Genomic DNA, 44091 nt, shown 5'->3' on the forward strand with positions numbered 1-44091 from the left:
ATGGACAAGATATTATCGAAGATTTAGGGATGTGGAATATTGCAACGGCATTTATAAAATTGTTAGAAATACTATTTAAAAAACAATCTAAAAATTTAAATTTTTTGATTGAAAATATAGTTTTAAAAAAATTGACATTAGAGAGTAAAATTAGAGATAGTTTATTTATTCCAGCATCCAAGAGCGGGTTGGTTTTAGTAAATAAATATCTGGGAAAAGAGGCCATAAGTTCAACATTTGGTGAGGACAATAGAAAGTCAGAGCCATTACCAAAACCAATAGTGGAGTTTATAACTTCACTACCTGCATTTTCAGATAATTATAGTGAAAAAGTAAATGAGAAATATATTGATATTGTGGAATTTCTTCAAAATAATATTCTAAATGGAAAACTAACTTATGATAAAACTTTAAACAACATATCTTACCAACCAAATAATAAAAATATGTCCTTACCACTGCAATATTCATCATCACTGGTTGTTGAAAGTTCCCCATTGATATTATACTTGGCATATTCAAATTATATTGATGAAGGCACCCTTTTAATCGTTGAAGAGCCAGAGGCACATTTGCATCCCGATGCACAAAGGATTTTTGCACGGGCAATAACTAAATTAATCAACAAAGGCATTTATGTTTTGTTAATAACACACAGTCCATATATCCTACAACAAATAAATAATAATATGAAATTACATTATTTGGAAAAAACAGATAAAGAAAAGTTAAATGCATTTTTAAATAGACATGATTATAAAGAAGATGAAATATTAAGTCCTGAAAAAGTTGCACCATATTTATTTGTAGATAAAGGAGATGGTGCTATAATAAAAGAATTGGAAATTATAGATGATGAGGGAATTTCTTATGAAGCATTTTATCATACATTGCTTGATTTACACAATGAAACAGAAGAGTTAAGAGATTTAATTGAGGGGGATGATGGAAACTTTGAAGAATGAAATAGAGAAAATATTTAAAAAGGATTTAATATATAAACCAGAAAGAGTAGATAGCGAAGTAAAGGATAACTACACAATTGTTAAAGTTAAAGAAAATGACCCTAAGGCAGATTTTAAAGAATTAAAAATTAAATTTTCAAGAGAAATTAGAATTTTACCTATTATAATTGATAAAGACAAATACCACAATGTTTTTAATATTAAAGGGAATAAAAAATGCGAATGTGCAATTTTAGTAAAGGAAAATGATAACTATTATTTAACTCTTGTAGAAATGAAATCTACACTTAGAAATCTTAGAGTAAGTAATCTTAAAAAAATTAAAGAAAAATTTAAATGTTCTCTTTATGTATCGTTGATTATCTTAAAACTTTTTGATATAAATCCAAAAAAATTTTATGGTTTAATCCCACATCCTAAAAAAGAAACAATATCTCCAACAACCTTTGATATTGCAAATAAACATGACAGTGACGAAAGAGAATTTTTAAAAGAATGGCAAAGTTCAAAATTAGAATTTGAATGGGTATATGGTAACAAAATAACACTACATAAAAAAGAATTTAATAACGACTTTATAACTTGGAATGAAATAAACATATAATGGAAATGTGAAACAATGAAAATCCTAATTGATAATAAAGGAAAGGAAAGAGCAAAACACATCATGCATGAAAAACATGATTAAACGTGAGAAAATGGATGTTTATGAGGTTTTATTTGAAAAATGCCTGGAATATGAAGTTTTATTGAATGAAAAGAAAATTCCACTTTGGAAATTAAAAAAGGAAGATCTTGACAATGTTGATTTTGATTTGCCCTGGGAACATATACAGGATTTGGCTATTTACCTATACGAATTGAAAAGAGAACAGCAAAAGTCTAAGGAACTTTTAAAGTGCGATATTGATGAAATACTGGTGGGGATGGCTTTTTTGAAGTCTAAAAAATCAGGTTCTTTGATAAGTGATGAACTAACTGGAATAAAAACCTGTTTAAATTATTTAAGTGAGCTCATAACTGCAAGGATAAACTGTATAGCGAGATACCATTACTTAATGAAGAATCCTGGCAACAGAAATATTTTTGATGACGTTATTCTGAAATTTCCACAAAAAAAGGATGTAAAGGTTAAAAATACTGAAGATTTGGAGAAAATAGTATTTAAACTTAAAAATCTTGATTTTAACTATGATTAATAATATGTCATTATTTCCTTGTAGTTTCGCTACAGTGGATGGAGCTCGCCCTATTTCATCCGGTGATTGAATGAAAACCTAGGGTTTTCATAGCTCACCTTCGCTTCTCGACGAAACCTTCGGTTTCGTGAGTCTCGACAAAAACCAAAGGGTTTTTGTGAGTCAACAAATTTCTTTGAAATTTGTCTCTACAGTAAATCCTTCGGATTTACTTCGACACTCAGGTGATTGAACAAAAATCATTTGTGATTTTTGTAGCTCACCTCATTTCATTCGGTGATTGGACAAATCCCTACGGAATTTGTAGCTCACCTCATTTCATTCGGTGATATCATGGATTTTGATGAAGAAGTTTTTCTAAATCTCTATGAAGATAAATTAAAACAGTACATTAAGGAGTATCTTTCTTCAAACACCATTAAAAACAATATATTCGAATTTGATGTGGAATGTTTTTTAAATAGATTTCCTGAAGCCTGTGAATTAAACGATCTGATAATTGAAAATCCAAAAAATGTTGAAGAATCCATATTTTACATTTTAAAGGAAGTTTATTTGGAACTATTTGGTGATGACGATAGAACAAAAAGGGAGTTGGAAAAAGTACAGATAGCCTTTAAAAATCCACTTGGCTGTGAAAAGAAAATTGAAGATATTAACTCATCAGATATTAATAGGCTTACCAAGTTTGAAGGAACCATAATAAAAGCTGCAAAAGTATGTGCTTTGTTAAAAAAAGCCTGTTTTGTATGTAGAAATTGTGGTGAAATAAGGTATAAAACAATTCATAACTATTTTGAAGATCCAAGGATGTTCTGCAAAAATGAAAACTGTAAAAGTGAGATGAGCCTTGATTTGGACAATTCATCATACATAAACATTCAAGAGCTGGAAATTCAACAACCAATAGATCTAATGAAGAACCCTGATGATCCCCCTAGAAGTATAAGGGTTTTTCTTGAAAACTCGGAAGGAATATACTCGGGAAGGGTTGATGTTGTAGGAACTGTAATGAAAAAACGTACCAAGCCAAATATGCCTGTTTTTGAGATATATGTGAAGAGTAACTACATAAAACTAAGTGAAAGTTTCCAGAAGATAGAGGTTAGGGACATAATAAACAGACCTGATTTAATCGATACCCTAAATGAGCTCGGTAAAAAAAAGAACATAGTTGATATTCTTTCTCAATATCTAATACCTCAAATTAAAGGTTATGATTTGGTTAAAAGGGCAATATTTTTACAGCAGATAAAGGGATGTACTAAATTCCTCCCTGATGGAACCCAGCTTAGAAAAGATAGCCATATACTTTTGATTACAGATCCAGGAATTGGGAAATCTACAATGCTTAGGAGGATAACAAGATTATTCCCACAAAACGCCTACGCATCTGTAACCACTGCAACTGGTGGGGGTTTAACTGCAAACGTTGTTAGGGAAAGTACTGAGATAGGAGATGGCTGGGTTGTTAAGCCAGGTGTTTTTGTTAGGGCCAATGAGGGAACTGCCTGTATTGATGAATTAACCGTGGACAAAAACGTTATGAAATATATTTTAGAAGCTATGGAAAGCCAGACGATTCACGTGAATAAAGGAGGTATAAATGTAAAATTACCTGCAAAATGTGCGGTGCTTGCAGCTTGTAACCCTAAACGTGGAAGGTTTGATTTAAACATGGGTGTAGTTGAACAGATAGGCATCCCTTCACCGCTTTTGAGTAGATTCGATTTGATATTCCCATTGAAAGACATGCCAAATAGAAAAAGGGATGAGGAAATCGCAGAACATATTTTAAACACCCACATTGAAACAGCAGTTAAAGACTATAAGATAATGGGAGCTATCGATATTGATGGTATTACTGTTGATGAGAACCTTATAAAGAACTATATAATTTATGCTCGAACCTGTGCTTATTTCGAAGAAAATCATAATTTATTTACTGGTACAGAAGTGGATGAAACCAAGCTGAAAAATCCTTATTTAACAGATAAGGCCAAGAAGATAATAAAGGACTACTACATAAATATGAGGAAGTTAGGGGAGGGAAACAATCCAATTCCAGTAACTGCAAGACAGTTAGAAGCTGCCATAAGACTTTCAGAAATGCATGCAAAAGCGAGACTTGCAAAGAAAGTGGAGGAGAAGGATGCCAAAGCGGCATTAAATATTATAGAAGAATGTTTAAAGGAAATTGCATACGACCCAGAAACAGGAAAGTTCGATATAGACAAAGGAATGGGGCAAATGCCAAAATCAAAAGTAGATAAAATGGATAAAATCCTGGACATAATACGTGAGCTCTCTGCTTTAAGTGATAACAAACTGGCTCATGAAGATGACATAATAGAAAAGGCGTCTGAATACAACATATCTGAAAAAGATGTTGAAGATATTCTTGGAAAATTAAAGAGGAATGCTGAAATATTTTCCCCAAAATATGGATACTACAGGGTTTCATAGTGGCGAAGCTAACAGAATACGACTATATATTATTTAATCTTAGAAATTTTAGGAGTTGGTAGTATGGAAATTATATCAAAAATAAACGAAGAATTCGATAAACTAATTGCACAAAAAGAAAGCAACATAATCACTATGTTGGAAGATTTAGAAGATGAATTTGAAAAAAAGTATGGGGATATGAGTTCACAGACTTCTGAACAAATGGAGGAAATACAGGATTTAGAGGATGCACTATGGGATTTTACTGATGAAGTATTTGCACTGGTAAAACATGGAAATGTTCCATCTGAAGCATTTGAAGAATTAAAAGAGATATTCAATGAGTACGTGGCAAAGGCGTTTACCGAAGAAATATTCAATGCAGAAGGTCTAACCTTCGAATTGAGAGCGTTTGCTAAAAAATACGGAAAATATAAACCAACAGGATTAGCACTTGAAAAAGAGATAAAGGATGTAAAATTTTAAGTGATACATTCAAATAGAATCATTTACCAATTCAGTTAAGTCCACCAACACTGATAATTTATTTTTTGCCTCTAAAAATGATGTTTCATTCAGTAAATCAAGTATTTGACTGGTGTAACAGTATGTTCCGCCATTTTCTAAAATTTTTCTAGTTACAAGTAAATTTGACGCATCAAATGGTGTAACGAGCATAAATGGAATTTCATCCTGTCCGATGTATTCTTTTAAAAGTTCCCTTTTGTGAGGTATTTTATCTCGAAGGTCACGTACTCTTTCCTTTGAGATACATGTTTCTATAAAACCAATATCTCCTTTTTCATTTGCTATAATTATATCGTATTCTGCCAAACATATCATATCCTTCCAAATAACAAAATCTCCTGTGGGGTTATAATGTAATCCATTCTCAGGTCTGTCTGTTTTATCCCATGTAAAGAGCATATCGCGCCCTTTTCTGGCAACTTTCAAACCATTAGTTTTTTTAGCAATATTGACAATAGCTTCGTATATTATATATTCGTACCAACGCCCTTTTGTATGTAATAACCAAGGTTCGTCTCGAATATGATTGGCTGAATTGGTTAGTATATCTTTTGAAAACTTAAAAGATTCTAATTCTCCTTTAAGAATGTTCATTATATTCATAGAAACACTTTTTGAAAAATTTAAAAAATAAAATAGTAGTTCTTTTTTAAAATAATATATTATGATTACATAAGCAAGTTGATTCCTTCCATTAAAGCTTCAACAGATGCTATTATTATGTCCCCATGTGCTTTTTTAACTTCCACAGTTTCACTACCTCTTCTTAAGTTGACGGTAACTTCGATTAAGGCATCTGTACCTCCACTAATGGCTTTAACGTTGTAATCTTCAAGTTCTATATCTGCTACGCCACTTAAAGCTTTTCTAACTGCATTAATTGCAGCATCAACTGGTCCAACACCATAGGAAGATTCTAAAATACCTTCTTTTTTACATTCATCTGCAAACTTCAATTTAATTGATGCCAGTGGCGTTACCTTGTTTCCAGATATTACTGTAAGTTCATCCAACAATACTTTTTTCTCTATTTCTACGCCTATTACTTCGTTTATGATGGTTTTTAAGTCCACATCTGAGATGTATTTACCCAAGTCCCCAAAGTTCTTAATTCTCTCATAAACTTCCTCAAACTGTTCATCAGTTAATTCAATGTTCATCAACTCAAGTTTGTATTTTAATGCAGCTTTTCCACTGTGTTTTCCAAGTATAATTCTTCTTTTATTACCTACGAGCTCAGGTGGTATAGGTTCGTAGGTCTGAGTATTTTTAATAAGTCCATCTACGTGAATTCCTGCCTCATGGGCAAATGCATTGTCTCCAACTATTGCCTTATTTTGAGGCACTGGGAGGTTCATATATTTGGATACCATTCTTGAAGTTTTGTACAGCTTTTCGGTTTTTACATTTGTTTTGATGTTGTAAAGTGTATGAAGTGCCATTACAACTTCTTCTAAAGATGCATTTCCGGCCCTTTCTCCAGTTCCATTCATGGCTACGTGGCACTGTTCTGCACCGCCCCTAACTGCTGAAACTGTGTTTGCAGTGGCCATTCCAAAGTCATTGTGACAGTGGACAGATATTGGAATATCTATGTTTTCCTTAAGTGTTTTAAATAACTCCATGGATTTTTCTGGTGTTAAGATACCGACGGTATCGCATACACATGCACGATCGGCTTTTAATTCGCTTCCTTTTTTAAAGAGCTCAATTAAAAAATCTAAATCACTTCTTGTAGCATCTTCAGCAGAGAGCTCTACAATTAGACCATGATCTTTTGCATATTCAATTGCTTTCAATGCGGCATTTAGTGTTTCTTCAGGAGTTTTCCTTAATTTATATTTCATATGGATATCTGAGGTAGGGACTACTAAATGAATACTATCCACATCACACTCTAATGCAGAATCTATATCAACTGTTAAAGCCCTTACAAAGGAGCATATTTCTGCATTTAAATTCTGCTGAGTTATTAACTTTATTGCTTCCCTTTCTCCTTTTGATGTTATGGCACTTCCTGCTTCTATAACATCCACTCCCAATTCATCTAGTTTTATGGCTAGCTCTAACTTCTGACTTGGAGTTAAAGACACCCCTGGAGTTTGTTCTCCGTCTCTCAATGTAGTATCAAATATTCTCACCATAAAAATCACTTCAACAGATTATATTATTGATGACCAATTTTTGTTTTTTATAAATCATACACATATAAATTTATTAATTCATTATTTTTTGATGAGTAATATAATACTATTTACTCGTATATATTCATCGCATATGCTAAACTAATAATTTAAGTATAATTATTTAATAATTAAATTAAATAACAATAAATGTTAAAACATATTTTTATATACTGATTTGTAAATGAATATAATCATAAACTTTTTATATTTATGTGATTAACTTTAATAGAATTTAAATGTTTCATGGAACTAGAATATAGTTCATCCTACCTTATAGTCGTTTGATGAAATCGAAATACTGCATAACTGTCAACGGCATGTCTATTCTATAATAATTATTGCAAACCATATAATGGTTAATATCAATAAAATTTTAAAATCGTAATACAACATTATTGTTGGAATTTACGGATGAACTATAATTTGCCAGATAACATTTATAAAATGTGTTATTTAAAAGGTGGTGTTGTTTGGTTACAGTAATGAAATTCGGTGGAACCTCTGTAGGAAGTGGAGAAAGAATAAAAAATGTTGCCAAAATTGTTGTTGATAAATCAAAAGAAGATGATGTGGTAGTTGTAACCTCTGCAATGACTCAAGTTACCAACTCACTTGTTGGCATATCAAAACAGGCTTTAGATGTAAGGGACATTGCCAAAATAAATAATTTCATATCAGATTTGAAAGAAAAACACGAAATAGCAATAAATGAAGCAATAGACGATGAAGGAATAAGAGAAGAAGTATGTAATGTAATAACAAGCTCATTAAACGAACTTGAAAAGGTCTTGATCGGTGTGGCATACCTTGGGGAGCTCACACCAAAATCAAAGGATTACATACTTTCATTTGGTGAAAGATTGTCTGCCCCTATTCTAAGTGGGGCAATTAGGTCTTTGGGAAAGAAATCCCTGTTTTTAACCGGTGGTGAAGCAGGTATAATTACAGATGATAACTTTGGATGTGCAAGACCTTTAAAATTAGAAGTTAAAGAAAAAATAAACCCGCTCTTAAAAGAAGGCTATATTCCAGTTGTAACTGGATTTATAGGCGGAACAAAAGATGGAAGTATAACCACATTTGGTAGAGGAGGTAGTGATTACTCTGCCGCATTAGTTGGTTCTGGATTGGATGCCGATATGGTAGAAATATGGACCGATGTTAGTGGTATCTTAACTGCAGACCCAAGAATGGTTCAAAATGCCAGAAGAGTTCCAAAAATGTCCTATGTTGAAGCTATGGAGCTCGCATACTTTGGTGCAAAGGTACTTCATCCAAGGACAATTGAGCCAGTAATGGTGAAAAACATTCCATTGAAGATTAAAAACACATTTAAACCTGAAGATGAAGGTACATTGATAACAAACGACCAGGAATTAAGTAACCAGATCATAAAGGCAATAACTACAATAAAAGATGTTGCTTTGATTAACATTTGCGGTGCTGGAATGGTTGGAGTAAGTGGCACTGCAGCAAGAATATTTAGTGCACTTGGAAGAGCTCAGGCAAATGTTATTCTTATAACTCAAGGTTCGTCTGAAACAAACATTTCAATCGTAGTTCATGACAGTGAGTCTGAAGTTGAAAAATGCGTTAAAGAGCTTGAAAAAGAGTTTAGCACCCGCCATCTTATAAAAGAGATATCTGTTGACAATGACGTATGTGTGGTTTCAGTTGTAGGGGCAGGTATGAGAGGTTCCAAAGGCATTGCAGGTAGGCTGTTTAGTGCAGTAGCTGAAAGCGGTGCAAATATAAAAATGATAGCTCAAGGTTCATCTGAAGTAAATATATCATTCGTAATTGGAGAAAAAGAGCTCGAACCTTGTTTAAAAACACTGCATAAAATATTCATTGAAGATGCTGAAAATTAATTAAATTAACAAAATAATTTATTTTCTATTTTTCATCTGTTTTAATAAAATAAAAAAATAAAATAGTTATATTAAATTTAGAGTATGGAATTAATCTTTAGTTATTAATTCTTCAGGAACAAGTTCTTCTTTTATTCCTTTTCTACCCTTTGGATGGCTTCTTTCTTTATCTTCTTCTATTTGTTTTTCTACAGATATTAGAGCATCTTTCAATGCTTCTATGAAATCCCATCTTTGTTTTTCAACTACGAGCTGTAGGTCTTCTCCTTCTGAGATTATTCTTTTTGTTGAAGATAGTTTTGGTCTTCCTTCCCCTACATATAACTTTCTTGGTGTTTTTACATATACTTTAATTGTATAGTATGGAACTCCACCTTTGTCATGTTCCTTTTTCATGACAATTTTAATCCAGTGTAGTCTTTTTGAGTAGGTCACTATCTTTTTAACTTCTGTTGCTATGATTCTTTCTGCCAATTCTTTTAGTTCAACATCAAATTCACCTTGGAGCTCTACTTCAATAGTTGATACTTCTTTTAACTCTTTGATGTATTTCATTATGTCCAATCTTGTTACTATGCCCCTCAAAGTATCTTTTTTAACTATTGGAACTCCCCTAATATCGTGTTTTTCCATTAATTCTGCAACATCTGCAATTGAAGCACTTATGTCTGCAGTTATTAATGGAGAATTCATTATAGTTGATACTGGTTGTGCCATTCGCGGCACTTTTTCCCCTGCAAATTCGCCAACGGTCATTTTTCTTTTAGGCTTAAAGACTTTTCCAATTATATCATCTTCAGTTACAATACCAACAGGTTTTCCATCTTCATCGAGTACTACAAGCCTTCCAATGTTATACTTTTTCATTAAACTTCTCGCTTTACCTATGCTTTCATCTTTATCTATTGTTATGGGGCTTCTTGTCATTATCTTACTAACTTTTACGTCTTTTAGTAACTCTGAAGTTGCTGCTCTTTTCATTATGTCGTAGTCAGTTACTATCCCTACCAAATTTCCTTCTTCATCCACAATTGGTGCAGCTCTTTGCCCACTGTCTATCATCTGACATACGGCCTCCATTGTGGGAACGTCTTGTTTTATACAGTGGGGTTTGAACATTAACTCTGCAACTTTTTCGTTTAATGAAGTTGCAAGTAGAAGATCGTGTATTGTTACTAAATATATTTCCTTATTTTCGTCTACGATCACCAAATTGTGGAATTTGTTACTTTCCATTACCCCTATAGCTTTGGATATTGGAGTCTCAGGAGTTATTGTAACTACTTCCTTTGTTGCTATGTCTATTACTGGTTCTTTCAACATCTTTCTCCCCCTAACTGTTATACAATATATACTCTGTGATTACTATTTTATATTATTTCCGATATGATTCCTTAATTGGGACTAGGGGGTAAAAACAAAATAGAAAATAGAAAGAAAAAAATTAAAAATTAAATTGACAAAACATCTAGTATGATTTATTCAAAATAGAAAAAAAGAAATAGAAAATAACATTAAAATAATTAACTACATATTGCAACTTTGTTTTATTTGTAGTTCAGCATTCCTTTAAACATTCTTAAGCCATCATCAGATCCAAGTTCTTTTTCACTGGCCCTTTCTGGATGGGGCATTAATAAAACACAGTTGCCTTTTTCATTGCAAACCCCAGCTATGTTGTCTACTGAACCATTTGGGTTGCTGTCTTCTGTGATTTCTCCATTTTCATCACAGTATTTAAATACAATCATGTTATTTTTGTACATTGTTTGTAGTGTGTCTTCGTCTGTGTAAAATCTACCTTCAGCATGGGCAATAGGTATTTTTAATACTTCTCCTTTTTCATAGTATTTTGTAAAAGGAGTTTTGTTGTTTTCTACCCTTATATACACCCATTTACATATAAACTTTGAATTTAAATTGTTTGTTAAAGTACCGTAAGAGAATCCTGCTTCTAAACCAATCTGAGCTCCGTTACAGATTCCTAAAACTGGTTTCCCTTCATCAACCATCTTTTTTAATCCCATTATTACTGGAGTTTTTGAGCTAATAGCACCAGCTCTTAGGTAATCACCGTAAGAGAATCCGCCGGGAATCACTGCACCATCAAATCCATCTAAATCGGTTTCAGTAAACCATACTAATTCTGGTTTTCCACCCGCCAATTCAACTGCATGACACACGTCTTTATCACAGTTGGTACCAAGAAACTTTGTAATTGCAACCTTCATGACTACACCTTCATGTAGAGAATTTAAACTCTTTTTAGTTCAGATGCCAATACCTTTAAGAATTCTTTTGTTAGTATATGTACTTTTTCAGTTCTATCAGCAAGTTCAACGATTTTCACTCTTAGTCTTTCTTCATCACATCGTTCAATGTCTCTTGCCTTAATGGTCTTTCTCTTATCATTTCTAGCATTTTCTTCAGCTAATTTTGTTGTGGTTACGATTATCTCCTGTAAAATCCCTACCAACATTTCTACAGATTCAGCTGAAATGTTCATATCTGTGTTTTCTTTCATTAATCTTTTAACAGTTCCTTTTGGTATCATTATATGCCTCCATTAAAGTCTTCAAATACATATGTATTATAGTTATTTAAATCTTTTTTAAGTCTTAAGAAAACTAAGTATAGTTGGTGTGCAATTTTAATTAAGCATATTACATACATCTAAAATTAAAAAACTATCAAATATTGTTTAATTTAAACAAATAAAAACATTAGAATAAATTTTATTTATTATTTTATATTTATGTAATGCACATCACCTAAACTAAAATTAAATTTTGGTATTACATGTTCCCGAGTGGGACGATATTATTTTCTTCAAACTCTATAAACTCTTCCCAGTGTTTTTTACACTCACAGTTTATATTTAGTATTTCAAGATTTTGTGTAAGTGTGAATTCAGTTAACGCATCCTTTATTTTATAATTGCATTTACAATCAAGAGTGTTGTGAGCTCCTCTTTTTGTTGGAATTCCTGATGTATCACACATTATAAGTTTATCAGGATTTTGGCCTTTAACTTCTTTTAAGATTTCCAAAATACTCCATAAGAAGGGTGGTCTGTACTGATCCTTTTTCCACAGTGTTTCTACCAAAGTTCCTTTGTGGATGGTTGATGGACAGTAGGATATTCTACTACATCCTAACTCAATACATTGGTTTGCAGAGTTTATAGAATCGATTATTGCCTCTTTTTCAGTTATGAAAGGCGGTTTTATTAAAAGATAGGCTTTAATTCCAACGCTGTACTTTTTTGCAGTTTCTATTGCTTTAACTATTTCTTCTCTTGAAACTCCTTTATGGATTGATACATTTCTTATTTTTTCGTTTAGCGATTCTATACCTACTCCGATTTCAACGTTACAGCTGAGATACTTCCTAATTGTTTCTAAATTTTCATCGGTTATATACTCGGGCCTAGATTCCATGGCAACTTCTTTTACACCGAGCTCGCCAATTTTTTTAAGTATATATTCCCTAGCTTCCTTTGGAACTTCAAAGTCATCTAAGAAACTACCTGAAGTGAATAATTTAACTGAAAACCCTTCTGGATTTTTATCTATCTGTTCTTTGAATTTGCCCAATGCACTGTTAAATTGATTTATTAAATTCTCAACACTGATTTCTATCGGGGAGCTGTCCATTAAATAACTACACATTGTACAGCCCCCACTTTCATAAGCCCATCTGCATCCGACAGTTCTTAAAATTATTGTTAAGCTCTTTCCGAGTGTTTTATCCAAAAATATATCATCCTGAACCCATGTGGCTATTGGTCTGTCTGGATTCGGTTTTTTTCTTCTTTTTAAATGTCTTTCTCGCATACTCTTTAAAAATACTTTCATTTTTTTCTCCTCAGGTAAATTTAGTGGATAACTCCGTCAAATAAAAACCATCATACATAATACACAATAAATATTTAAAAAAATAAATAAATTAACCTTCGAGCAGAGCTACGAAGATTTGTAGTTTTGGTAAAACAAGAATCTTAAAACTAAGGTTTTAAATCCTGCCTATTTCATTCACTACGAACTAAATATTATCTAACTTCCATTTCATTTAGTGAATAAACACCTAATTCTCCGGTTTTAATGGATTCCATAGCTTTAATTGCTGCATTAGCACCTTGTAATGTGGTTATGTATGGTATATTAAGTTCAACTGCAGCTCTTCTTATGTAGTATCCATCTGATTTTGCCCTATCTCCTGAAGATGTATTTATTATTAAATTTATTTCTCCCTTCTGCATCAATTCTAAAATGCTATCCTTCATACCTTCAGATATTTTTTTAACAACCTTTGCATCTATACCATTATTTCTTATGATTTCTGCAGTACCTTTCGTAGCAACAATTTCAAATCCTAACTCAGAGAATTTTTTAGCTATCTTAGGTATGTGCTTTTTATCCCTATCTCTTACACTTATAAATACTGTGCCAGATGATGGGAGCTCCATGTTTGCAGATAACTGGGCTTTGTAGTATGCCTTACCAAAATCTACATCTATACCTATGGCTTCACCTGTTGACTTCATTTCAGGGCTTAATACTGGATCTACACCAGTTAATTTCTGGAATGGGAATACTGCTTCTTTAACACTCACATATTTTGGCTTTGCTAAACCTACATAGCCTAATTCTTTGAGCTTGTGCCCCATTATAACCTTTGTAGCAATTTTCGCAAGTGGTATTCCTATAGACTTACTTACATACGGAACAGTTCTTGAAGCTCTTGGGTTTGCCTCGATAATGTAAACTTTTCCATCTTTTATGGCGTACTGTATGTTTATTAAACCAACTACTTTAATTTCTTTAGCTAATTTTGTTGTATATTCTACGATTTTATCTATTATCTCCTTAGATAGGGTCTGAGATGGAATAACACAGGCACTGTCTCCACTGTGAACTCCTGCTTCTTCTATGTGTTCCATAATGGCTCCGATGAATACATCTTCACCATCGCATACTGCATCAACATCCACTTCAATTGCATCTTCAAGGAACTTGTCAATTAAAATCGGATGTTCGGAAGATACCCTTACCGCTTCCCTCATATAGTCTTTTAATTCATCGAGGTTGTAGACAATTTCCATGGCCCTTCCACCGAGAACATAGGAAGGTCTAACTAAAACAGGATAGCCTATTTTTTCTACGATTTTTATGGCTTCTTCTTCGCTAAATGCTGTAGCTCCTTCAGCCTGTGGAATATCGAGTTTTTTCAATACTCTTGAGAACTGCTCCCTATTTTCTGCTAAATCGATTGAATGTGGTGAGGTTCCAAGTATATTTACCCCTGCATTGTGTAACTTCATAGCAAGGTTTATTGAAGTTTGACCACCGAATTGAACAATTACACCAAGTAAATCCCCGTTTTTAGATTCGATATCTATTATGTTCATAATTTCTTCAAATACCAGCGGTTCAAAGTATAATTTATCGGATGTATCGTAGTCAGTACTTACAGTTTCAGGGTTGTTGTTTACAATAATCGCTTCAATACCCATTTCCTTTAGGGCAAAAATTGCATGAACTGTTGAATAGTCAAATTCTACTCCCTGTCCAATTCTTATAGGTCCAGAACCGATTATTATAACTTTTTTTCTGTCTGAAGGTACACTTTCATTCTGTTCATCGTAAAATAGTCTTTCATAACAGGAATAGTAATAAGGAGTCTTAGCTTCAAATTCTGCTGCACAAGTATCTACTATCTTATAAACTGGTACGATGTTAAGTTTTTTTCTGAGCTCCCTAATTTCATCTTCAGTTTTTCCCAGCAAATTGGCTAATTGAACATCTGAAAATCCAAGCATTTTGGCCTTCAAAATTACTTCCTTTAATTTTTCATTGGCTATCATAATTTCCCTCAAATATTGTATTTAACTCAGATAATAGGAGATTAAAATATTATTTTAAATTAGTCTGATAGTATAGTCGTTCTGCAATTAAACAAATTCCTTCGGAATTTGTAGCTCTTCGCTTCGCTCCGATTAAGTGATTGTTATATTGAATAGAGACTTTGCATCCCCAAATATGTCTCTTCACTTCGTGAAGAGGCATCTGGTTTGGGGATTACCGAACGAAGTGAGGTAAGCTACAAAAATCACGAAGTGATTTTTGTTCAATCCAACACCTTTTATAAAGGGGTTGGAAATAAAGGGTTTGGAATTAGATCAATCTAGAAAGTACTTCAAGCTCTTTTTTGGTATCAACAATGTTCTTTATCTTTTTAATAAAGAACTCATCTATTTTAGTGTATTGACAAATTTCCTCAACTGGCCATCCTTTATCAAGTGCATCCGCTATAACAAAGAGTCTTTCATCAGTAGGGTTATTTAATATATCCATTATTTCTTCGTTGGTGTAGTCTTTGTCCTTTCCATCTCCAATCAATCCAAATTTACCTACGTCTAAACTTCTAACTGCTTTTTGGAGAGCTTCTTCCAACGTTCTACCAATTGCCATAACTTCTCCAGTGGATTTCATTGAAGTTCCAAGATGTTTGTCCACTGTTTTAAACTTGTCAAATGGCCATCTTGGTATCTTAACTACAACGTAGTCCAGTGTAGGTTCAAAGCTTGCAGGAGTTTCTTTTGTAACATCGTTTCTAATTTCGTCAAGGGTCATACCAATGGCAATCTTAGCTGCAATCTTAGCAATTGGATATCCTGTGGCTTTACTTGCAAGTGCAGAGCTCCTTGAAACCCTTGGGTTTACTTCAATAACTCTGTATTCGGTCATTTCCTTGTTTACTGCAAATTGAACGTTACAGCCACCTTCTATCTTTAAATGTCTTATAATTTTCAAGGCCGCATTCCTTAACTTTTGGTGGAATTCATCACTTAGTGTTTGGGATGGGGCAACGACAATACTCTCCCCTGTGTGTACTCCCATAGGGTCTATGTTTTCCATATTACATACAACTATACAGTTGTCCTTTGAATCCCTCATAATTTCGTATTCAAACTCTTTCCATCCTAATACGCTTTCATCAATTAATACCTGATTAATAATCGAATATTTAAGACCTTTTTCTGTTATATCAATTAGTTCTTCTTCATTATGTGCTACTCCACCACCTGTTCCACCAAGTGTGAATGCAGGTCTTACTATAACTGGATATCCTAGTTCTTCCACAGCTTTAAGAGCTTCTTCAATTGAATTAACAGCATAAGATTTTGTTACTGGCTGGTCTATCTCTTCCATAGCTTTGTTGAATAATTCCCTATCTTCACATGTTTCAATTACGTCTTCCTTTGATCCCAATAATTCAATACCATACTTTTCCAAAGTTCCTCTTCTATAGAGCTCCATTGCAAGGTTTAAACCTGTCTGACCTCCCATTGTAGGTAGTATTGCATCAGGTCTTTCCTTTTCAATTATCTTTTCCACTATCTTTGGATGGAGTGGCTCGAGATATACCTTATCTGCAATGTTTGTATCTGTTTGAATAGTTGCAGGGTTTGAGTTAACTAAAATAGTGTATATTCCTTCTTCTTTTAATGATTTACAAGCCTGAGATCCTGAAAAATCAAATTCTGCAGCCTGGCCAATTACAATTGGACCAGAACCCAAAATCATGACTTTTTTAATATCTTCTCTTTTCAAAATTCCACCTATGTCCATACTTTTATCTTAGTGTTGTAATTCTTAAAAGTATATAAAATTGAAATAATCATGAGTAAAAAGTAGATTGAAGTTGAGTGTTACGTTTGATATAGTGATATACTGTTATACTTTATATTAATTCCTTTATCCCAACATGAGTATAACAGAGGTTATTTTTAAATGTGTGCCTTGCATGTATATGTCCCTACAATATACATGTAGGGAAATTAAAAACGAGGTTATAACTACCATTCTATTGTATTGACATATATTTATACATCACCCATATATGAATTAAACTGATAGTTGACGATAATAATCATGGAGCTCTGAATAACATATCAATAAAAAATACCAATAATACATTATAAAAATTAAAAATAAAAGGGTAAAAATGTGATGGTCAAAATCCAAGAGCCAATATAAACTCACTTTCAAAATTATCGTGACTACTTAATTCGATATATTTCGTATTTTTTACCAATTCATTAGCTTCATTTCTAATTTTTTTAGATAATAGGGCCATTATAGTCCCCCTTCCAGCAGCATTATCAATATGTATTATATTATCCAAATCCGGTAAAAGACCTATGGTTTTTGCATTTTCAACATCGATATGGCATCCAAATGCTCCAGTAACATATACTTTAGAGATATCTTCTATATCAATCCCATATTCATAACAGAGAATTTTTATTCCTGCATATATTGCTCCTTTTGCAAGTTGTACTTCCCTAATATCTCCCTGTGTGAAGTAAATAGGATCTTCAATGATAAATTTATTTTCCTTTAAGTTTTCATGTTCTCCAGTAAATCTACCGGTTTTATCAATTAATCCAGATTTTAAAAATTCAGCTACAATATCTATTATTCCAGACCCGCATATTCCAATTGGAGGCGTTTTATTTCCTATGGTTTCATAGTATACGTTATTTTCATCTATTTTTACTTTACATACGGCCCCTTCTCTCGCATTTGTTCCATACTCTATGCTAACTCCCTCAAATGCAGGACCTGCTGCACATGAACAGGTTAATAACTTTTCTTTATTCCCTAAAACAATTTCCCCATTTGTGCCGATATCTATAAGGAGACTTATATCATCTTTTTTATGCATTTCAGATGATAAAATCGCTCCAACCGTGTCTGCCCCAACATAACCTCCTATTATCGGAAGTGTGTAAATGTATGCGTTTCTTAAGTTTAGCCCCAACTCTTTTGCAGGAAGATATAGTGAGTTTTTAAATGTTGGAACATAAGGATAAGTTGCGAGATTTTTTGGAACTATCCTGTAAAAAAAGTGTATCATGGCGGTATTTCCTACAACACTAACTTCATAGATGTTATCCATTTTTATATTATTTTTTGAGCATAATTTTGATATGGAGTTGTTTAATTCAGTTATAAGTGTTTTTTGTAGTAGAGCTCCGTCGTTGTATGCTATTCTTGAAACAACATCTGCCCCAAATTGTCTCTGGGGGTTTAAAAAAGAGATGGTATCTAAAACAATGCCTCCACACATATCAACAAGATATACAACAACAGATGTTGTCCCAATATCAATTGAAAGTCCGTAAATTCCAGAAAAATCTTTTTCTACATTAACGACCTTATCATCCTTTAATACTAACGTTACTTCATCAGATAAATCCATGGAATTAAGCTTATTTATCGCATCCAATGTTAAGTTATAGGTAGATGATTCTAATACTGTTGTAGTAATTTTATTTATGTCAATATCCGGGTTTATTGAAGACCTCGAATGAAATCCATTAGTATTTTGGAGCTCATCTTCACTTCGTTCGGTGATTGAACAAACTCTTCGAGTTTGTAGCTCATCTTCACTTCGTTCGATGATATCCTTACAAACTACACCTTGGAAATTTGGAACTTTAATTGATACATCCCCATAAACTTTTGCCACACATGCCAGTGCATATCTATCTTCCACAATACTATCCTTATCGATATTTTCTAAACCTTTCTCCACTAAAACTTTACATTTGCTACATTTCCCAGTCCCACATGGGGCATCAATATACACTCCAGCTTTTATTGCCCCTTCGAGTATTGTGGTTCCTTCTTTAACTTTAATTGATTTTTCAGTTCCATCCTCTTTTACGTAAGTAATGTTATACATCATAACACCTTCCATAATGCACTAACGCCTCTAAGTTTTCCTTTGGAGCTCCCACAGGTAAGCTACATCCTGTGGATAATATGAAATCCCCACTCTTAGCTTCCATGCATTTCTTTACTTCCTCTTTTACTTTATCTACTTTTGAATAATACATCATTGAAGGATCAATATTTCCAAAAACAATTAAGTCGTTAAATACCTCAAAGGCTTTTGAAATGTCTAAATTATCATCAAAGCTTATGATTTTTGTATCTGTTTTCTTAACATCCTCTAATATTGGGTTAATGTCCCCACACATGTGTAAGATGGGAAAATCACATGCCTTCATTACTTTTTTTATCGGTTTAAAAGCAAATTTTCCATAAAATTCTGGACTAATAAGGGATGAAGATGCCACAGCATCAACAACAAAAGGGTATGCAATCTCATTTATGTCCTCTATAACAATTTTAGATATCTCAGTAGTTTTTTTAATCAAATCCTTAGCAAATTTTTCATTTTTTATTAAGTCTATCATAAATCTGTCAATGCCTCTCAAAATTGCTGCAAGAGTAAATGGGGCACTTACGCTTACAAATACGGTATTATTTTTTGAGTTGCAGTATTCAATTGCCTTTCTGTATTCAGGAATTCTTCCGCCACCTAAATCAATCGTTAAACTATCCACATCAAAATCTTCATTTACTTTCCCATACCTCTCAGATATACAGCTCCAATTGTACAACCCCATGGCTTCCACTTCAACATATATATCTGAGGAAAGATGAATAATATCATAGCCAAAATGTTCCTTTGCCTTACAAAGTGCTTTGCCAAAAATTTCCCCATTTCTACAAAAATAGTGCTTCTTACCGCATCCATAAAGTTTTGCAATATAACACCCACCCATTGGTGCTATCAAAGTTCCCTTTTTAACTTCCTCTTCAATATCAATCATAATCCACCCTCGAGTTAATCAATTTTATAATGTTTTTTTCGGGAGTATTGGGAAGCAACTCACAGCCTGTCGCTATTATGTGTTGTTTTCCCTTATCTTTTATGATATAATTTATTTGGGAGTCTATGCAGTCATTCAACATATCCTTAGGTTTTATATTCCCCATCAACACACAATCAAGAGCTCCTACAACATCCAAACTATCCTCAAAACTCAAAACATCTATATCCAATTTTTTCAACTGGTCAATAATTGGGGTTAATTCGCCACATATATGTAAAAATACCGGAGCCCCATAAGATTTTATAAATTTGAATATTCTTTTTAGATAGGGTATCCCAAATTCTTCATACATCTTTGGTCCAATGAATGGGGCAGTAGGGTCCCCTAAAAATGGAATTCCTTCATTTTCTATAATTATTCCAATATTTTCTTTGAGATTTTCCATATAATTGTCCATTTTTGAATGAATTTCTTCTTTTTTTAAATAAAGATTTATCATGAAGTTATCATCAATTGCAGATAGGTATGATATTGGACAGTCCAAAGCAACAGTTATATAGGTATCTTTTATTTTCCTCCCCAGTATCTTTAAAGTTTCAATTTCTAAACTTACATTTTCATGTATTAACGTGATTAAATCTGGTTTATATTTCTCATATAAATTTAAATGAAAATTAGACAGTTCTTTGTCTTTGTTCAATGAAAGATTTAAAAAATATGGGCTTATTATGGGGACGGAGGGAATATTGGCCCCTCCATCAAGAACACTATCAATTCTTTCTTTTGGCGTCATAAAAACACCCAATCCATCTTAAAAAAATATGGTTAATATATTGGTGTTGTTAAATAATGTCTTTATTCATCGGATTTTTACTGGATTTTTCCATAAGCTTCTGATGCTTCAACTATTGCTTTTACGTTTTCTTTCTTAGATTCTAATGGTATTTCACAACCTGATGCAAGAATAAACCCTTTTGGATTATCTGATGCGTATTCTATTGCCTTTTTACATTCATTAACAACATCTTCTTTACTTCCAAGGTATATGGTGCTTCCAGGATCTATATTTCCAATTATGCCTACTTTTTTACCTACTTTCTCTTTCATTTCTTTTAAATTGACGTTGGCATCAACACTTAAAAAATCCGCCCCGGTTTCAGCCATAAGCTCATGTATTGGGTTTGAGTCCCCACAAATATGCAATACTGCAGGTAATCCACGTTTGTGTATTTCATCTACAATCTCTTTGCATGGATTTAATGCAAACTCCTCATAAAATTTCGGGCTTATTAATGAACCAGATGCTATTGGATCACAAATTAAAGGTATCGCTCCCCTATCCATGCATGCATTTATAAATAATTTTGAGGTTTCTGTTGCCAGTTTTATTTCCTCTTTAACAACATCTGGATTCATTACCAAATCCATCATCATACTTTCTGCTCCGTGAACATTTCCCGTTATTGTAAATGGTCCTGGGACACACATTCCAATAAATACTTCATTTCCAATTTTTTCCACAAGATGCTCAATACATTTTAAAAATTCAGGCATTCTTCCGTCTTTTTCAGGATCTGGAATGGATATTTCATCAGGGGATATATGTTTTTTGACTACAGGGACATCGTCATCAAAAAACTCCAATTCACACCCCATAGCCTCAGCTTCTATACTCAAATCCGTTAATATTGTTACCAAATCTGGTTTAATCATATTGTATGTATATTCTATGGATTTAGCCAATTTAGTTCCATCTCTTGCAATTTCACTTACTGTATGTCCTGCCATTCTTCCAGCAAAGTTTCCAATAAGTGGGACTGCAGGTACTCTATCAATACCACTTCCAGTAATCGCCCCTAAAAGTCTTTCTTTTGGAGTCATTTTTTCACCTATTATTGTTCATTATTTCGTTTTTTATAGAGCTCTTTGGCAACTTTTAACGCTTCGTTAGCGTTTTCAGTATATGCATCTGCACCTATTTCTTTTGCAAAAGCAGAAGATACCGGACCTCCACCTATCATTACTATAAATTTATCCCTAGCACCTTTTTCTTCCAGAATATCAATAACTTTCTTCATATTGTACATCGTGGTTGTCATCATTGTGGACATCATGATTATATCTGCGTTATTTTCTATGGCATAATCTACGAATTTTTCACACGGTACATTTCTACCCAAATCATGAACTTCAAAACCCCCCGCTTCTGTCATCATTGCCACAATATTCTTTCCTATTTCATGAATATCTCCTTGAATTACCCCTATTACAATCTTAGCAGGAATATTGTCTTCATCTACTTTTACATGTGGTTTCAAGACATCTAGGGCTTTATTCATGGCATTTGAGGCCATTAATACCTCTGGAACGAAGTACTCTTTTTTTTCATATTTATCCCCCACCAACTTCATACCTTCACACAATCCATCCATTATAGCCACCTGTGCAGGAATTTCGGCTTTTAATGCATCATTTGCGGCATTTAAGGCCCCATTTTCATCTAAATTTACAACAGATTCTGCAAGTTTATTTAAAATTTCGGTACTCATCCTACCACCATATTAGATTTTTTAATGAGATGTATAGTTATGTTTTTGGTTATTTGTAATTTTATTTTTTAAATAATTTTCTTTTTATGTATTCTAATAAAAATATATGGATTAGAAAATCTAATATCAAAATATGGTAACTCATATTGCAGAATAAATCTATTGTAATCAACATATTCTGTGAAAATAGACAATACCTATTTCAATAAAAACTATGAAATAGGTGATAAATATAAACAAGAATAAACTTTTTGTCTAATTACGATAATCTCCAAAATGTAAAAGTGGAGTGTGTAAAAACGCATTTACATGATAGTGGTATTTTATCATCAAGTTACATAGGGTGAAACATTGAGAGACGTAGTTATGAAATATCTTCTTCAAAATTCAGTGAAGTATAATGGAAAACCAAATCCTAAAGCAGTTGTTGGAAAAATACTTGCTGAAAATCCAGATTATAGAAAAAATGCAAAAGAATTATTTAAACTAGCTGGGGAAATAGCCAAGGAAGTGGAAAGTATCCCATTAGACCAGCAAATTAAAAAATTAGAAGAAATCGCTCCAGAACTACTACATGAAGAAAAGACCGAAAGAAAAAAGAGGGAACTTGAATTGAAAAACGTTAAAGGTAAAGTTGTAATGAGGTTTGCTCCAAATCCTTCTGGACCTTTGCATTTAGGGCATGCAAGAGCTGCGGTATTAAACGATTATTTCTCAAAAAAATACGATGGAAAATTAGTTCTAAGGCTCGAAGATACGGACCCAAAAAGAGTACTTCCAGAAGCCTATGACATGATAAAAGAAGATTTAGAATGGCTTGGAGTTAAAATAGATGAAGTTGTTGTTCAATCTGAAAGAATGGAAATTTACTATGAATATGGTAGGAAGTTAATTGAAATGGGACATGCTTATGTTTGTGAGTGTGATCCTGAGGAATTTAGAGAATTGAGAAGTAAGGGAATAGCATGCAACTGTAGAGATAGGGCGGTGGAAGAAAATTTAGAGCTCTGGGAAAAAATGTTAAATAGAGAACTTGAAAATGTTGCAGTTAGGTTAAAAACTGACATACAGCACAAAAACCCGTCTATAAGGGATTTCCCAATATTTAGAATTGAAAGAACGCCACATCCAAAAACTGGGGACAAATACTGTGTTTATCCATTAATGAACCTATCTGTATCTGTAGATGATCATTTACTTGGAATGACTCATGTTTTAAGGGGAAAAGATCACATAGTAAATACAGAAAAGCAGAAGTACATTTTTGATTACTTTGGATGGGAAATGCCCGAATATATCCACTACGGTATTTTAAAGATTGAAGGGCCGGTTTTAAGCACTTCAAAAATGCATGCAGGTATTGAAGAAGGAACCTATAAAGGATGGGATGATCCAAGATTAGGAACTCTAAGGGCCTTAAAGAGAAGGGGAATAAAATCAGAAGCAATATATAAACTAATGACCGAAATAGGAATAAAACAGGCAGATGTTAGATTCTCATGGGAAAATCTCTATGCGGCAAATAAGGATATAATAGATAAAGATACAAGGAGATTCTTCTTTGTCTGGAATCCAAAAAAGGTTATTATAGAAGGTGCTGAAAAAACTGTTTTAAATTTAAGAATGCATCCAGATAGATCAGAGTTTGGAGAAAGGGAGTTAATATTTGACGGAAATATTTATGTCTCAGATGATTTGGAGCTCGGAAAAATGTATAGATTGATGGAATTGTTTAATATCGTTGTTGAAAAGATAGAGGACAATACAATTTATGCAAAATACCACAGCGATGATTTTAAAATTGCAAGACAGAACAAGGCAAAAATCATCCACTGGATTCCTGTAAAAGATGCAGTAAACGTTAAAGTCATAGATACAGATGCAAATGAGCACGTTGGATTTGCAGAAAAGGACTTTAAAGTGGTAGATGTTGACGATATTGTCCAATTTGAAAGATTTGGATTTGTAAGAGTGGATGAAAAGAAAGGCGATGAAGTAGTTTGCTACTTTGCCCATAAGTAAAGTTATATTAAAAACAATATGTGTCAATAACTTTTTCTTTTTTAATTTTGTTTAACTAAATAAAATAAATAGAATATATATTATTTTAAAATTATTTTTATTAACTCATTTTGGTGAAAACTTATAAATAAAGATTTTTATGTATTTTCTATAACCGATAAAGAAAGGGCGTGGAAAAATGCTTCTAAAAAACTGTAATATAATAAAAAATGGCAATACAATCGAAGCAGATATTTTAATTGAAGATGGGATTATTAAGAAAATCGGAAAAAATATTGATTATGATGATGAAAAAATCGACTTAAAAAACAAAATAGTTATCGGAGGGGTTATCGATCCCCATGTTCATTTTAGATATGGGCAGGATGAGAAGGAAGACTTCATTTCAGGAAGTGAGGCTGCAATAAACGGAGGAGTTCCTTTTGTTATCGACATGCCAAATAACAATCCTCCAATAACCACAAAGGAAACATTTTATAAAAAATACAACGAAGGGAAGGAAAAGAGCAAAATAAATATCGAATTTAACTATGGGGTAACTGAAAGTAACTATTTGGAAACCATAAAAGAGGCAAAATCCTATAAAATTTTCATGGTTAAATCTGTTGGGGATCTGTTTATAAACGATTATAATAAACTAAAAGACATTTTGAACCAGAATAAAACGTTTACAATTCATGCAGAGCATAGGGACGTAATAAACGAAAATTCAAAAAAATACGAGTTAAATAGCTGGATCAATCACTGTAAAATAAGGGATAAAAGAAGTGAAGTTGAGGCAGTAAAAGAGGTTTTAAAGAATTTGGAAGTAATTGATAAGTTAAACGATAAAAAGCCACATATTCATTTTTGTCACATATCCACAAAAGAGGGACTAAATTTGATCACTGAAGCAAGAAATAGATTTAAGAATGTTAAAATCACGGTTGAAGCCACACCGCACCATATATATTTAAATATAGATAGGGCCGAAGAGCTAAAAGGAATGGGAAAATTCAATCCGCCATTAAGGACAAAGGAAGATAATAAAGCCCTAATATCTGGAATAGTTAATAAAAACGTTGATATCATAGCAACAGACCATGCTCCACATACTTATGAAGAAAAAAACAGGGAAGAAGTAAAAAACTGCCCATCTGGAATTCCAGGAATTGAAACCCTTGTTCCTTTAACATTAAATTTGGTAAATAAGGGATTAATATCGATTTTTGATGCTGCGGAGGTTTTATCAGAAAATCCTGCAAAAATTTTTAATATCGACAATGAAATTAGGGAAGGAAACTATGCAAATTTAACAGTTATTGATTTGAAAAAAGAAATGACTATAAAAGGGGAAGATTTCAAATCAAAGGCAAAATTCACACCATTTGAAAACTGGAAAGTTAAAGGAGCTCCGGTTTGTACTGTGGTTAATGGTGTTGTTTATAAGGGATATGAATAATTTGAATGATATACTATTATATACAATGACTTCAATGGGGCTATGGTACTAAATATGATAGGAGGTACCATGAATTGGGCGGATTTGACCATCGAACTATTCCAAATAGGTATTCTAAGCATTGTGTACTTGGTTATGGCGTATGTTCTTTTTAAAAGAGGATTGAGTCTAAAGGGTGAAGGACTCTTCGAGAATTCTATATATAGGATAACATATGGGTCCATAGCAGGGATTATATTAGGCACTGCACTGGCAGTTTGGGATATAACTAGGCTTTTATTTACAAATGAAGTGCCGGTATATCTTGCATTAGGTGTTATGTTAGGTTATACGCTCAGTACCGTGGAAAAAATCGCTGGTCCGACCGCAAGAAGTGCCCTAATTGTCACTACGATTGTAGCTGTCATTGTAATATCACTAATAATTGACTTGGTATTGGGTATGTTCCGTCATTATCATGAACTAAATTTGAACCTTTTCTTAGGGGCATTTATAGGAGTTATTGTAATGTGGATTACAATGTGGATTACTGAAATAAAGCTGGATAATATCATAGTATCAAAGGCAGATGCCAAATATAAAAAAGGTAGGTGTTTGGTAAACTCCGGATATAATGACAATAAAGGAATGGAGTATCTAAATCAGGCATTATATTTGTTAGATGCATATGATGATAATTCTTATATCAATGAAAGATTGGCGAATAATATAAAACTAACACTAGGCAGATTAAAATCAAATAAAATTAATTGTTGAAAAATGGAAGGTTAAGGAGCTCCGTTATACGTAGTTAATGATGTGATTTACGAAACTTCTTTAAAATAGCACATATATTTTCTAATTTTTATAAGGAAAATATGTTGTTGAATATAATCGTTCTGCAATTATATAATATTTAAAAAATTTAAATTTAAATAAAACCGAAGGTTTTGCAGCTCTCCGCTTCGCTCCGATTAAATTAATTACATTGTTAACAAATTCTAAATCTAGATTAAGGTATAATTTATAACATCTCATCGCAGAACGACATATATGGGATGGAGAAAAAATTTAAATAATGGAATAGGGATAAAAAATAAAAGAACAATATTGATGAAAATTTAATAAAAATAAATATATTGGTAGAAAAAATGGAAAACGAACAAAAAGTCATAGATGCTATGAGAAAAGCAGGAAAACCTGTTAGACCAGGGGATGTTGCAAAAGAGACAGGTTTAGAAAGTAAAGAAGTATCAAAAATTATTAAAAAATTGAAAGAAGAAGGGAAAGTAATATCACCTAAAAGATGTTATTATTCACTATCGGAGTGAGCGAAGCGAACGAAGAGCAACGAAATGCGAAGCATTTCGTCTAATCGGAGTGAGCGAAGCGAACGAAGAGCAACGAAATGCGAAGCATTTCGTCTAATCGGAGTGAGCGAAGCGAACGTTATAAAAACCTAACGGTTTTTAAAACCCTTAACGGGAAGAGCTATGAAAATCCGAAGGATTTTCATTCAATCAGAGCTCACGAAGTGATTTTATCCAATATGAGAATAAGTGGGAAAATGAATACAAATAAAAATGTTTATAAAATAATTCGAAAGAATCATGCTTTTTTATATGCTCCCATCCTAAAGTGGGGATGGTGTTTTTAATTAATTAGTGGTAAATGTATATTTAGTAGTAAAATATGTTTTATACCTGATATACTATCTATAATCAATATTTATCCACTCACTAATTTAAATTTAATAATTTATATAATTAAATATACTTTATATGGTGATATTATGCATTCTATGGCGAAATCAATAATAAACACAAAAAATAATTACAGAAATCCAATAATAGCAGAAATAAAGGTCCATTCTCCAAAATATGGTGACATGCTTAAAGGAAGGGATGAAATAGATATTCTTAGAATATACGAAAATGCAGGAGCTGCGGGAATATCCTACATCACCGATAAAAAATACTTTAACGGAAACTTTGAAATGTTCAAAAAAATATGTGCATCAACTGAGCTCCCTGTTTTAAGAAAAGATTTTATAACCACAAAGGATGAAATTGAAAGAACTGCAGAAGCTGAGGGCGGCGCCATATTAATAATAGCAAGACTTTTAAAGGACGAAACAGCTGAATTTGTTGATTACGCCTTAGAACATGGATTAGATACGTTAGTTGAAGTTCATAATAAGGAAGAAATCGATATAGCAAAGGAAACAAATACAACAATGATGGGAGTGAATAACAGGGATATAACCAAACTGGAACTTGACGATGGAACCGTATCACTTACAGAACAGTTGTCCGATTTAATTCCAAAGGATGTTATTTTTGTCAGTGAAAGTGGTATTGCATCTATAAATGATCTAAAAATAGCTTTAAAATATGCAGACGCAGCTCTTATTGGAACAAGTTTTATGAAAGCCGACAACATGGAGGAATTTGTTAAAAGTTTCGTGGAGGCTAAATTATGCTAAGTAAAATCGTCGATAGAAATGATTTAACTTTTGAAGAGGCTTATGACTTATTTAATCAATTGTTAAATGAAAGCGAGGTTAGGATAGGGGCATACCTTGCGGCACTTCAAACTAAAGGATTTACATCTGAGGAAATTGCTGGTTTTGCAAAAGCCATGAGGGACAATGCCATTAAGGTAAATTTAGGTAGTGGTGTAGCCGATACATGTGGAACAGGTGGGGATAAATCTTCGACCATAAATGTTAGTACTGCGGTGTCAATCGTATTATCTTGCTTCACAAAAGTTGCAAAACATGGAAACGTGTCAATTACTTCTAAAAGTGGTTCTGCAAATGTTCTGGAAGCATTGGGTATTAAAATTGATTCCACACCTGAGGAAGCTAAACAAATGATCGACAAAACAAACTTCGTATTCCTATTTGCTCCAAAGTACCATCCTGCACTAAAAAAGATAATGCCTGTAAGAAAGGAGCTCGGTATAAAAACAATATTCAATATACTTGGACCCCTTGCCAATCCTGCAAGCCCTGATTATCAAATTGTAGGTGTTAATTCTTTGGATTTAGTTGAAAAAGTTGCAGAATCGCTAAAATTACTCGGAGTTAAAAAGGCCCTTGTGGTTTATGGAAACGGCCTTGATGAATTAAATCCAAACGATTACTCAACAGTATGTGAAGTTGTAGGAAATAAACCATTAAACACCTATAAAATATCTCCAGAGGATTTTGGAATAGAAAGATCAAAACCAATACCATGCGGAAGTCCAGAAGAGAGTGCAAAGAGAATAATTGATGTGTTTTCAGGAAAAATTAACGAAGATAGGAATTTTATAGTATTAAATGCTTCTGCAGCACTCTATGCATCAGAAATAGCATCAGATTATTCAGAAGCCGTTGAAATGGTAAAGAATGCTATTGACGATGGAACAGTATTAAATAAGCTTGCAGAGATTCAAAATTACAAATGAACAAAAGATAATGGGATAATATGAAATTATTTAGGCAAAAATTTGACTATATTGATCCGTTGAAACTGTACAACGTTTTAAGAGAAGAAGGGGAATATCCGTTTATTTTAGAGTCAAGGGATAAACATCCTTCAAAGGCGAGATATACCTACATATCTTCAAATCCGGAATTTGTCGTAAATGTAAAAAATAATACAAAAATAGACAATACCACAGTTTCAAAGGAAAAAAATCCATTTAAGGCCTTAAAGTACATTTTTGAATCAGAGATAAAAGGGGATGAAAATAATAAAACTAAAACTAATGAAATAACCAATATTGAAGTAAATGAAAGATTTACCGGCGGTTTCTTAGGATACTTCTCCTACGATACAATACACAACTATATCGGCGGAGATATTGAAGAACCTTCTGTATTTGGATACTACGACCATGTTTACGTTTACGACCATATTTTAAACAGGTACTACTACCTGACACTTAACAACTCTAAGGAAGAAATGAATAACGCTGAAAAGATTGTTGAAAAGGCAAAAAAATCAAATATAATGGATGAAAAAGGCGGAACAGAAATTGTTGGATGCGATGCAGGTAGAGAAGATTTTATGAAAATGGTAGAAAAAACCAAGGATTATATCTACGCAGGGGATGCATTTCAGGTAGTTATATCAAGGGAATATCAGTTAAAAAGTGATTATTCAGCATTTAAGATATATAGAAACCTTAGGGAACTTAATCCAAGTCCATACATGTTTTTACTGGAATTTGAAAAGGATGTAGTAGGAGCTTCTCCTGAAACTATGGCTTCTGTTGAAGACAATATCCTTAAAATAAATCCAATTGCAGGAACCACAACTGTTGGGAAAACGGAAGAAGAAAATAGAGAACTTGCGGAAAAACTTCTAAACGATGAAAAAGAAAGAGCAGAACATATGATGCTCGTTGATTTGGCGAGAAATGATGTTAGAAAGGTGTCTAGATCAGGAACCGTTGAACTTAAAAGATTCTTTGAAGTTGTGAGATACAGTCATGTTCAGCACATAGAAAGCGAAGTTATAGGGGAACTAAAGGACAATGCCACAATGTTTGATGCGATAGAAGCTTCATTCCCAGCCGGGACTTTAACAGGAGCTCCGAAATATAGGGCCATGGAGATAATAGATGAACTGGAAAAATCACGAAGAAAAATCTATGGCGGAGCTGTGGGATACTTTTCACTTAGCAATCATGCAGATACTGCAATAGCCATAAGAATGACAGAAATAGGCAAAGATAGAGTTTGCAGGGTAAGGGCAGGAGCAGGAATAGTGGCCGATTCAGTCCCAGAGAATGAATATATTGAAACAGAAAGAAAAATGGCGGCTGTGATGCGTGCATTAGAGGTGGAACATGATATTGATAAGTAAATTGGTGAGACGATGATTTTAATAATAGATAATAAGGATTCGTTTGTATGGAATTTGGCAGAATATGCATCCATTTATGATAAAATAAAGGTTGTTCCAAACACCATAACCCTTGAAGAGGTAAAAAAAATAAATCCTGATGGGATAATAATTTCACCAGGTCCTGGTTCTCCAGATAATAAAAGGGATGTTGAAAACTGCCCTGAAATTATAATGAACATGGACGTTCCAATATTGGGCGTTTGTTTAGGTCATCAAATAATAGCTCACATATTTGGGGGAAAAGTCGATAGAATACCACCAGTTCATGGTAAATCAAGTTTAATCAAACATGACGGAAAAACCATATTTAAGGATATTAAAAACCCATTGGAAGTTGGAAGATACCATTCTCTTGCAGTCCTTGAAGTTCCAGAGGATTTTGAAGTTTCTGCCGTAACAATCGATACAGATAAAGAAGTTGTCATGGGAATAAGGCATAAAAAAAGACCTATTGAAGGGGTTCAGTTCCATCCCGAAAGTGTATTGACTGAATGGGAAAATAAAGAGGGTTTAAAGATTATTAAAAATTTTATAGATGGGGCATTGGATTACAAATAATAAATTGGTGGTATTTTGGATATACTTACAATATTTCTTATTGGTTCATTGGGAATGGCAGTAATTGTTATTATTATGTTACATAAATACTATTCATCAAAGATGATTAAAACATTGGATGAATGGAAAAAAACAGAATTAAAAGAGTATGAGAATCAAATATATAAAAATATAAAATTAGAATATAAGGCAGAATATGAAGAAAAATTTAGAAAATTAGAAGAAAAATATCAAGAAAAAATTGAAGAATGGAAACAGAAGGAACTAATTGATATTCAATCCCAAATAAAGACAAGTGTAGAGAACGAGTATAAAGCAAAGTATGAGTCAATGACTAAGGAAAATCTTGAAAAACTACATAAAGAATATGAAAATAAGTTCAACGAATGGAAGCAAGGGGAACTGACGGAAATCCAGAAACAAATCCGAACAAGTGTTGAAAATGAATATATGGCAAAGTATGAATCCCTAATGAAAGAAAATATCGAGGAGTTACATAAAGAATATGAAGACAAATTCAATAATTGGAAGCAGAAAGAACTAATTGAGATTCAATCTCAAATAAAAACTAGTGTAGAAAATGAATACAAAGCAAAATATGAGGAAATGTTAAAAAATAATCTTGAAAAACTCCACAAAGAATATGAAGACAAGTTTAATGAATGGAAACAAAAAGAATTAACTGAGCTCCAAACACAGATTAATACGAGTGTAGCGAATGAGTATAAAGCAAAGTATGAATCGATGTTAAAAGAGAACCTTGAAAAAACACACAATGAATACGAAGCTAAGTTTAATGAATGAAAACAAAAAGAATTACAAGAATTAAAGGAAAATATCTATGAAAATATAAAAAAGGAATATGAAACAAAGTTTGAGGAATGGAAAAGAAAAACAGAAATGTGTATAAGAACTGATGCTATACAAAGGTCATCTACAACAATCCTTGGAAAAGTTGGAGAACAATTAGCTCCTTTGTTACTATTTGAAAACCATAACATAAATCTAAAAGATTTAAGATTTTTAGGCTCTCCAATAGATTTCATTGCATTTAAAGGATTGGAAGAAGAAAAACCTGAGGAAGTCGTATTTATCGAGGTAAAAAGTGGAAATTCTGCTAATTTGACGAAACGAGAAAGAATGGTTAAAAAATTGATAGAAAATAAAAAAGTGTCTTGGATGACATTCCATACAAAAACAGAACTTAATAATTTATCCAAAAATACAGTATAGTGAGATTATGTTTATTAAAATATGTGGTATTAAATCACATGATGAACTAAAAATAGTTGAAAAATATGCAGATGCCACAGGGGTAATTGTGGAATCTGAATCTAAAAGAACTATAGACCTTGATAAGGCTAAAGAGTTGATAGAAACGTCTAAAATCCCTGTATTTACAGTTTCCACATTAAGCGATTTTGAAGGCTGGGCAAATGTGATAAAAGAAACTGGGACAAAATATATTCAAATTCACTCAAACATGAAACCTACCGATGTTGAAAGAATAAAAGACGAATACGATGTTTTTATAATGAAGGCATTTAAAGTACCTAAGATGAGCTCAGCTCCTGAAAAAGATGCTGAAGATTTGATAAATGAAATAGAAGAATACAACGATATCGTTGATAGAGTTTTACTTGATACAGGTAAAGGTTGCGGTATCACACACGACCATAGAATAAGTAAAATGGTTTGTGAAAAGTTTAATGTGGTACTGGCAGGCGGTTTAAATCCTGAAAATGTGATGGAAATCACAGAATACGTTCAACCATTTGGTGTCGATGTATCAAGTGGTGTTGAAAAAGATAATAAAAAAGATGAAGATTTAATAAAATCATTTGTTAAAAATTTAAACATCAATAAAATATAAAATATTATTTTGGTGATAAAAAATGGAATTAAGATTTGGAGAATACGGAGGGCAGTATGTCCCAGAGGTACTTATGCCATCATTAAAGGAATTGGAAAAGGCGTATAAAGAATATAAAGATGATCCAGAGTTTAAAGAAGAGCTCGACTATTACTTAAAAAAATATGCTGGAAGAGAAACACCACTATACTTTGCTGAAAATCTTACAAAAAAGATTGGTGGAGCTAAGATATATTTAAAAAGAGAGGATTTATTACTCGGTGGAGCTCACAAAATAAACAACAGTCTTGGTCAGGCACTTTTGGCAAAAAAAATGGGAAAAACACGATTAATAGCTGAGACCGGTGCAGGAGAGCATGGATTATCAACTGCAATGGTCGGGGCATTGTTTGGAATGAAGGCAAGAATTTACATGGGAGCAATAGATGTTGAAAGACAGAAGTTAAACGTTTATAAAATGAAGTTGCACGGTGCAGAGGTCTATCCAGTAGAATCTGGTTCAAAAACATTGAAGGATGCCATAAATGAAGCATTGAGAGACTGGGTAGAAACATTTGAAGACACACACTACTTAATAGGTTCTGTTGTTGGACCGTACCCTTATCCATCAATAGTTAGGGATTTCCAGTCAGTTATAGGAAGAGAGGCAAAACAGCAAATACTTGAAGCAGAAGGAAGGCTTCCAGACTGTATTGTTGCCTGCGTAGGTGGGGGCAGTAACTCTATAGGAATATTTAATGAATTTAAAAACGATAAAGAAGTTAAATTAATTGGTGTAGAAGCAGCTGGAGAAGGGCTTGACACTGAAAAACATGCGGCTTCATTACTTAGGGGTAGAAAAGGAATACTACACGGTATGTTCTCATACTTCTTACAGGATGAAGATGGACAAATTAAACCAACATACAGCGTCTCTGCTGGACTCGATTATCCTGGCGTAGGTCCTGAGCATGCATACCTTAAAGATATCGGAAGAGTGGAGTATGCTGGAATAACTGATGAAGAGGCATTAAATGCATTTTTAGAACTTTCAAGAACAGAAGGAATAATACCTGCTCTTGAATCATCTCACGCCGTTGCCCATGGTATGAAAGTGGCAAAAGAAATGGATAAAGATGAAATTGTAATAGTAAACCTTTCAGGAAGGGGAGATAAGGACTTACACACGGTTATGAAGTATATTAAATTTTAATTAGGATACGAATAAAATAAAAATAAAATAAACATGGGAGTGATTGTATGGAAAAAAAATTGGTTAGTTTTATAGTTGCAGGAGACCCAAATCCAGAGGCAACATTAAAATTTATGAACGCTTTGAGCAAATATTCCGATATAATAGAGCTCGGTATTCCGTTCAGTGACCCGATGGCAGATGGAGAAACAATTCAAAAAGCAGATATTAGAGCATTAAATGGTGGAATGAGAGTTTCCAAAGTTTTTGACATTATAAAAGAGTTTAGAAAAAATTCAGATACTCCAGTAGTTGTGATGACATACTACAATCCTATATTCAGTATGGGCGTAGAAAACTTTATAAAAAAATTAAAAGAAGTTGGTGGCAACGGTTTAATAGCTGTTGATTTACCTGTTGAAGATTCAGAGGAATATCTTAATATCTGCAAAAAGTACGGTATCGATACAGTGTTCCTTGCTGCACCAAATACATCAGAGGATAGACTTAAAAAGATTGATGAAGCGAGCTCTATGTTTATATATTTGGTTTCAGTTTATGGGACCACTGGAGCTAGGGACGATGTTTCCGATCTTGCATTGGATTTCTTAAATAGGACCAAAAAACTCTGTAAAAATCCCGTTTATGTTGGATTTGGAATATCAAAAGGAGAACATGCTAAAAAATTCATTGAAAACGGTGCTGACGGTGTTGTTGTAGGAAGTGCCTATGTAAGGATAATTGAAGAATATGGAGATTCAGAAGAAGCCGTTAAAAAACTTGAAGAAAAGGCAAAGGAATTAAAAGAAGGAGTTATAGAAGGGAGCAAAGCGAACTAAAATTATAAAAATCCAAGATTTTATTAGTTGAGATATGCATCCAATATTGCCTGTCTTTTTCTATTTTTTAAAATTTTACTTTTTGATGTATAACCTTCTAAAGGAGCTCTTAAGAATTTTTTAACATTATTTAATGCATTGTTTAAATTATCAAATTTCCCTATAGGATTCTCTAAGGCTTTTTTAACTCCCGTCCTAATCTGCCAAACTCCAACTGGAGCATAGTATTTTGGGGTAACTTCTCTGAATATCAAAACTTTAGACTGTCTTTTTCTCTTCCTAAGGTGTTCAAGTACACTTAAACGTGAAGCATAGAACGCCCCCGTAGTTTCTTTGGCATAATCTTTTATTCCTTTAATGTCTTCAAAATCACCCAAAACCCGTGGATTTTTAGATCCAAATAATGATCCATTAAGCCATACTTCCAGTAACTCAAACGAATATTGATCAGGCATTAAAAGAACGGTATATCTATTTCCAAGGAATTCATAGAAATAAAGTTCATAGTTGTTAATATATGGACGTCCTAAAACTTCTTTTTTTAGATTTTTTCCAAGCATATCCTGAATTGCGGTTATGCTCCATCTGGTAGGTACCAGTTTTTTGTTTAATCCAAGTAATCCTGCTGAAAGTAATTTAATTATGTAGTATTCATCAAATCCTGCATTGTAAAGTGAAATAACGGCTTCACTGGCTTTAAAGTCATCGTTAACTATATATTCACTTTTATTAGGTATTTTTGGATTCTCTGAAATTTTAAATTTTAAGAGCTCCCCTCTTGGCCCGAGTGGTGGGGCAAATTCGCTTGGAACTACATTTAATGATGGTTTATGTTTAAGAGTAATTTCACTGTCCACAGGTTTTATTGCCATTGAGAGCTCCTGAATATCACTTAAATAACTGGAGTTTTTATTTACATTAACATTTGCAGTAGCCTGTCCCATAACTAACATTGATCTATACTCCAAAATATTTTCAATACTTGCATTTTCCCATTTTAGTGGATTGTCTAAATGGGATGTATTTCCCTCAACTGGTGGTACCATAGGACCAATTCTAACTTTAGGATAGCCGAATTCTCCAACAAATATTGATGGTGGAGAAGCTCCAAATATCTCTTTTTTGTTGAGGATACTTTTAGTATTTTTAACTATTCTGAATCTCTCTAAAATTGGACATTTTGGTCTCCCACAAATCTGTTTTCGACCCTTGCAATATGAGCAGACTTTTGATTTAAATAGTTCCATAAAATCCCCGTTAAAGTGTATAAATTAGTTATCCGTAAAAATTTAGTTAAATAAAAAATAAAATAAATAAAAATAAAAAATTATTTGAATCTATTGTTTATTTATCAAGTTTCTTTTTAAGAATTTCTACAACCATTTTAGGTTCAGCTCTTCCCCTAGTTAGTTTCATAACTTGCCCCATCAGGAAGTTTAAGGCTACTTTATTTCCACCTAAGTAATCTTCAACAGCTTTAGGATTGTTCTTTATCGCTTCATCACAGGCATTTTCAAGTGCACTGTCATCGGTGATTACAGTTAATCCAAGTTCTTCAATTATTTGTTTTGGAGTTTTTTCTCCCCTGTGATCTACGAGTATTTCTATGACTTTTTTACCTATTTTCTGGCTGATAGTTTTGTTCTTTATTAGTTCGATGAGCTCTATTAAATGTTCTGGCTTTAAATTACTTTCAAAGAAGTCTATTTTGTTGTATGCTAAAACCCTTCTTAACTCATTTCTTATCCAAATGACCGCAAGATTTATACTTTCCTTATCGCATCCTAACTCATTAACTACTTTTTCAAATACATCTGCCAACTCTAAATCAGAAACTAAAACCTTTGCATCGCCTTCTTTTATCCCATACTGCTCAACGAATCTTTTTTCTTTGTTCATTGGGGTTTCAGGCATTTCAGATTCAACTTCTTTTACCCACTTTTCATCGATTACAATAGGCTGAAGGTCTGGGTCAGGGATATATCTATAATCGTCTGCAGTTTCCTTGCTTCTCATACCTTTTGTAATCATTTGGCTTTCCATAAATGCCCTTGTTTCTCTTTTTATTTCTCCGCCCCTTCTAATGACGTTTTTCTGTCTAATAAATTCATATTTTAATACTTTATAAACACCCTTGATGGAGTTTACGTTTTTTACTTCAACCCTATTCCCTTGAATTCCTTTGTAATTGACAGATATGTTTACATCGGCCCTCATTGTACCTTCTCCTCTTAAACGGCCGATGTATCTAAACAATCTCATGAGCTGTTTCAAGAATTCTCTGGCTTCTTCTGGATTTTTCATATCTGGTTCTGTAACAATCTCTATAAGGGGTGTACCGCTCCTGTTGTAATCTACAATACCTAAATCTGGTTTGTACTGCCCAGGGTCTTCTTCAAGGTGAACTTCTGTAATTCCAACACCTAAAAAGTTCCCATTTACTCCAATGGGCACTGAAGTTTTTTGATATCCGCTTGGTAAGTCTGGATATGCATAGTGCTTCCTTTGGAAGTATATATCTTTGTCCAGGACTATCTCACAGTTTAACATTCTTGCAACCATTATTGCAGTATCTATGGCTTTTTTGTTTGGAGGCATTGGTTTTGCTCCAGGATGTCCAATACAAACTGGACATATGTTCGTGTTTGGGGCAACATCCTTGTAGTTGGTAGGACATCTACAAAATAATTTTGAGTCTGTATCAACTTGGACGTGAATTTCAAGACCGCACTTCATAGATACGTCTTCACTCATCATTTCACCTTTAAATATAATAGATTATACTAATATTGAGTATATGAGGTATAACGACATACCATTGTATAATACAGTATAATATGCTATATTATTATCATATAACATATTATATAATATATTGATTTTCAAATTTTACGAAACTCGACAAATCTTTGATTTAGTTGAAAATCTGGATTGTTCGACTCTCGATTCAATTGTTTCAATGTTTCGATAAAAAGATTTTAAAGTATCCTTTCAATGGGTAGTACTAAAATATCTCTTGCTCCAAGTTCCTCCAACTTAGATACTGTTGTGAATACCTGATTTTCATCGATTACTACATGAATGGCAACCATATTATCATTAGATAAAACTTCTGAAATTGTTGGACCACTCATTCCAGGGATAATCTGTTTTATTTCATTTACCTTTTCTTTTGGGGCATTCATCATAATTAGCCTTTTGGTTTCTGCATAAAGAACGCTCTTTATCCCATTGATTATTTGATTTATTTTCATTCTCTTTTTTGGATCATTCATACTGTCTTTATTTGCTATAAGTCTTGTTGTGGATGAAACTATTTCTTCGATTATTTTCAGCCTATTTAATTTAAGTGTGGTTCCAGTGGATGTTAAATCACTTATTAAGTCTGCCACACCGATAAATGGAGCAATTTCAGTAGCTCCACTTAATTCGATTATTTCCAAATTAAGTCCCTTCTTCATCAAGTATTTCCTTGTTAAATTAGGGAATTCTGTTGCTATTTTCATTCCATCTTTTAGATCATTAATGGAATTGATTTCTGAATTTTCTGGAGCAGCCAGTACCAGCCTGGCTTTTCCAAAGTTAAAATCAAGTGCATGTTCTATTCTGTCTTCGACGCCCCTTTCTAAAATTAAGTCATAACCTGTAACTCCAATATCTGCCACACCATCTGCAACAAATTCTGGGATATCCTTCGCCCTTGCGAACATTACATTTATTTCATCGTCAACAGTTTGGGCAAATAAGCTTCTTCCGTGAACAGTTATTTTTAGTCCTGCTTTTTCTAAAATTTCATTTACTGGTCCTGAGATTCTTCCTTTGTTGGGTAATGCAAATAAAATCAAAATACCACCTATAATAATGTAAAACTTATATTGTGTTTCAATGACATATATATGTAATGAAATTATATAGTATACTAATATTTTAGTAGTTTATTTAAGAATCCTGTAGTAATGTTGAATCATATATCAAAGGTATGTAGGTTCGACACAAATTAAAAGTTTTCGATATCTACTGTAGGTTGATAGAACAAAGGACAAAAACAATGTCAATATAATTAATTTTCCAATTTAGTAGTTTGTATAAAATTTTATATAATATGAACTTTTAACTTAATTTAATCAAATAATAAGGGTAAAAGGGGACATAATGCACAAAGAACAACTTATGGAATTACATCAATTTTTTGTCCATGTCTTTAGGGAGATGGTGCCTGAAGACTACAAATGTGAATATTTAGAAATATATAAAGAGTTAGATGTAATGCCCCATCACATTCACAAGTTAAAGACCGAACAAAGAGCTGCTATTTTTTTGCTTTCTGCATGTATCGCAGATTATTTATCAAAGATTGACGAAAATATTCCTGAGAATTTATCAAAAAGACTAGCTGAGAATGCATTTAAGTACGTGAATATTAAACCAAAGAAGGCTAAAAAGAGTAATAGCCATAAATGCACAGTCTCAGTTTCACCTAAAGACAAAAGAAATATTAGAAATACTGTGTAAATATCTTTTGTGAATATTTCTATTTTTACATATTGAACTACACAATATTCTTTTTTGGAGGGATAATTTGAAAGAAGATGGTGGGGATTCTCCATATTATGATATGTGCCACAGACAAAATTTACAGACACGTTCAAAAACCGAAGATATTCAAAAATATCAGCAAATTCAACATATACTTGAAGAAGTTTTAAAAGATATAAGTCCAGATAACAAAGAAAAAACTGAACTAAGAGAGTTTTCAAACAAGGTTATCGAAGAGCTGAAAAAGATATTAGAATATCCTGCAATTGACATAGTGCAGGTAGGTTCAACAGCAAGGGATTCAAATTTAAAAAACGATTACGATATTGATATATTTATAAGATTTGAAAAAAATACCGAAAAAGAACAGCTAAAAGAAATTGGACTAGAGCTCGGAAAAAAAGTAGTGGAAAAATTAAATGGAAAACATTGGATAGAGTATGCTGAACATCCATATATCTCTGCAGAAGTGGATAAATACTCCCTTGACATTGTCCCGTGTTATAAGATTGACTGGAATGAGAAAATAATTTCTGCCGTGGATAGGACACCATTACACAATGAATTTTTAAAGGAAAGGCTTGAGAAAAGAAACCTATGCGATGACGTAAGACTCTTGAAAAAGTTTTTAAAAGGAATTGGAATATATGGTTCTGATTTAAAAACCAAAGGTTTTTCAGGATACCTTTGCGAGCTCCTTATAATTCATTACAATGGATTTATCAACCTCTTAAAGAATGCCAAGGACTGGAAGATAGGGCAGAAGATAATATTGGAAGATATATTTAAAATTTACAACTTGGATGAGGATTATAAATTTAAAAAGTTTAATGATCCCCTCATAGTTTACGATCCTGTGGATCTAAATAGGAACGTAGCAGCAGCATTGAGTAAAGAAAACCTCTGTAAATTTATATTCTATTCACATCAGTTCCTGGAGAACCCATCCAAAGACTTTTTCTACGATTACCGCGGAAAGTTAAGAGATATACTCAATGATAGAGAGAAGGGTCTTTTGATCACATTGAAAATTAATAGAAACAAGGATATAGTTGATGATGTCATATATCCACAAATGGATAAACTTCAAAAAAGTATCAATAAAGTTCTTAAAGAAAACGACTTTGAATTTTTGAGATACTGCAACTATGCAGATGACGATTTCTGTTACTTATCATGGGAATTTTTAATTTATGAACTTCCAAATGTAAAAATCAATGAAGGCCCACCGGTTTTTGATAAAGAAAGAGTGAATAAATTTATAAAAAAGAACGATAAATATTTTATCAAGAACTGCAAGGTGTGTGCCTATACAACCAGAAAATATAAAAATGTCCATAGCTTATTCAATGATATGATTAATGGAAAGTTAAAGGGATTTATTTCATATCCCAAATATGTACATCCGGAAAATGCAATTCTTCAACAGGGTATATTCATAGACCGAAATTAAATCCCATTGAAAAATTAATTAATGATTATTTCAAATATTCTTTTTTAGTGGAAGTATGGAGAGCAGTACTTTAATAAAAAAATGTAACGAATTTTTGGACAGGTTGTCGAAATTTAAAGATGAATTAATTATGTTAGATGGTAGTGTAAATAACGATTTGATTGCAAAATTAGAGGATAATTTACAGACTTTAGAATGTTTTAAAGAAAAAATGGAACTTAAAGGCTTTGATACTCCGTTTATAGGTGTTGGAAGACTAAAAGGTAGTGATGAAGACGATATATACGACATAATGAATTATACCACGTACTTGAGAAGAATTGTAGATGAAAAGAAAGGAGCTCTTGAAAGGGTAAGGTATGCAATAGTGGCCCATAAAATAGCACTGGGAAATATACTTGATGAGATTGGGAACAAGGAAATAATTTATTTACTACCTTACGATGGGTCCTATAAGGAATCATTGACTAATTTACCATCCTTTTTTATAAAAACATACAAGAAAATTTTAAATATTTTTGAATCCGAAGGCAAGGGAGTCATAAGTTCAACAACTCTTTCTTTGATAGTTGTAGAAAATGGGAAAAGAAAGTTCAAAAGGGTAAAAACAGAAGAACAAGACTATGAAAGATACATAAGGGAAAACTACGAAGATGCGATAATCACATCAATAAAGAGGAATTATTCAAAAAACAAGCTTCTAAATGACCAGTATGTAAAAAAAATACTGGCGTTAGCCTATTTAGTTACTTACCGGGAAGAAATAGAAATTGAGATAGAAAAAAAGTTAAGGAAAGTATTATCCAAAAGTCAGAGGAAGTTAATCAGTAAATACAAGGAAATTATGGAGAGTTTAGGCGGAGAACATTTTGAAGGAGGAATTATTGACGTTAGGGTCTTAGATGAGTTGAAACTAAAAGAATTAAAAGCCAGAGAAGAGCTGGAAAAATTAGGACTTTATAAAAATGGTAAACCAATAGAAGAACTTAGGATATCATTGGACGTTGAAAAAAATATAACGGAAGATATATGTTTAAAAATATCTTTAAAATACCTCTCATTGGATTTATTTAACTACTATCTACATAAAACACCTGATGAAAGAACCCGTTCAAATATGTTTCCTTCAATACTCGTTACTCCATCAAAAGCCCATTTAAAATGGATGAATATAGAAGGAATAGATGCAAAAAATGTCCTTGACTTGAAGTTTTTATTTGAAAAGGAGCTCCCAAAGTACAACATACCTTTAAAAAATATTGGTGGAGTAGCCCTGTACTTAATCCATGACTGGGATGCTGTAGAAAGATTTGGATTTAAAAAGGAAGATATTGAAGAAGTATTAAGAAATATGGCCCCTATTGAAAACGTTAAGTCGATTTTAAAGGAAAAAGTGGATATTAAAAAATTAGAAAGTTACAACGAGATTAAGAAGGAAAAGACTAAGAAATTCTTGAATTTACTTGGAAAAATTTAAATAATTTATTTGTGATAGCATGTTAAATCCTATTTTATTAATATTAACTATAGTATTTGATAGGATATTGGGGGAGCTCCCTGAAAAAATACACCCTGTTGTAATGATGGGAAATTTAATTTATTTTTTTGAGAATAAAATATTTAAATCAACTAATTCTGAGTTTAAAACTAAAGATTTTGTTTTAGGTATATTCACTGTTTTTAGCGTTTTAGCTATTGTTTTTATTGCATCTTACTGTGCTGAACTGCTTATAAACAAAATACCTGATAATTACTATTTTATAAAATATGTTATCTATTCATTTATTCTATCTACAACGATAGGATACAAATCATTGATGGATTTTTCAAAAAAGCCAATAGATTATTTAAATAATGGAGATTTAGAAAATGCGAGAAAATCTGTTCAATGCATTGTAAGTAGAAATGTTTCAGAGCTCGACGAAGAGCATATTTTATCTGCATCAATTGAAAGTGCATCTGAAAATATAACCGATAGTATCGTAGCTCCTTTGTTTTATGCTATTTTGTTTGGTCTCCCTGGTGCGTTTATATACCGAGCTGTGAATACGATGGACGCCATGATAGGATATAAAAATAAAAAGTATTATTACTATGGAAAATTCGCAGCTCGTTTAGACGATGTATTGAATTTTATCCCATCCCGTATTGCTGGAATTCTTTTAATTATCTCTGCACCGCTTTATGGAGGAAGTGCAAAAAAAGCATTTATTGGATTTTTAAAGGAAGGGCATAAAACACCGTCTCCAAACTCTGGATACACAATGGCCACAATAGCAAATGCTTTGAATATGACTCTGGAAAAAATAGGGTATTATAGATTAGGTACTGGAAAAATAACTGTTGAAAAGGCATACAAATCCTTAAAAGCTATTGATGTTGATGTTTTTGTGTTTATTTTAGTTTATATTATGGTTTACTTCCAAACCTTTTAGAAAAAGGTTTGGATTCCAAAACCAGATACCTACTCAACTTCGTTGAGTAGGTATATAAAACCTAACGTTTTACTACTTAAATTCCTTCGAATTTGATGGTCTGATTTTAACGCTCAAAAGGCATTATTAAAATATGTTAAAACTAAATAATTTCCTCCCACTATGGTCTGATTTTAACATAAGCACATGTCACAAGTGATTGTAGCAATAGCTGCAATTTCCATCCCACAATGGTCTTATTTTAACTGTAAAAAAGAGGTAAAACTACTAGCTGATGAGCTACTATTTCCATCCCACAATGGTCTTATTTTAACGCAGATATAGTATCTGCATCAACTTCAATGATTGATTTCCATCCCACTATGGTCTTATTTTAACACCGTTTTACCACTCTAAAAACATTTTTACGTTATTTCCATCCCACTATGGTCTTATTTTAAC

At 32.8% G+C, this 44091-nt stretch carries 38 protein-coding genes, 1 pseudogene and 1 CRISPR repeat array; of the genes and pseudogenes, 23 read left to right on the forward strand and 16 right to left on the reverse strand.

Annotated features, from left to right (window positions below; all coding sequences use genetic code 11):
* From F555_RS0104025 to F555_RS0104045, 5 genes are all read left to right on the forward strand, one after another.
* On the forward strand, nt 1-965 hold a 965-nt coding region (locus F555_RS0104025; protein WP_018153931.1), incomplete at its 5' end, for an AAA family ATPase.
* Nucleotides 946-1569: a hypothetical protein gene (locus F555_RS0104030; protein ID WP_018153932.1), complete on the forward strand. Its 624-nt coding sequence runs from the start codon at nt 946-948 to the stop codon at nt 1567-1569. The genes F555_RS0104025 and F555_RS0104030, both read left to right, overlap by 20 nt.
* Nucleotides 1570-1663: 94 nt before the next feature.
* A complete protein-coding gene (locus F555_RS0104035; RefSeq protein WP_018153933.1) occupies nt 1664-2164 on the forward strand; it encodes a hypothetical protein in 501 nt (166 codons plus the stop codon).
* Between the two features lie 333 nt (nt 2165-2497).
* Nucleotides 2498-4630, forward strand: coding sequence for an ATP-binding protein (locus F555_RS0104040; protein ID WP_018153934.1), 2133 nt, complete (start codon nt 2498-2500; stop codon nt 4628-4630).
* Between the two features lie 63 nt (nt 4631-4693).
* Nucleotides 4694-5098 carry a hypothetical protein gene (locus F555_RS0104045; protein ID WP_018153935.1) on the forward strand — a complete coding sequence of 135 codons (405 nt, stop codon included), beginning with the start codon at nt 4694-4696 and terminating at the stop codon, nt 5096-5098.
* A gap of 9 nt (nt 5099-5107) precedes the next feature.
* On the opposite strand, the gene F555_RS0104050 is transcribed toward F555_RS0104045, so the two are convergent.
* Both F555_RS0104050 and F555_RS0104055 read right to left on the reverse strand, forming a co-directional pair.
* Nucleotides 5108-5743, reverse strand: coding sequence for a hypothetical protein (locus F555_RS0104050; RefSeq protein ID WP_018153936.1), 636 nt, complete (start codon nt 5741-5743; stop codon nt 5108-5110).
* 65 nt (nt 5744-5808) lie between these two features.
* Nucleotides 5809-7284 (reverse strand): (R)-citramalate synthase, encoded by a 1476-nt coding sequence (locus F555_RS0104055; protein WP_018153937.1) that lies wholly within the window; start codon nt 7282-7284, stop codon nt 5809-5811.
* Between the two features lie 512 nt (nt 7285-7796).
* Here F555_RS0104055 and F555_RS0104060 point away from each other — a divergent pair.
* Nucleotides 7797-9197, forward strand: a complete 1401-nt coding sequence (locus F555_RS0104060; protein ID WP_018153938.1) for an aspartate kinase — start codon at nt 7797-7799, stop codon at nt 9195-9197.
* Nucleotides 9198-9287: 90 nt separating this feature from the next.
* Here the strand turns inward: F555_RS0104060 and F555_RS0104065 are convergent, their stop codons facing one another.
* The 11 genes from F555_RS0104065 to F555_RS0104110 all read right to left on the reverse strand — a co-directional run bounded on the left by F555_RS0104065 (nt 9288) and on the right by F555_RS0104110 (nt 22442).
* Entirely contained in the window at nt 9288-10520 is a 1233-nt protein-coding gene (locus tag F555_RS0104065) for a CBS domain-containing protein (RefSeq protein WP_018153939.1), read from the reverse strand.
* Nucleotides 10521-10744: 224 nt separating this feature from the next.
* Complete coding sequence (gene purQ / locus F555_RS0104070) at nt 10745-11428, reverse strand: phosphoribosylformylglycinamidine synthase I (protein ID WP_018153940.1); 684 nt, start codon at nt 11426-11428, stop codon at nt 10745-10747.
* Nucleotides 11429-11451: 23 nt separating this feature from the next.
* Complete coding sequence (locus F555_RS0104075; protein ID WP_018153941.1) at nt 11452-11751, reverse strand: histone family protein; 300 nt, start codon at nt 11749-11751, stop codon at nt 11452-11454.
* A gap of 241 nt (nt 11752-11992) precedes the next feature.
* Nucleotides 11993-13054, reverse strand: a complete 1062-nt coding sequence (locus tag F555_RS0104080) for an archaeosine biosynthesis radical SAM protein RaSEA (RefSeq protein WP_018153942.1) — start codon at nt 13052-13054, stop codon at nt 11993-11995.
* A 194-nt stretch (nt 13055-13248) separates the two neighbouring features.
* Nucleotides 13249-15060 carry a carbamoyl-phosphate synthase large subunit gene (gene carB / locus F555_RS09040; RefSeq protein ID WP_157205735.1) on the reverse strand — a complete coding sequence of 604 codons (1812 nt, stop codon included), beginning with the start codon at nt 15058-15060 and terminating at the stop codon, nt 13249-13251.
* A 313-nt stretch (nt 15061-15373) separates the two neighbouring features.
* Entirely contained in the window at nt 15374-16813 is a 1440-nt protein-coding gene (gene carB, locus F555_RS09045; protein ID WP_018153944.1) for a carbamoyl-phosphate synthase large subunit, read from the reverse strand.
* 403 nt (nt 16814-17216) lie between these two features.
* Nucleotides 17217-18953 carry an ASKHA domain-containing protein gene (locus F555_RS0104090; protein ID WP_018153945.1) on the reverse strand — a complete coding sequence of 579 codons (1737 nt, stop codon included), beginning with the start codon at nt 18951-18953 and terminating at the stop codon, nt 17217-17219.
* Complete coding sequence (locus tag F555_RS0104095; protein ID WP_018153946.1) at nt 18946-19890, reverse strand: uroporphyrinogen decarboxylase family protein; 945 nt, start codon at nt 19888-19890, stop codon at nt 18946-18948. The genes F555_RS0104090 and F555_RS0104095 overlap by 8 nt, the downstream gene beginning before the upstream one ends.
* Nucleotides 19883-20686 (reverse strand): uroporphyrinogen decarboxylase family protein, encoded by an 804-nt coding sequence (locus F555_RS0104100; protein ID WP_018153947.1) that lies wholly within the window; start codon nt 20684-20686, stop codon nt 19883-19885. The genes F555_RS0104095 and F555_RS0104100 overlap by 8 nt, the downstream gene beginning before the upstream one ends.
* Nucleotides 20687-20763: 77 nt before the next feature.
* A complete protein-coding gene (locus F555_RS0104105) occupies nt 20764-21774 on the reverse strand; it encodes a uroporphyrinogen decarboxylase family protein (protein WP_018153948.1) in 1011 nt (336 codons plus the stop codon).
* 11 nt (nt 21775-21785) lie between these two features.
* A complete protein-coding gene (locus F555_RS0104110; protein ID WP_018153949.1) occupies nt 21786-22442 on the reverse strand; it encodes a corrinoid protein in 657 nt (218 codons plus the stop codon).
* Between the two features lie 351 nt (nt 22443-22793).
* On the opposite strand from F555_RS0104110, the gene F555_RS0104115 reads away from it, so the two are divergent.
* From F555_RS0104115 to trpA, 13 genes and pseudogenes are all read left to right on the forward strand, one after another.
* Nucleotides 22794-24464, forward strand: a complete 1671-nt coding sequence (locus tag F555_RS0104115; RefSeq protein WP_018153950.1) for a glutamate--tRNA ligase — start codon at nt 22794-22796, stop codon at nt 24462-24464.
* A 178-nt stretch (nt 24465-24642) separates the two neighbouring features.
* Entirely contained in the window at nt 24643-25905 is a 1263-nt protein-coding gene (gene pyrC, locus F555_RS0104120) for a dihydroorotase (protein WP_018153951.1), read from the forward strand.
* Nucleotides 25906-25974: 69 nt separating this feature from the next.
* On the forward strand, nt 25975-26661 hold the full coding sequence (locus F555_RS0104125) for a hypothetical protein (protein WP_018153952.1): 687 nt from the start codon (nt 25975-25977) through the stop codon (nt 26659-26661).
* 374 nt (nt 26662-27035) lie between these two features.
* On the forward strand, nt 27036-27215 hold the full coding sequence (locus tag F555_RS0104130; protein ID WP_018153953.1) for a helix-turn-helix domain-containing protein: 180 nt from the start codon (nt 27036-27038) through the stop codon (nt 27213-27215).
* A 461-nt stretch (nt 27216-27676) separates the two neighbouring features.
* Nucleotides 27677-28369 carry an indole-3-glycerol phosphate synthase TrpC gene (gene trpC, locus F555_RS0104135; protein WP_018153954.1) on the forward strand — a complete coding sequence of 231 codons (693 nt, stop codon included), beginning with the start codon at nt 27677-27679 and terminating at the stop codon, nt 28367-28369.
* On the forward strand, nt 28363-29337 hold the full coding sequence (gene trpD, locus F555_RS0104140; RefSeq protein WP_018153955.1) for an anthranilate phosphoribosyltransferase: 975 nt from the start codon (nt 28363-28365) through the stop codon (nt 29335-29337). Before trpC ends, trpD begins: the two co-directional genes overlap by 7 nt.
* A 20-nt stretch (nt 29338-29357) precedes the next feature.
* Complete coding sequence (locus tag F555_RS0104145) at nt 29358-30743, forward strand: anthranilate synthase component I (protein ID WP_018153956.1); 1386 nt, start codon at nt 29358-29360, stop codon at nt 30741-30743.
* A 12-nt stretch (nt 30744-30755) separates the two neighbouring features.
* Nucleotides 30756-31343, forward strand: a complete 588-nt coding sequence (locus F555_RS0104150) for an aminodeoxychorismate/anthranilate synthase component II (RefSeq protein WP_018153957.1) — start codon at nt 30756-30758, stop codon at nt 31341-31343.
* A 15-nt stretch (nt 31344-31358) separates the two neighbouring features.
* Nucleotides 31359-32147: a hypothetical protein gene (locus F555_RS09210; RefSeq protein WP_018153958.1), complete on the forward strand. Its 789-nt coding sequence runs from the start codon at nt 31359-31361 to the stop codon at nt 32145-32147.
* Between the two features lie 15 nt (nt 32148-32162).
* A pseudogene (locus F555_RS09215) lies at nt 32163-32576 on the forward strand (Holliday junction resolvase-like protein); the annotation flags it as partial.
* 7 nt (nt 32577-32583) lie between these two features.
* Entirely contained in the window at nt 32584-33216 is a 633-nt protein-coding gene (locus F555_RS0104160; RefSeq protein ID WP_018153960.1) for a phosphoribosylanthranilate isomerase, read from the forward strand.
* 22 nt (nt 33217-33238) lie between these two features.
* Nucleotides 33239-34408 (forward strand): tryptophan synthase subunit beta, encoded by a 1170-nt coding sequence (trpB, locus tag F555_RS0104165; protein ID WP_018153961.1) that lies wholly within the window; start codon nt 33239-33241, stop codon nt 34406-34408.
* Nucleotides 34409-34455: 47 nt separating this feature from the next.
* Nucleotides 34456-35226 (forward strand): tryptophan synthase subunit alpha, encoded by a 771-nt coding sequence (trpA, locus tag F555_RS0104170; RefSeq protein WP_018153962.1) that lies wholly within the window; start codon nt 34456-34458, stop codon nt 35224-35226.
* A 23-nt stretch (nt 35227-35249) separates the two neighbouring features.
* On the opposite strand, the gene F555_RS0104175 is transcribed toward trpA, so the two are convergent.
* The 3 genes from F555_RS0104175 to hisG all read right to left on the reverse strand — a co-directional run bounded on the left by F555_RS0104175 (nt 35250) and on the right by hisG (nt 39071).
* Nucleotides 35250-36473: an Nre family DNA repair protein gene (locus F555_RS0104175; RefSeq protein ID WP_018153963.1), complete on the reverse strand. Its 1224-nt coding sequence runs from the start codon at nt 36471-36473 to the stop codon at nt 35250-35252.
* Between the two features lie 97 nt (nt 36474-36570).
* Nucleotides 36571-37980, reverse strand: a complete 1410-nt coding sequence (gene gatB, locus F555_RS0104180; protein ID WP_018153964.1) for an Asp-tRNA(Asn)/Glu-tRNA(Gln) amidotransferase subunit GatB — start codon at nt 37978-37980, stop codon at nt 36571-36573.
* Nucleotides 37981-38204: 224 nt separating this feature from the next.
* Nucleotides 38205-39071: an ATP phosphoribosyltransferase gene (gene hisG, locus F555_RS0104185; RefSeq protein ID WP_018153965.1), complete on the reverse strand. Its 867-nt coding sequence runs from the start codon at nt 39069-39071 to the stop codon at nt 38205-38207.
* Nucleotides 39072-39378: 307 nt separating this feature from the next.
* Between hisG and F555_RS0104190 the strand changes: the two genes are divergently transcribed.
* From F555_RS0104190 to cbiB, 4 genes are all read left to right on the forward strand, one after another.
* Nucleotides 39379-39738 (forward strand): UPF0058 family protein, encoded by a 360-nt coding sequence (locus F555_RS0104190; protein WP_018153966.1) that lies wholly within the window; start codon nt 39379-39381, stop codon nt 39736-39738.
* Between the two features lie 67 nt (nt 39739-39805).
* Nucleotides 39806-41215 carry a CCA tRNA nucleotidyltransferase gene (gene cca / locus F555_RS0104195; RefSeq protein WP_018153967.1) on the forward strand — a complete coding sequence of 470 codons (1410 nt, stop codon included), beginning with the start codon at nt 39806-39808 and terminating at the stop codon, nt 41213-41215.
* A gap of 55 nt (nt 41216-41270) precedes the next feature.
* A complete protein-coding gene (locus F555_RS0104200; RefSeq protein ID WP_018153968.1) occupies nt 41271-42692 on the forward strand; it encodes a DUF530 family protein in 1422 nt (473 codons plus the stop codon).
* 19 nt (nt 42693-42711) lie between these two features.
* Nucleotides 42712-43650 (forward strand): adenosylcobinamide-phosphate synthase CbiB, encoded by a 939-nt coding sequence (gene cbiB / locus F555_RS0104205; RefSeq protein ID WP_018153969.1) that lies wholly within the window; start codon nt 42712-42714, stop codon nt 43648-43650.
* Nucleotides 43651-43798: 148 nt separating this feature from the next.
* Nucleotides 43799-44091: a CRISPR direct-repeat array (repeat unit 30 nt; unit sequence ATTTCCATCCCACTATGGTCTTATTTTAAC).

This window comes from Methanothermococcus thermolithotrophicus DSM 2095 (assembly GCF_000376965.1).
Taxonomy (GTDB): Archaea; AGJL01; Methanococci; order Methanococcales; family Methanococcaceae; genus Methanothermococcus; species Methanothermococcus thermolithotrophicus.

What these genes read in the sequence shown, in the direction of transcription:
- F555_RS0104030 (WP_018153932.1), top strand. Translation starts at nt 946, where the DNA reads ATGGAAACTTTGAAGAATGAAATAGAGAAAATATTTAAAAAGGATTTA.
- F555_RS0104035 (WP_018153933.1), top strand. Translation starts at nt 1,664, where the DNA reads ATGGATGTTTATGAGGTTTTATTTGAAAAATGCCTGGAATATGAAGTT.
- F555_RS0104040 (WP_018153934.1), top strand. Translation starts at nt 2,498, where the DNA reads ATGGATTTTGATGAAGAAGTTTTTCTAAATCTCTATGAAGATAAATTA.
- F555_RS0104045 (WP_018153935.1), top strand. Translation starts at nt 4,694, where the DNA reads ATGGAAATTATATCAAAAATAAACGAAGAATTCGATAAACTAATTGCA.
- F555_RS0104050 (WP_018153936.1), bottom strand. Translation starts at nt 5,743, where the DNA reads ATGAATATAATGAACATTCTTAAAGGAGAATTAGAATCTTTTAAGTTT.
- F555_RS0104055 (WP_018153937.1), bottom strand. Translation starts at nt 7,284, where the DNA reads ATGGTGAGAATATTTGATACTACATTGAGAGACGGAGAACAAACTCCA.
- F555_RS0104065 (WP_018153939.1), bottom strand. Translation starts at nt 10,520, where the DNA reads ATGTTGAAAGAACCAGTAATAGACATAGCAACAAAGGAAGTAGTTACA.
- purQ (WP_018153940.1), bottom strand. Translation starts at nt 11,428, where the DNA reads ATGAAGGTTGCAATTACAAAGTTTCTTGGTACCAACTGTGATAAAGAC.
- F555_RS0104075 (WP_018153941.1), bottom strand. Translation starts at nt 11,751, where the DNA reads ATGATACCAAAAGGAACTGTTAAAAGATTAATGAAAGAAAACACAGAT.
- F555_RS0104080 (WP_018153942.1), bottom strand. Translation starts at nt 13,054, where the DNA reads ATGAAAGTATTTTTAAAGAGTATGCGAGAAAGACATTTAAAAAGAAGA.
- F555_RS0104090 (WP_018153945.1), bottom strand. Translation starts at nt 18,953, where the DNA reads ATGTATAACATTACTTACGTAAAAGAGGATGGAACTGAAAAATCAATT.
- F555_RS0104095 (WP_018153946.1), bottom strand. Translation starts at nt 19,890, where the DNA reads ATGATTGATATTGAAGAGGAAGTTAAAAAGGGAACTTTGATAGCACCA.
- F555_RS0104100 (WP_018153947.1), bottom strand. Translation starts at nt 20,686, where the DNA reads ATGACGCCAAAAGAAAGAATTGATAGTGTTCTTGATGGAGGGGCCAAT.
- F555_RS0104105 (WP_018153948.1), bottom strand. Translation starts at nt 21,774, where the DNA reads ATGACTCCAAAAGAAAGACTTTTAGGGGCGATTACTGGAAGTGGTATT.
- F555_RS0104110 (WP_018153949.1), bottom strand. Translation starts at nt 22,442, where the DNA reads ATGAGTACCGAAATTTTAAATAAACTTGCAGAATCTGTTGTAAATTTA.
- pyrC (WP_018153951.1), top strand. Translation starts at nt 24,643, where the DNA reads ATGCTTCTAAAAAACTGTAATATAATAAAAAATGGCAATACAATCGAA.
- F555_RS0104125 (WP_018153952.1), top strand. Translation starts at nt 25,975, where the DNA reads ATGAATTGGGCGGATTTGACCATCGAACTATTCCAAATAGGTATTCTA.
- F555_RS0104130 (WP_018153953.1), top strand. Translation starts at nt 27,036, where the DNA reads ATGGAAAACGAACAAAAAGTCATAGATGCTATGAGAAAAGCAGGAAAA.
- trpC (WP_018153954.1), top strand. Translation starts at nt 27,677, where the DNA reads ATGCATTCTATGGCGAAATCAATAATAAACACAAAAAATAATTACAGA.
- trpD (WP_018153955.1), top strand. Translation starts at nt 28,363, where the DNA reads ATGCTAAGTAAAATCGTCGATAGAAATGATTTAACTTTTGAAGAGGCT.
- F555_RS0104145 (WP_018153956.1), top strand. Translation starts at nt 29,358, where the DNA reads ATGAAATTATTTAGGCAAAAATTTGACTATATTGATCCGTTGAAACTG.
- F555_RS0104150 (WP_018153957.1), top strand. Translation starts at nt 30,756, where the DNA reads ATGATTTTAATAATAGATAATAAGGATTCGTTTGTATGGAATTTGGCA.
- F555_RS0104160 (WP_018153960.1), top strand. Translation starts at nt 32,584, where the DNA reads ATGTTTATTAAAATATGTGGTATTAAATCACATGATGAACTAAAAATA.
- trpB (WP_018153961.1), top strand. Translation starts at nt 33,239, where the DNA reads ATGGAATTAAGATTTGGAGAATACGGAGGGCAGTATGTCCCAGAGGTA.
- trpA (WP_018153962.1), top strand. Translation starts at nt 34,456, where the DNA reads ATGGAAAAAAAATTGGTTAGTTTTATAGTTGCAGGAGACCCAAATCCA.
- F555_RS0104175 (WP_018153963.1), bottom strand. Translation starts at nt 36,473, where the DNA reads ATGGAACTATTTAAATCAAAAGTCTGCTCATATTGCAAGGGTCGAAAA.
- gatB (WP_018153964.1), bottom strand. Translation starts at nt 37,980, where the DNA reads ATGAGTGAAGACGTATCTATGAAGTGCGGTCTTGAAATTCACGTCCAA.
- F555_RS0104190 (WP_018153966.1), top strand. Translation starts at nt 39,379, where the DNA reads ATGCACAAAGAACAACTTATGGAATTACATCAATTTTTTGTCCATGTC.
- F555_RS0104200 (WP_018153968.1), top strand. Translation starts at nt 41,271, where the DNA reads ATGGAGAGCAGTACTTTAATAAAAAAATGTAACGAATTTTTGGACAGG.
- cbiB (WP_018153969.1), top strand. Translation starts at nt 42,712, where the DNA reads ATGTTAAATCCTATTTTATTAATATTAACTATAGTATTTGATAGGATA.